Origin of the sequence: Pedobacter psychrophilus (assembly GCF_001652725.1) — a bacterium.
Lineage (GTDB): Bacteria > Bacteroidota > Bacteroidia > Sphingobacteriales > Sphingobacteriaceae > Pseudopedobacter > Pseudopedobacter psychrophilus.
Genome location: NZ_LWHJ01000029.1, coordinates 230686 through 288356 on the forward strand (window position 1 = coordinate 230686; position 57671 = coordinate 288356).

A 57671-nucleotide genomic window follows, 5' to 3' on the forward strand; every position below is an offset into this window, starting at 1 on the left:
TTAAATTATTAATTCGTTTTTTAAAGTTGAAATGAAAGTCTAAAGTTTCTAAGAGTGTGAATTCTTCAATTAAATCCAGGTAAGGTGCCGCAAGACTAAAGTGTTTATAAACTTCCTCTACATCAATCTGTTTGTTTTCTAAAAGATAAGTAATATTACCAATGGAAGACGTTAAAGCACCAGAAATGACTTGTAATAATGTGGATTTTCCTGAACCGTTTATTCCTAATATTGCATAAGATTTACCAGATTCGAATGTATAGTCAACATGCTTAAAAATCCATTCTCGGTTAAACCTTCTTCCTATTTGCTCCAGTAAAATCTTCATTAAGAATTATCCATTACCAAAACTCTTCATCACTCCACGATTAGAGTTTCTGATAAAATTGATAATTTCATCACGCTCTTCTGTAGGTTTAAATTCTGCTTCTATAATATCCAATGCTTTGGTTACATTGTTATGCTTTACAAATAAAATGCGGTAAATTTCTTGAATTTCATTTATCTTTTCTGAAGTAAATCCTCTTCTTCTTAAGCCAACAGAATTGATACCAGCATAAGAAAGGGGTTCCCTTGCAACCTTTACATAAGGAGGGATATCTTTTCTGACCAGAGAACCGCCAGTTACAAAAGAATATGAACCTACTTTACAAAATTGGTGTATAGCTACGTTGCCGGCTAAAACAACATTATCCCCAATAGTGATATGACCAGCGAGTGTTGTATTATTAGAAAATATACAATTATCCCCCACCTCACAATCATGAGCTACGTGACAATAAGCCATTAAAAGACAATTTTTCCCAACTTTTGTCTCCCATTTGTCTGCAGTACCTCTATTTATAGTTACATATTCTCTAATTGTTGTATTGTCACCAATAACAGCAGTAGTTTCTTCTCCCGCATATTTTAAATCTTGTGGAATGGCAGAAATAACTGCTCCAGGAAAAATACGGCAGTTTTTGCCAATCCTAGCGCCGTCCATTATTGTAACACTAGAGCCTATCCAAGTACCTTCTCCTATCACAACATCTTTATGAATTACAGCAAATGGATCTATAATTACGCTATTGGCGATTTTTGCTTGTGGGTGAATATAAGCTAGGGGTTGTATCATTCTGGTGTTTCGGTTTCTTTATATCTAGTTATTTGCGCCATCATTTCTGCTTCCATTACTACCTTATCTCCAACCATGCCAACGCCTTTCATTTGTGCAATTCCTCTTCTAATAGGTTCCATTAAATCACATCTAAAGATAATGGTATCTCCTGGTAAAACTTGTGCTCTAAAACGCACTTTATCAATTTTTAAAAAGTAAGTTAGGTAATTACTTGGGTCGGGTACGGTACTTAAAACCAAAACACCGCCCACTTGGGCCATTGCCTCAATTTGTATTACCCCAGGCATTACTGGTGCACCCGGAAAATGACCTTTAAAATATTCCTCGTTCATGGTAACGTTTTTAACTCCTACCACATAAGTTTTTGTTAACTCAAGAATCTTATCAATAAATAAAAATGGCTGCCTATGTGGCAAAATATTCATGATGCCAGCAATATCATAAAGAGGTTTTACTGTTGGGTCATAAAGATGTTGAACCTTTTTCTTTTTATCTTTTTTGATTGCTGCTTTAATTTTTCTAGCAAAAGCTACATTAGCAGCATGGCCTGGTCTTGCCGACATTACATGACCTTTTATAGGTGTGCCAATTAAAGCTAAATCCCCTATCATATCCAATAATTTATGTCGGGCAGGCTCATTTTGGAAACGTAATTCTATATTATTTAAAATTCCTTCTCTGGCTACTTTAATCTCTTCCCTGTTAAATGCTTTAGCAAGATCTTTTAATTCCTGGTCGTCAATTTCATGATCTACAATTACAATTGCATTATTAATATCGCCTCCTTTAATAAGGTTGTGCTTTAGCAGCATTTCTAATTCATGCAAAAAAACAAAAGTTCTACATGAGGCAATCTCATCCTTAAAATCACTAATTGAAGTAATTGTAGCATGCTGACTTCCTAAAACTGGCGAATTATAATCTACCATACAGGTAAATCTATAATCATCCAATGGCATAATCACCATTTCTACTTTCCGTTCTTCTTCAGAATAATGAATGTTATGCTGAACAACATAATATTCTCTTTCAGCCTCTTGATCTTTATATCCGGTACTTTCTATTGCCTTAACAAATTCAATTGCGCTACCATCTAAAATTGGGACTTCAATGCCGTCTAACTCAATCATTACATTATCAACCTCGCATCCTACTAAAGCCGCCAATACATGTTCTGTTGTGCTTACACTAGCTCCATTTGCAGATAAAGTTGTACTTCTTGATGTATCTGAAACATTATCAACATCAGCATCAATTACTGGTTGGTTAGGTAAGTCTATTCTTTTAAATTTATATCCGTGATTTTCTGGTGCGGGCTTAAAAGTTAAATTAACCTTGGCTCCTGTATGTAAACCAACTCCAGATACGCTTACCTCAGATTTTATTGTTCTTTGCCTAGGGTTCATTTATGAAATTATTTAGAAAGATTTTCTTGCAATTTGTTTACTAACTTTTGCAATTCGTCAATTTTACGCTCCATATCAGGTAATCTTTGAATGATTACTTGAGAACGCATATAGTTTTGATAAGTTTGTGCTGGTGCGCCACCAAACTTTTTGTTTTCTTCTTCTATTGATTTATTTATTCCAGATTTAGCTTGAATTTGTGTGCCTTTTGCTAGAGTAACATGACCAACTATACCAACTTGGCCACCAATAATGTTGCTTTCACCAATTTTAGCACTTCCAGAAATACCTGTTTGAGATGCGATTACTGTGTTTTTGCCAATTTCTGCATTATGAGCTATTTGAATCAAGTTATCTAATTTAACCCCTTCTTTAATTAGGGTAGATCCCATTGTTGCCCTATCAATACAGGTATTAGCGCCAATTTCTACATTATCCTCTATAATTACGTTTCCAATCTGGCTTACTTTTACATAGGAACCATCTGGCTGCGGAGCAAAACCAAATCCATCACTACCAATTACAGTATTAGCATGTATATTAACTTTATTTCCAATAACACAGTCATGGTAGATCTTAGCCCCACTTTGTATTACCGAATCAGTACCAATTTTAACATCATCGCCAATAAAACATTGAGGATAAATTTTAGTGTTATCTCCAATAATTGCACCAGCAGAAATATAAGCAAAAGCACCTATATAAACGTCTTTACCTATTTTGGCTTTAGGGTGAATAAATGAATATTGTTCAATTCCTTTTTTGTCCTGTTTTAGGCTATTATATTTTTCTAAAAGGATAGAAAAACTGCTATAAGCATCCTTAACTTTAATTAATGTTGCTTTAACGGGCTTATCAATAACTAAATCTTCGTTTACAATTACCACAGAAGCATTGGTAGTGTAAAGGAAAGCCTCGTACTTTAGGTTGGCTAAAAAAGACAATGCCCCTTCTTGTGCTTCCTCTATTTTTGCTAACTGATTAACTTTAACATCTGGGTTACCTTTTAAAGTGCCATTGAGCAAGAAGTTAATCTCTTTTGCGGTAAATTGCATGTGTCAAAATTAATTGATATTATTAAATGAACAAATTGTTATTAAATTATTAATAATCTTTTGTTAAGTTCTTACATAACAAAAGATATTCTTGGTTACTATTTTGGATAATGCCTCTAAATTTGCATTATCAGAAACTACGGCTATGTCTTTTAAATCACCGTTTTTCATCAAAATATTGATGCTCCCGTTTCCTGTTTTATAAGCCATATTATTTATAGTTCCTGTAAATACAAAATAATTCACTTCATCTTCTGATATGTTTAATTTTTCAATAACAGTTTTCTTTTTTTGGTTTAATCGTTCTTTATCTGGTAAATCACTGCTTATTTCTACTTTAAAAAGCTTTCTGGTAATTAAATTAACACACAAAGTTTTTAGAATAAAATCATCATGTTTTTGCCAAACTTTAATTGATGTCATCACATCGTTATCATCTAACAACGAAAAATTTTCTAAGTTATCGTTATTGCTTGAAAAGTTTTGAGCATTAATATTGTTATAAAGAAAATGTTTTAAAGCCGGAGTTGCAAATAATTGCTCCCCACGTTGCGCAACTTCTCTTGCTCTTTCTAAAATTTTAACTAATAATTGCTCTGCTGCAACAACGGTTTTATGTAAATAAACCTGCCAATACATCAATCTACGAGCAATTAGAAACTTTTCTATTGAGTAAATGCCTTTCTCCTCGACAACTAAATTATTATCTTTGATATTTAGAAGTTTTATAATCCTATCAGAACTAACCATTCCTTCGGTTACCCCACTAAAAAAACTATCCCTATTTAAATAATCCAATCTATCTAAATCAAGTTGCCCCGATATAAGTTGGCAGAAGAAGCTTTTGTGATATTTACAGTTAAATATTTCTAAAGCCAGATTTAAAGCTCCATTAAACTCTTTATTTAAATTATCCATCAGCATATTGCTGATATTTTCATGAGAAACACCATTAACAATGGTATGTTCTAAAGCATGGGAAAAAGGTCCGTGACCAATGTCATGTAATAATATTGCTATACAAGCTGCCTCTTCTTCTTGCTTGGTTATTTCGTGACCGCGGCTTTGCAAATGTTCTATGGCCAATTGCATTAAATGCATGGCGCCCAGAGCATGATGAAAACGAGTATGCAAAGCCCCAGGATAAACCAAATGAGTCATTCCTAATTGTTTGATATACCTTAATCTTTGAAAATAAGGATGCTCAATCAAATCAAACAACAAAGGTGTTTTTATACTAATAAATCCATAAACAGGATCATTTATAATTTTGTTCTTATTCAATACAATTAAATTATAAGGCACAAAAATTGCTAATTTAGAGGCTCGAGTTAATTTCTAGCAAAGATTAAGAAATTAATAAGAAAATCATTCAATTAGAAAATTTTATATGCAACTAGCAAATATATTATGGGCCGATGATGAGATTGACCTTTTGAAACCACACATCCTTTTCCTTAACGAGAAAGGTTACCAAATTGATACAGCAACAAATGGAAGAGATGCTCTTGATATATTTAAGACTAAAGATTTTGACATTGTTTTTTTAGATGAAAATATGCCCGGCCTTACCGGATTGGAAACATTAAGTCAGATTAAAACCATTAATCCGGATGTACCAGTGGTAATGATAACCAAAAGTGAGGAAGAATATTTAATGGAGGATGCAATTGGTTTTAAAATCGATGATTATTTAATTAAACCCGTAAATCCTAAACAGATATTATTGACTATAAAGAAGTTAACCGATAATAAAAGATTGGTAAGTGAGAAAACTTCTATGGCTTATCAGCAAGATTTTAGGAATTTGGGGATGATTTTGAACGATAATCTAAACTACCAAGAATGGGTTGATGTTTATAAAAAATTGATTTTTTGGGAATTAGAATTGGAGAAATTAGAAGATGCAGGAATGCATGAAATTTTAACAATGCAAAAATCAGAAGCTAATTCTCAGTTTTGTAAATTTATAGAAAAATCTTATTTAGACTGGATTAAAGATCAGGATAAAGCGCCAATGCTTTCTCATCAATTATTTAAGAAAAAGATTTTTCCATCCCTTAGCGAGCAAACGCCTACCTTTTTCATCTTAATTGATAATTTAAGGTATGATCAATGGAAAATTATTAATCCAATAATATCAGAGTATTTTAGGCTAGAAGAGGAGGATACTTACTTTAGTATTTTACCTACTGCAACACAATATGCCAGAAATGCTATTTTTTCTGGATTGATGCCTTCTGATATGGAAAAACGTTTCCCAGAAATGTGGCAAAATGATGAGGATGAAGGAGGCAAAAATTTATTTGAGGAGAAATTTTTAGAAGACCAAATCAAACGTTCCGTTAAAAAAGATACTAAATTTTCTTATCATAAAATCCTTAATCAGGATCAAGGAAAAAGTCTAAATGAATCGCTATCAAATTTGATGGGAAACGAATTGAATGCGATTGTATATAATTTTGTTGATATGCTTTCTCATGCCCGTACGGATATGCAAATGATACGTGAATTGGCAAATGATGATGCCGCATACCGTTCTTTAACGCTTTCTTGGTTTGAGCATTCTCCCCTTTTAGATTTGATTAAAAAACTATCTCAAAAGAAAGTTAGGTTAATTATTACCACAGATCATGGAACCATTAGAGTTAAACACCCAAGTAAAGTTATCGGAGATAAAAATACCAATTCTAATCTTAGATATAAACAAGGTAAAAACCTGAATTATGTTAATAAAGATGTTTTTTTAGTTAAAAATCCTGCTGATGCCATGTTACCAAAATTACATGTAAGTTCTAGTTATATTTTTGCCAAAGAAGATTCCTATTTTGTTTACCAAAACAATTATAACCAGTTTGTGAATTATTTTAACGAGACTTTTCAACATGGCGGAATTTCTTTAGAAGAAATGATCATTCCTATTGTTACCTATAAAAACAAATAATATTTTTATAGAATGAAATTTGAAGTTGCCGGACTTGCCGAATTAGAATCAACTGCAAAAAAAATATTACAAGAAGCTAAAGAAGAAAAGATATTTCTTTTTTACGGAGGTATGGGTGCAGGAAAAACCACATTGATAAATAAATTATGCGAGCTTTTGGGAACAAAAGATCATACAAGTAGTCCGACTTTTTCTATAGTTAATGAATATGAGTTAGAGGACGGAAGCATATATCATTTTGATTTTTATCGTTTAAAAAATCAAATGAAGCTTTTGATATGGGTTATGAAGATTATTTTTATTCTGGGAATTATTGTTTTGTAGAATGGCCAGAAAAAATTGCTGATTTACTGCCAGAGCATTATGTTAAAGTTGAGATTGAAGTTTTGAGTGAGACTGAAAGGGAGATTGAAGTTAATATTTTTTAAAATATTTTAACCGTAGAGCTAACAGAGATTTTTCACAAAGATCGCAGAGAGTAATCAGACTTACGAAGTTTTCAAAAACTTCGTAAGTCTTAAAATCAAATATTTGCGTTAAAGATTGAAGCGAAATCCCCGCCATTAGTCGGGCAAGCTTTTTTTCTTTTTTGAAAAAAGATATAGCGGAATCCGCCAGCTGGAGGATAAAATACCTAAATTAAAATTGATAACAACGAATGGATACAAAATTAATGGGCGGCTTTACGGAGGTTGCAAAACAGGCGATGATGCAAACGCAAGAAACTTTGGCTCCTACAAAATCCAAAAAGAATAGCTTGTATATCGGTATTCCTAAGGAGACTTCTTTTCAGGAAAATAGAATTGCTTTAACTCCGCTTTCTGTTGCTCTATTGGTTAATAATGGGCATGAAGTTGTGATTGAATCTGGTGCTGGTATGGGTTCTAATTTTGCTGATATTAAATACAGTGAACAAGGTGCTAAAATTGTTTACGATGTTAAAGAGGTTTATCAGGCTGATATCATTCTAAAAATTGCTCCGCCCACAATGGATGAAGTAGACATGATGAAGCACCATCAAATCTTGTTCTCTACTTTACAAATGTCTACCATGAAGCCGGAATATGTACAGGCTTTAATCTCAAAAAAAATCACTGCACTAGCATTGGAATATTTAAGAGATGAATTTAATATATTAACTGTTGTAAGGGCAATGAGCGAAATTGTTGGCTCTACTTCTGTTTTAATTGCTGCCGAATATGTGAGTAATGTTTTTGGCGGAAAAGGATTGATGTTAGGCGGTGTTACAGGTGTGCCACCTACAGAAATTGTAATTTTAGGTGCAGGAACAGTTGGCGAATATGCCGCAAGAACTGCTATTGCATTAGGTGCAGAAGTTAAAGTTTTTGATACTTCTTTATTTAGATTAAGACGTTTACAGGATAATATTGGATGCAAGGTTTTCACCTCTGTAATGCAACCGATAGTTTTAGAAAAAGCACTGATAACTTGTGATGTTGTAATTGGGGCGGTTAGGGCAAATCACGGAAGAAGCCCTTGTTTGGTTACTGAAGAAACGGTTTCTAAAATGAAACCAGATTCTGTAATTATCGATGTAAGTATAGATCAAGGTGGTTGTTTTGAAACTTCTGAGGTTACAAATCATAAAAATCCTGTTTTTAGGAAACATGAAATCATTCATTATTGTGTACCGAATATTGCCAGCCGGGTTAGTAGAACGGCAACCTATGCTTTGACAAATATTTTTACTCCTATTTTAATTGATATTGGCGAAATGGGAGGAATTATGGATTTAATTTGGGAGAAAACTGGCATAAGAAATGCAGTGTACCTTTATCAAGGGGCTATGACAAATAAAGATTTAGCCCAAAGATTTAATTTGCCACATAAAGATCTTAATTTATTAGTGGTAAGTAACCGCTAGTTTTATGGATATAAAAAAGACTTCTAAATATTATTTTGAAATTTTAAGCGAAACCTTCGACTCTTTTATGAGCGATAAAGGTTTAAAATTAAGTGCAGCACTAGCCTATTACACTATTTTTTCTTTAGCACCAATGATGATTGTTCTGATATCTATCGGAGGGATTTTTTATGGACAGGATGCATTACAAGGTAAAGTTTTTAGCCAAATTAATGATTTAATTGGAAGTGAAGCTGCTTTACAAATTCAAGATATCTTAAAAAAACTAGCACTTTCTGGTAAAGGTACAGTAGCTGCAGTACTTGGTGTAATTACTTTGATTATTGGTGCATCGGGTATTTTTATAGAGATTCAAGATTCTATAAATATGATTTGGCGAGTTAGGGCTGTACCTAAAAAAGGTTGGCTTAAGCTGATAATTAATAGGGTTTTATCTTTATCTATGATAGCAAGTTTAGGATTTATATTGATAGTTTCTTTGCTAATTAACAGCGTAATTGCCGCATTTAGTAATATACTCATTAAATTTTTACCTGATTTTACTTTGATTTTTATAGATATTATTAATCTTGGGATTACTTTTGTGGTTTTAATGAGCCTCTTTGCCGTTATTTATAAAGTATTGCCAGACGTAGAAATTACCTGGAAACAAGTTAAGGCAGGTGCGTTTTTTACTGCTTTATTATTTATGCTTGGAAAATATTTAATTGGTTTATATGTACAATATGCTGCTGTAGGTGATATCTATGGAGCTGCAGGAACTACTATTGTAATTGCAGTTTGGGTTTATTATTCTGCAGCCATTCTATACTTTGGTGCCGAGTTTACTTGGGCTTATGCAAAAGTTAGAGGCGATTTAATAAAGCCTTCTAAACATGCGGTTGCTTTAAGAATTACCGAAACAGAGCTTGGAGGAGCAGAAAAAATTGATTTGCACCAATAAACTTATACTATATTTTAACTGCTAATTTCTTTTTCTTTAATCGTTTTAACCACATTAAAACTCCTGTAATTGGGAAAGTTAAAGTTAACAGGCAAATTATAAAGTTTATGATTTTGGTTGTTAAACCATAAATCTCTCCAGTATGTATTGGCTTTACATAAGAGCGTATTTTCTGTCCTAAGCTTTTATCGGCGAAAGCCAGATTATTAATAACTGTACCTTTATATTGATCAATGTAAAAGGTAGAAAAATTATTTTCTGTCTGGCTATTTTCTAAAATGTTTAAGCTAAAAACATCATCTTTTTCTTTAGGAACTCTGATGCTGTAAAAATTAAAATCCTGGAAATTATTTATAATTATATTTTCTAATCCTGTAAAATCTATAACAGAACTTCCTTCTAAATAATTAGATTTTGGAGGTTTAGGATTCTCTTTTTTAGAATTTGTTAAAGTAAAAATACCGTTATTAATCCAATTGAAAGACATGGTTAAACCAGTCATCACAATAATGATTAAAAAAACAGAAGTGTAAAACCCAACGACTACATGTAAGTCATGTATTAGGCGTTTGGTGTTTCCATCCCATTTAATTTTAAGTCTTTGCTTTAAAACCTTATTAGATTTTGGCCACCATAAAACTATTCCGGTTATCAAAATAAAAAGAAAAAAGGATGCTGAATAACTCATGATATAATGTCCAACTCCTTCCTTTTTGCTCAGTAAAAAACGATGGATCATCTCTACTTTTTTAAAGAATGATTCTCTTTTATTTTCTATGTTTAAGATTTTACCATTGTAAGGATTTACATAAACGGTATAACTTGGTTTACCTCTTCCTTCTTTCTTTTCTGGTTCACCGTTATTAATCTCGGATAAACTTATTTCTGTACTTCTATCTGATTGTTGGTAAGCTTTAATTCCTGAAACTTCAAAACCTTTTTTAGAAAGCTCTGCATTTTTAACCAAGGTATTTAATGGCAATCTTTCTTTTTGAACTTTTACAAAATACCTTTCCGAATGAAAAATATGATTGATTTCTTCTTCAAAAACCATTATTGAACCTGTTAAACAAGCAATCATAATAAATATACCTGCGGCTAAACTGAGGTAGAGGTGAATGTTTCTAAAGATTTTTTTCATCGTTATATTAACAAAAAAGCAGAAACCATTTTGGAATCTGCTCTTGTTTGTTTTTTATATTAGAATTTATAAGAAATTGTAGTTAAGAATTGTCTTGGTGCAATTGGGTTTACACTATAGTTTTCATGTACCACATAATTTAGCTCATCTGTGATATTCGAAATCTTCGCTAAAATAGAAATCTTTTTAAAGCTATAACCGGCCGAAAAATCAAAAGTTGTAAAGCCATCTAAGGGCAAAATCCTACTTTCAGTTTGTGACTGACCAACTTTATTATTCCAGCCGGCAAATCTATTGCCTGTATAAAAGCTAGAAGCACCAAATTTTAAGCCTTTAACTTTTCCATCTTTAAAGGTGTAAAACAAAGTTCCGTTTGCAGTATGAGGAACATTTCTTACAAATTCTTCTCCTAAAATTGGGCTATTTTTAGCAGTAGAAACATCTGTAAATCTCATAAAATTATAACTGTAGCCTGCTAAGAAGCTTAACTGACCCACGATTCTCCCGCTTAAATCAATTTCAAAACCATCACTAGTTGTTTCACCTAAAAATTCTTGGATTTTATTATCATTATTTATGGTTTTTCCATCTGCTAAAAACTCTGCTTGTTGTGTAGTGTTGCTATTAATGATCTTATAAATAGTAAAATTTGCGGAAAATTTACTCTGAAATAAATCTTTTTTTAAACCTAACTCAAATTGGTTGATTATTGATGGCGCTAGATTGTTGAAAGTAACATCCGTTCCTGTATTTACTTCAAAACTGTTTGCGTAGCTTCCAAAAAACGAAGTTGTTTTATTAGGTTGATAAACTAAACCCAATCTAGGAGAAAAAGCATCGTCAGAACGATTTGATAGTGTATTGATTGAACTAGCTCCAGTTTTAACGTCTTTTATAGATTGATTATCAATCATTTGATAGCTATATCTTAAACCTGCTAATACTTTAAATTTTTCCGTTAAGCTGATTAAATCTTGAGCATAAACTCCAAAACGATAAGTAGGAGATTGTGTAATTGTTAATAAATTAACAGTAGGCTCGTCAGTACGAGCGGTAAATTTATTAGCATCTAATGTGTTAATCTTATCATAAGTTGGTAATGAGGCATAACCGTTGTTGGTTGTTTTGTAGCTATCCGCATCCGTACCTAATAAAATTTGATGCTCTATCTTACCAACTTTGAGTTTTCCTGTTAAATTAAGTTGACCGTTAAAATAATTCTCGAAAGAGTTTGCCCTTGTCAAGTTTCTGCTCAAATCTCCATTTGCAGCAGCTTGAATTCGTTCTGTCGAGAAATAATTACGATCGTAATTTTGGTAACCTGCAATAAAGTTTAAGTTCCAGTTATTCTGCAACTCTCTATCAACGATAATAGAAGTAGTAGTTTGATTTACTTTATTAAAGGCCCAAGGAGTATTAAAAGAACTTTCTCTATTGATAGTCGTTGGGATTTTACCATCTAATGTTCCAATACCAAAATCTGGCGTATTATCGTATTTCAAATAATCCGCTTGTAATAAAACGTTTGTTTTTTCTCCAATTTTATAGTTTAAAGATGGGCTTACATATATTTTATCAGTTTTAACATTGTTTCTAAAACTAGCCGCGTTTTCATAAGTGCTTACCACCCTAAAAGCTAAATCTTTAGAAATCGGACCATAAACATCTACAATCGGTTTATAAGTATCATAACTTCCGGTTCGTAAAGAAACTTCGCCGCCAAATTCATATTTAGGTTTTTTTGTTACCATGTTTACTACCGCACCCGAACTTACATTACCATAAAGCAAAGCTGCACTACCTTTAAGCACTTCCACACTTTCTAATGTACTAGCTTCTGGCATCACAGAAGAACTTACGGCAGAACCATTTTTAAGTAAACTATTTCTCCCCAAACTATATCCACGAGAATAAAACGATTCCCCTGTTCCACCTCTAGCTGTCCCTAATGCAACACCGTTTACATTTTGTATCACATCGCTTAACTTGTTTACTTGTTGGTTCTCAATTATTTCATTATTTATAATACTTACACTTTGAGGTAAATCAAATCCCTTAATGGAACTTTTACCAACGGAAATTGGATTTTGATTGATTGTTTTATTAGATACAACCTTTACTTCATTCAATTTTTGGGCATCAAATTTAAAATCAAAATTTATAACATTTTGATTAAGGTTGATTTCCTTTTCTTGAAGATTGGCTCCAGTAACCTTCACACTTATAATATAGTTACCTGCAACTAAATTATTAAAATTATAAACTCCATTTTCATTGGTATAAGCCACCTTTTGCTTAGGCTTTAATATGACCATTGCATCTTCTAGTGGTTTTCCGTTTTCCATCACAATCCCAGATATTTTAAATTTTTTTATATCCTGTGCTAATACATTTTGAATAGACGTGGCTAGCAGGAATATTAAAAGAACAATAATTTGGAGATTTGGGTATTTATTTTTCATCGCTATTTTTATTAAGATTAATTCTAATTAACGAAACAAAGAAAAGAAACCTACTTCAATTGTCCAAATTTTATTTAGAATAATTATAAATAATAAAGTAATTAATTGATAGCGAGAATTTTATTTGAGGAGTGATGAGAAGCGCCATAGTGTTTTATGGAAGTTTTAACTTTTGCATCCTTTATTTTTAATTCAAAAATGAAATCGTAATCTTCATCAGTTAATTGATCTAACAGAATTTTTGCTCCTAAATCTTTTGCTAGTGGAATAATGGTGTTAGAGTGGCCAACAATTATTACGTTGCTATTAGCTGGTAAATTATTTAGGTTTTCTATAAATGCTTTGTCATTTACCTTATAATCTTGGATAGCAATATTTCTTTCTTTTGATATGGGCAAAACTGTTTGCTGGGTACGTAGATAAGAGGTAGAAAATAAGTAATCAACTTTTTTCCCTTTTAATAATTTTCTTAAATCCTCTGCCCTTTCTAGTCCAATTTTAGATAAAGGTGGATTACTATTTTTGGTATCATCCATTTGTTTTTCTGCATGACGAACAATCCATATTGTTTTGGTTTGCGCTTTAACAAAGTTCAACAAGCCAAAAAACGCGATGACAATTAGTATGCTTTTTTTCATTTTTAAAATAATTTAAGATTGAAACTATGCAATTTCTTTATTTAATAATGACTTTGATTATTGTAAATCAAGATCTTGTTCATAAAAAATTATTTATTTGTATTATATTATGTGTTTTATATTTAGCTATTGAAAACAAACCCGAAATATTAATTATAACATTTAAGTTTACTAAAATAAAATGATGATAAACGGTTTAAATAGTTGATAAATAACGGAGAATTATTTAAAAAGGAAAAATAACATGAAGATAAGAAATCTAATTTTTACAGGTTTAATAGGTGCTATGGCAGTTACAGCATGTAACAATGAAAAAAATTCAGAATCAACAGCTAATGATAGTGATACCACTACTTATGCAATGGTTATCCATGGCGGTGCTGGTACAATTTTAAAAAGCAAAATGACGCCCGAGAAGGAAATTGCCTATAAAGTTGCTTTAAAAGAGGCTTTAGAAGCTGGTTATAAAGTTTTACAAGAAGGCAAATCTAGTATAGATGCAGTTGAAGCAACCATTCATGTACTAGAAGATTGTCCGCTTTTTAACGCTGGGAAAGGTGCTGTTTTTACACATGATGGTAAAAATGAAATGGATGCTGCTATCATGAATGGAGAAAATTTAATGGCTGGTTCGGTTGCTGGAGTTGGAAATATTAAAAACCCGATTAGTGCAGCAAGGGCAGTAATGGAAAAATCAGAACATGTAATGATGGCGGGAAAAGGTGCTGAGGAGTTTGCAAATCAAGTAGGTTTAGAAATTGTCGACCCTTCTTATTTTTATACACAAGAACGATGGGACGGTTTAAAAGAAGCCATAAAAGAAGATTCTACAAAATCAGTTTTAGACCATAATCAAAAGGTATCCAAATTAGGAACAATAAATCACGATTATAAATTTGGAACAGTGGGCTGCGTAGCATTAGATAAAAAGGGAAACCTTGCTGCTGGAACCTCTACCGGTGGCATGACCAATAAAAAATTTGGAAGAATTGGGGATGCACCAATAATAGGTGCGGGTACTTATGCTAACAACAAAACCGTAGCTGTTTCTTGTACGGGTTGGGGTGAGTTTTACATCAGAAACGTAGTAGCCTATGATATTTCTGCACTAATAGAATATAAAGGTTTATCGGTAAAAGAAGCAACTCAAACCGTAATTGATAAAGTTGGAAAGATGGGTGGCGATGGCGGTTTAATTGCTTTGGATAAAAACGGCAAAATGGCTATGCCTTTTAATACCGCAGGGATGTACCGAGCATCTATCACAAAAGATGGTAAAATTGAAATTTTGATCTACAAATAATGACTTTGAAAAAAGCTTTTTCCTTTTTGGCCTTTTTTTCCATCTCCATTATTTCTTTTGATGGATATTCACAAAAGCAATCGCCAAAAGGCAGTTTGTTTATAATTGGCGGTGGTATACGTTCGCAAAAACTCATCAATAAAATGATTGAAACTGCCAACTTTTTGCCAAACGATTATATTGTGGTTTTACCTATGGCAACCCAAGAGCCTGATACCGCTTTTAAATACATTGATTTACAATTTAAAGCAGCAACAGATAAAAAAGTGATCAATTTAGATTTTGATAGTATTAGTGTAAACGATTCCCAAAAATTAAGTTTACTCTACTCTGCAAAGCTAATTTATATTCCTGGCGGCGATCAAAACCGGTTTATGAATGTTGTTTTAAACACTAAAGTTTATGACGCTATACATTTTGCCTATCAAAATGGAAGTACCATTGCTGGTACAAGTGCCGGAGCTGCCGTGATGAGTAAATACATGATTACGGGTAAACAATTACAGGGAGATACAACCTATAAAGAAACCTTTAATAAACTTTGGAAAAATAATACCGAATTTCAGGAAGGTTTAGGCTTACTGGATTCTGTAATCATTGATCAGCATTTTATAAAAAGAAGCAGATATAACCGTTTAATTTCTGCGCTAGAGGCAAAACCTAATTTTGATTGCATCGGAATTGATGAAAGTACTGCTTTAATAGTACACCAAAACACAGCATCCATTTCCGGCGAAAGTCAGGTGATTAAATTCTCAAATATGGAAACTGACGGTTTAACAGGAGATGAAAAGCTCATCAAATTTAAAGATGTAAAAATGAGCATTTACACCAATGGAGATAAATTTGTGATAAAGTAGAAATGAAAATATAAAAACTAGCGCTAAATTTTTTATGCGCTAGTTTTTTTGAACACATTATTTATCAGCAACTTCATTTAGTTCATCCCAATATTCTACTGCTCTTCTATAATGAGGGATAACTATCGATCCACCAACTAAATTAGCAATCATAAAAATTTCGTTCATTTCCTCGGTATTTACTCCCGCTTCATGGCATTTCCCTAAATGATATTTAATGCAATCATCACAACGCAAAACCATAGAAGCAACCAAACCTAACATTTCCTTTGTCTTCGTATTTAAAGCGCCATCTGCATAAGTAGTATTATCCAAAGCCAAAAAACGCTTCATATTGGTATTTGCCGTTTCAGAAATACGGCTGTTCATTTTTGTACGATAGTTGTTAAACTCTTTAATTAATTTGCTCATAATAATTATCCAAATAAGTTTTTAAAGTTAAAGATTTGTTATTTATCCAAAAAATTAGCCATTCAAAAAATTAATATATTGGCTTTCGCCGATGATTATCAAATTGAAGAAAACAGACTAGCTATTTAAAAATCAATAAATTAACATTAACTCATTTAATTGTGGATAAATAAATTGAGGGAGTTTTAATTTAAAATTATAATTTGAGAGTAATAATACGTTCAAAGGCGTCGGTCTTTTTAATATTGTGATTTAATAAACGTTCTTTTTAAAATCTATACCAAACATGGAAGATGACTTTGAATTTGAGTTTGCTGAAGACCCTAAACTATCAGTAGAGCGTTATGAAGAGATGATCCGTAATCAGGATCAGTACTTTTTTGATGCCTTGGCTTTTGAAAATATCGTTGATTACTACATCGATAAAAACGATCCTATAAAAGGTTTACAGGTAATAGAATATGCAGTTTCTCAACATCCTTTTGCAGCAATTTTTCACATTAAAAAAGCTCAATTGTATGTTTTTACAAACGAGATAGATCTTGCTTTTGAATCTTTAGAAAAAGCAGAATTACTAGAACCTTCAGACGCAGATATTTACATGATTAAAGGCAACATATATGAAAGTATGGAGCGCCATGATGATGCATTAGAAAATCTGAAAAAGGCCTTAGAAATGGCAGAAATTAAAGATGAGGTTTTAATGCAGATTTCCTTTGTTTACCAAAACATGGGCGATTATGAAGAAGCCATTAAATATTTGAAACTTTGCCTGGAGAACAATATGGAAAATCAAGATGCCTTGTATGAAATGGCATTTTGTTATGATGTTTTAGACAAGCAAGAGGAAAGCATTCTATTTTATGAGCAATATATAGATAGCGAACCTTACTCCTTTGCTGCCTGGTATAATTTAGGAAACGCTTTTCATAAATTAAGTTTATTTGAAAAAGCAATTGATGCTTATGATTACGCCATTTTAATTAAAGAAAGTTTTGCTTCTGCGTATTTTAATAAAGGTAATGCCCTAGTTCAATTAGATCGTTTTAATGAAGCTATTGAAGTTTATCGCCAAACTTTTGAGTATGAACCGCCAAATGCAGATACTTATTGTGCCATGGGCGAGTGTTATGAAAAGCTAGAGAAAATGGACGAAGCTCGTTCGTTTTATAAGAAAGCGGTGAAAATGGACACTAAAATGGCGGATGCGTGGTATGGAATTGGTGTAACCTTAGATTTTGAGGATCGCCATTTTGAATCACTTCATTTCTATAAAAAAGCACTAAATATCGATGATGAAAACCCAGACTACTGGTTTGCAATTGCAGATGCTCATTATAAATTGAATAATTTAACAGAATCTGTTATTGCATATGAAAAAGTAATAGAGTTTAATCCTTTAGATGTTGAAGCTTGGTTAGATTACTCTTCCATCGTTTTTGAACAAAATGATTTAAAAAAATGTGTAGAGATCATCGCCGAAGGCATAAAGAATAATCCAGATTCTGCAGATTTATATTACCGTTTTGTGGCCTATCTTTTTGCAGACGGACAGTACAATGAAGCATTAAATCAATTACAAATTGCTTTAAGTACAGATGTGGAAAAGCACTTTTTATTATTTGAGTATTTGCCACAATTACAATCTAATAAAGTGATAGTGGATATCATTAACAGCTATTCTAAATAGATTTAATGTAAAATATATAGGTTAAAACAATCCGGATATAAAATTTCGGATTTTTTTTTTGACTTTTGACCCAGAAATATGAATTATAATTTAAACGACTTACCAGAACGTACAGTTAAACCAAGACAAAATGGTTTAACAATGGTAATGGATAAAGGCCTTAGCCTTAGACAAGTAGAAGATTTTTTAGAAGTTGCAGGTTCTCATACGGATATTGTAAAATTAGGCTGGACAACTTCTTATGTTACTCCTAATCTTAAGGAAAAACTGAAACTTTACAGAGATAACAACATTCCGGTTTATTTTGGCGGGACATTATTTGAAGCTTTTGTAATTAGAAATCAGTTTGAAGATTACAGAAAAGTATTGGATGAATTTGACATGAAATTTGCAGAAGTTTCTGATGGCTCAATAGAAATTCCTCATGATGAAAAATGTGAATATATTCGCCAACTAAGCAGTCAGGTTACCGTAATTTCTGAAGTTGGATCTAAAGACGAAAAGAAAATTTTTGCGCCTTATAAATGGATAAAATTGATGAAAGCCGAAATTGAAGCCGGTTCCTGGAAGGTAATTGCCGAAGCAAGGGAAGGTGGAAATGTAGGGATTTATAGAGATTCTGGTGAAGTGCGTCAGGGTTTGGTAGATGAAATTTTAACCCAAATACCAGAAGAAACCATTATTTGGGAAGCACCACAAAAGGCTCAACAAGTTTGGTTTATAGAATTAATTGGTTCTAATGTAAATTTAGGAAATATTGCACCTGCAGAAGTTATTCCTTTAGAAACCATTCGCTTAGGATTGCGTGGAGATACGTTCAATCATTTTTTAAATATGAAATAAGATAAAAAAGCGTTTAATAAACGCTTTTTTGATTTAGTGACGATGAAAAAATACGGCTTAATTGGGTTTCCCTTAACCCACTCCTTCTCTGAAAAATATTTTACAGAAAAATTTGAGAAAGAAAACATCGAGGAAACTTCTTATAGTTTAATAACGATGGAAAATATCAACGATTTTCCAAAATTGATTAAAGATAATCCTGATTTAAGAGGAATAAATGTTACCATTCCGCATAAAATAAATGTTATTCTTTTTATAGATGAATTAAGCGATGAAGCAAAAGGCGTTGGGGCTGTAAATTGCATTAAAGTTTGTGCTGGGAAATGTGTTACTTCTTTAATGATGGGCGAATTATCAACGCTAAAAGGTAAAAAATTAATTGGTTACAATACCGATGCTTACGGGTTTGAGACCTCAATTAGTCCTTTTATTAAACCTCACCATAAACATGCTTTAATTTTAGGAAACGGTGGTGCTGCAAAAGCCATTCAATATGTATTTAAAAAATTAAACATTCCATTTAAGTTAGTAAGTAGAAATGCTAATAAAGGAATTTTAAGTTATGATCAACTATCAAAAAAAACACTTGCAGAATATCAAATTATAGTGAACACAACGCCTTTAGGCACTTATCCAGCAATAAATGAATGCCCTGATATTCCATATCAATATCTAACTGATAAGCATTTATTATATGACTTAGTTTACAATCCTGAAGAAACGCTTTTCCTAAAAAAAGGAAAAGAACAAGGGGCAACAACAAAAAATGGAGCTGATATGTTGGTTTTGCAGGCAGAAAAATCCTGGGAAATCTGGAATAAATAGTTGCTTTAAAAATAAAATTTCTTTTCTTAACTGCTTATAATCAACTAGAAATATTTACCTTCAAAGCCTAATGAAATATTTGTTTTTTATTCTTTTTTCTGCACTATTTATAGCTGCTTGTGGGCAAAATGAGGATTACTCCCCAAAGCCCAGAGGATATTTCAGATTAGAATTTCCCAAAAAAGAGTATGAAACTTTTGATAAAAATCCCTACTACAGTCTTGAATATCCAAAGTATGCAAAAATGTATTTGGATAGTGCCGATGGGAACCAACCGAATTGGTATAATTTAACCTATCCACAGTTTAATGGTAGGTTGCACATCAGTTACTATCAAATAAAAAACAAACAAGAGCTAAACAGTTTAATAGAAGATTCTAGAAAATTGGCTTTTAAACATACCGTTAAAGCAACCGGGATTGATGAAGGCATTATATCTTCTCCGGAAAACAATGTACACGGAATTTACTATACTATAGATGGCAATACAGCATCTTCCACTCAGTTTTTTTTAACAGATAGTACCAAAAACTTTTTGCGTGGTGCATTATATTTTAATGAAAAGCCACAAGCAGATTCTATTGAACCTGTTGTAAATTTTATCAAAACAGATATTGATAAACTGATTAAAACATTAAAGTGGAAAAATTAAGAAGATTATAAAATGAGAAAATATAAATTAATGTTTTTGTTTTTGTTGATGGGTTTTTACGCCTCAGCACAAAACATTTTAGCTTACATCAATACTGCTAATGATTTTTTTGACAAGCTAGATCAAGGGAAATATACCGAAGCGCAAAATCTTTTTGATGAAAGCGTAAAAGAAAAACTTCCGCCAGAAGCATTAGAGAAAATCTGGAAACAGATTCAAGCTAATTTAGGGAAATTAGAATCTGTTGAAGGTGCGCAAAATAAAGTACAAGGCGAGTATCAAGTGGTTGTTTTAGATTGCAAGTTTACCAATGATAATCAGCCGTTTCAATTTGTTTTTAACAAAGCCAATAAATTAGTAGGCTTTTTTGCTTTACCAAAAGATAATAAAGCTGTTTATAAATTACCCGTTTATAACGATCCCAATAGTTATGTAGAAAAACTGATTTCTATAAAATCTGGAAATCATGAATTACCTGCAATGTTAACTTTGCCAAGAGACAGCATGAACTGCCCGGTTGTGGTCTTGGTTCATGGTTCTGGTCCTTCAGATATGGACGAAACTGTTGGTGCTCATAAACCTTTTAAGGATATTGCAATTGGCTTGGCTGCAAAAGGAATAGCTTCTGTTAGATATGTGAAAAGAACAACGCTTTTTCCGTCAGATTTTAAAGGTGCATTCACTACAAAATTAGAGGTAGAGGATGATGCTTTAAATGTAATTGCTTACGCTAAAAAAGTTCCTCAGGTAGATTCTCAAAAAGTTTATCTTTTTGGACATAGTTTAGGCGGATTGTTAGCCCCAAGAATTGCCTCACAAACAAGTTTAAAAGGTATAATCTTAGCTGCAGCACCAGCCAGAAAGCTTCAAGATATTTCGATAGAACAAAACAACTATTTTTATACATTATCAAAAGACACTACAAAAGCCGGCAAAGTAGCTTTAGTTGATGCAGAAAAACAATTGAATTTTGCCAAAACTTTAAACAGCAAAATGTTAGCTCCAGATTCTTTAATCTTAGGTTTACCAGCTTCTTATTGGGTGGATTTAAATGGATATAATCAAATTGCTACAGCAAAAAAATTAGATTCCAGAATTTTAATAATTCAAGGAGGTAACGATTTTCAGGTAAGCCAACAGGATTATAATTTATGGGTGAGTGGTTTAAAAGGAAAAAAACAGGTAGATTTTAAATTATATCCGCTATTAAATCATTTATTCTCTTTCGCCAGCGAGAAAGGAAGTGTTTCCCAATATCAAGAACAAGGAAATGTAGATCAACCTGTAATTGATGATGTGTCTAGTTGGATACTTCAAAAATAATTTAAAGAAGACATATAATCAACTCAATCTGTGAAATCTTGTAAATCTGTGTAATCATTTATGAAATTAAAAGCTTTTGTAAATAATCCTTATCAAGAAAATACTTATATAGTTTATGATGCACAAACTAAAGAATGTGCAATTGTAGATCCTGGAATGTACACAGCTGCAGAACAAAATGCAGTAGTAAATTTTATTAAAGAAAATAGCTTAAAACCTTTAATGTTGCTAAATACACATTGCCACATTGATCATGTTTTGGGTAACAAATTTATTTTTGATCAATATGGCTTAAAGCCGATGTTTAACAAAGGAGAATTGCAATTACTACAAGCTGTACCTTCTTATGCACCACAACAAGGTCTTAATTACGAACTCTCACCAGAGCCAGAGCATTTTTTACCAGAAAGCGGGCAAATAAAATTAGGAAATGGCGAGCTAGAATTATTATTTACTCCGGGTCATTCTCCTGCACATCTTTGTTTTTATAGCAAAGCCGATGGTTTTATAATTGGCGGCGACGCATTATTTAAAGGCAGTATTGGACGTACAGATTTACCCGGCGGCCATCATCAAGCTTTATTGAACAGTATAAATACACAACTATTTACCTTACCAGAAAATGTAGCAGTTTATCCCGGTCATGGGCCGCATACTACTATTGGTTTCGAGAAAAATTTCAACCCTTTTTTTAATCATTAATTTTTGAAAACCGCTTTTTACATAGCCAAAAGGTATCTTTTTTCCAAGAAAAGTACCAATGCCATTAACATCATTTCGGGCATTTCTATGTTAGGTGTTTTTGTAGGGAGCGCCGCATTAATTGTTATACTTTCTGCATTTAACGGTTTAGAGAATTTAGTCATTTCTTTATCAAACACTTTAAGCCCAGATTTAGTAATTGAACCTGTCCAAGGCAAAACCTTTGATCCAAATAATAAAGTCCTAATTAATTTATCTAAAGACCCAAAAGTTGCTGTTTATAGCGAAGTGCTGCAAGAAAAAGCTTTATTACGTTACGATAAAAATCAATTTATTGGAGAAATTAAAGGGGTAAGTTCCTCATTTTTAAAAAATAAAGAACTAAAGAAAACTTTATTACAAGGAGAATTTATCCTGAATGAAGATGGTAAAGATTATGCAGTAATTGGTTCAACAGTTCAATATACATTAGGCATTAATATCAATGATCCTTTACGATTATTAGAAATTTATTCGCCAAATAAAAGTACATCTTCAGGCTTTACCCCTGCCGATGAATTTGTTTCCAGATATTTGCCACCTGTAGGCGTTTTTGAGTCTAACCAAGAATCAGATAATGAGGTAATCATGCCTTTAAGTGTTGCTAGAGCATTATTAAATGAATCAAAAAACATCAGTTCGGCAGAAATTATCTTAAAAGATGCGAACCAAGGAGACGATTTAAAAAGCGACTTACAAAATAAATTGGGTGCCAAATTTTCTGTTAAAAACCGCATCCAACAAAATGCTTTACTTTATAAAATTTTAAATACCGAGAAGTGGGCGGTTTATCTGATCCTTACGTTTGTGTTAGTAATTGCCACTTTTAATATCGTAGGATCTTTAACCATGTTAGTTATCGATAAACAAAAAGATATTGCCGTCTTAAACAGTTTGGGAGCAGATAAAAGCATGATTCGTCAGATATTTTTATTAGAAGGTTTGATGATTTCATTTATTGGCTGTGCGATAGGGTTAGTTTTTGGGTGGATTTTCTGCTATCTGCAAATTGAGTTTGGTTTCATTAGCATGTCGCAAGGAAATATGGTTGTAAATGCATATCCAATGGCCATTAGATACACAGATTTTATTTTGGTATTTATCACTGTTTCCGTAATTGCATTTATAGCTTCATTCATTAGCTCAAGGCTGAGTGTTAAACGTTTTGAGACTTTAAAACAGGCTATTTAGATCTGGTGATTTTCCTTTCTATTTTTTTGTATTAATGTTTAAAGCGTTATCCATCTTTATAAAAATAGAAAAAATCAGGAAAAAATCATCTTAAACAAACCGATTTTTCTTAGACAATTTTGGCTACATAATTGCCTATCTAAATGATTATCTTTAAAATATGGAAGAAAACAAACCTAGAAAGAAACATACTCTTCTTAAATGGATCGCAGGAATTTTTATAGTAATTCTTATTATTGCCGCAGCTGCAGCCTGGTATATTAATAATCAGTGGAAACCACTACTCACCAATGTAATTAAAAACACTTTTACAGATACTACAGATAGCTTATATCGCATAGATTTTTCTGATATCAGCGTCAACATCCTCAGCGGAAGCGTAACCGTAGATAGTGTTTCTATAAAACCCGATTTAGATGTTTATCAGAAAATGATTAAACAAGGCATAGCTCCGGAAAACTTAATTTCATTAAAAATTTACAAGCTATCTATTAAAAACGCAAACCCAATAAAAGTTTATCGTCAGAAAAAACTAGATATTAAAAACATTACTATTCAAAACCCAGAGTTAGCAGTTTTTTATACCAAATTAAAAAATCAGAAGAAGAAAAAAGAAGACAACAGAACGGCTTATGAGCGTTTAAAAAGCACATTAAATTCTTTAAAAATTGGAAGTATCTTTTTAAATAACGTGAAGTTTAAATATATAGACCAAAACTATGAGGAACCAAAAATCACATTTTTGGATAAAATGAATATCCGAATAAATGATCTTTTAATTGATTCTACCTCACGTTTTGATAGCACAAGATTATTCGGAACTAAAGATGTTATTGCAGAAATTAGTGATTATTCTTTTGCTACCTCAGATTCTATGTATCACATGAAACTTAAACATGCATTGGTATCCACACAAAATAAAAAATTGACTTTAACTGGAGTTGGTTTAATTCCCCGCTATCCAAATAGAACATTTACTGCTAAATATAAAACCCAACAAGAACGTTATCAACTAACTTTTGACTCTGTTTTAATTAATGATTTAGATTTTGACCAATTACTAGACGAACGGACAATTAAGAGTAGTAATTTAACTTTAACTAACGGAGATTTAAATGTTTTTATGGACAGAGGCAAACCAGCTAAAACTATTGATAAAGGCAAAAATTTTCCTCATTTGGCTTTAAGCCGAATTGCCTGGAATATTATTGTTGATACGGTAATCATTAAAAACACAAATGTTGCCTATACCGAGTACAATCCGAAAAGCAAAGCAAATGGGACTGTCTTTTTCTCAAACATGAGGGGGCGAATTTTTAATGTCACTAATGATTCAGCCTCATTAAGTAAACAAAATACAGCAAATGCTTACATACAAACAAATTTAATGGGCAAAGGCAATATGAATGTTCATATTGGGTTTAATTTAACCGATCCTAATGGAGCCTTTAACTATGATGGTAGCATGGGTGCGATGGAGATGTCGGCATTAAACGATTTGTTTAAAAACATGGCATTAGTATCTACAAGTTCGGGACAGATACAAAGTTTTGTTTTTAACATGAAAGGAAACAAAGCAGGTGCTGGAGGAACAATGACGCTTAAATACCAAGATTTAAAAATTTCGTTAATGAAAAAAGACGATGAAGAAAAGTTTAAAAAATTAGGATTAATTTCGTTTTTCGCCAATGCTTTGCTAGTTAATAATGGAAATCCCAATGGGAAAGATCCTTTGATAGTTGCAAACAGTTATTATAAACGTCCAAATGAAAGCTCGTTTTTTAATTTGATGTGGAAGTCTATTTTTGAAGGAATTAAGCAAAGCGTAGGAATTACCAAAGAAAAAGAAGATAGTTTAAAAGCTAAAGCAGATAATTTTAAAAACGCTAAAGTTGATAGGGAAAAGCGTAAGGAAGAAAGAATTAAACGAAGAGAAGAAAGAAAAAAGGATAAATAAATGAAAGTACAAAATAAGTTAAATCAGGTTTTAACACTTGTATTATTAAGTGTCATTACACTTTCTGCTTGTTCAGAAAAAACAAATAATGGATTAGTTGCTGCTCCAAATTTAAAAAAACTAAGCATAGAAGAAAAAAACCTTGATCGGATTGATAGTTTATTAGCGTCTGGTTTGGTAAATAATTGGATGGCAGGCGCAACAGCTTTAGTTGCCGTTAACGGTAAAGTAATTTACGATAAAGGTTTTGGCTTTAGGGATAGAGAATCAAAAGCTTTGATGCGCCCAATAGAAGAGTTTAGGATAGCATCCATGACAAAACCTATAGTTACTGCAGCCGCAATGAAATTGGTTGAAGAAGGGAAGCTTAAATTAAGTGATCCTGTTTCTAAGTACATCCCAGAGTTTGCGAATATGAAAGTGTTGGCTTCTTTTAACGCTAAAGACACAACTTACACTACTGTAGATGCAAATTCACCAATCACCATAAAAAATTTAATGACGCATACTTCGGGCATTGGTTATAGTTTTATTGATCCTCGTTTAGGATTAATTTATAAGCAAAAAGGTATTCCAGATTTAGCTGTAGCCGATAATATCACCATTAAAGATAAAATGCCAAAACTAGGTACTTCACCTCTGGGAGTGCAGCCAAACTCGATGTTTTATTATGGATTAAGTATTGATGTATTAGGACAGGTAATCCAAACAATATCTGGTAAAAATTTAGATGAATATGTAAATGAAACCATTTTGAAACCTTTAGGAATGACAGATACTTATTTCTTTATTCCCGCAGAAAAAGCAAACAGACTTTCTGTTTTATATAGCGAAGAAAAAAACGGAAGGTTAGAAAGGTTACCAAATATTAGCAATGGCTACAATGTTAATTATCCTATAACTGGTGCGAGAACTTATTTTTCTGGAGGTTCCGGATTAAGTTCTACTGTAGAAGATTATGCTAAATTTTTGCAGATGATTTTAAATGGCGGTTCTTTTGGAGGAAAACAAATTTTATCTGCAGAAATGGTTAAAGAAATGACGACCAATCAAATTGGAAATTTAAATGTTAATGGTAAAAATAAATTTGGGCTAGGATTTGAAATTGCAACAGAAGCCGGACTTAAAAATGGAGCTAAAGTTGGGAAGTTGAGTTGGGGAGGCATTTTTAACACTACATTTTGGATAGATCCACAAAGAAAATCAATCGCTATTTTAATGACACAAGTTTATCCTTCTATACATCAAAAACAACTGTATTCTCAGTTTGAACAATTAGTTAATGATTCTTTAGATAGATAGAAGCTGAAAGCAGAATGTCAAATGCTACTGATAAACATATAATTGCGGAATTTTTTTAAATAATTAAATGGGTATAGTTAGTAATAGAAGAAAAGATCAAGAGTTAAAGGTTGTTTTTAATGATGATAGTTTAATTTTAGAATTAGATGGAAAGGAAACCGCTATCCCATTATTGTGGTATCAATCTTTATTACAGGCATCTGCAGAAGAAAAAGCAAATTGGATTTTGAGTGATGATGGCAATAAACTAATTTGGAAAAATTTGAATATCGAAATTTTGATTTGAAAAAATATCAAAATTAAAGCTCAGCATAAATGACTTTCCAAGAATTTTTCCTTAAAAAAAAGATAGATTTAGAAGCTTTACAAACTGATAAACCGGATTTGTTTTTGGAGTTTCAAGAGCATTATTCTTTAATGGGAAACAAAAGTTTTGACCACACCAAAAAATATTGGTTTAATAATCTTCGTCGAGATTTTCCTTTATCAGAAGAAAAAGAAAATAATTTAAAAGAAGCTTTTAAGCCGAAGGAAATACTGCAAGAAACACCAATTAAATCTGAAGAAATACTAAATGAAACAAAGCCAGCTACTGGTTTCAAACCTCGTTTTAAAGCTTCTGTGGTTATAAAGTCTGAAGAAAAGAAAGAGGAAGCATTTCCTACAGAAACCCCATCACCAACGTTTTTAAAACCGCCGCCATTTAAACCCAGATTTAAAGCTGGTGCGACAAAATCTGTTGAGAATTCTGAAATTATTATAGAAAAAGAAACTCTACCTGTAGAAATAGCTCAAGAAAACTTAACAAAACCAGTTGGTTTTAAACCAAGGTTTAAGGCTGGTACTACAAATTCTACAAAAACTGATGAAAGTGTTGATGATAAAAATATTGTATCATCATTAGACATGGAAAGTATTACTCCTAAACCTTTAGGGTTTAAACCTAGATTTAAGAAGTGATGCTTATTTAAGCAAAAAAGCATTAATCTTTATCAGATTGATGCTTTTTAAGTTTTTGTAGCCCGTAGGGGAATATATATCTAGACACAATCCACAATGTATCAATAATTTACAAGTTGACAGTTTTGCTGCACACCGAATTTCGCACCGCTTGTATTCAACTATTTTTACTATTTGCAAATACTTCACTAAAAATACTAAATCTAGTTGTTTTATAAAAGTAATTTTAATTTTTCTGTTCATTTTTTTTATTAAAAAGACAAAGAGAGACTAACATACAATCATATCCGATTAGGCAATAAATGAAAAAGAGTTTTACCTGTATGCTAAAGATCGTAACAATGCCAAATGAAATCAACTATAGTTTGTTATTCTTAGCTAAAACATAATTTACTTGACCTTTTGGAAACCTCATTCTAAATCGTACAATTATTAAAAATAATGGAAAGGTAGATTCAAGTTGATAAACAATAAAGTAATCGCAATAAAGCTGCTCGTGTCTGCTATTTTACTTAAAGCCTGTTCGTTTTCTCCTATTTGCTTAGTGGTATGTTTTTATTTTATAGATGTGTATTGTAGTTCTTTATTCTCTTCTTTTTTCGTGTTTTCTTGAGCTGGAAAGGTAACTGCTCATAAGAATTTTCTGCTTGAAGCAGTACCGGTAAAAAAATATTTTTGAAATTATTTGATGGTTGAGAATTATTGGTGTTTGAGTTTTCATTTCTTTGTGACGAGTCGTAATTAGTTTTCTTAACGCTTTGCTCTGTGTCTATTTGAAACCCTTCTTGTATGGCTTTTGCGCTATAAATTTTTCCTAGTTTGATACCGTTAAACAGGCATTTATTTTCATGATCTATGTAGGTTAAACCATAAATTATATCTTCAAGATTTGTTCGGCATATCAGCTGAACTTGCTGTTTTTCGAGTTTTTATTTAACTCATTTATTGATTTTATGTCGGTATTTAGAACTTGGTCAAGCTTATTTTTTAGTAAGTTTTTATATGGTTTTTTTTATTCTTCAATCTCTAAAAAGCGTTTTTCTAAGAATTTTAACCCCTGGTTTGGATAAAATAAAGTGGCTTTGATTGGCGCTGCTATCTTATTTCCATCGGTATCTAACAAACGATAATAGAGTTCATGTTTCTAATAAATTCTTGAGCTTTTCTTTCCTCTTTCAGTAGCGAAATTATAGTTTTTCAGCACTCCGTTTCACTCTGTAATTATCTCATTCATCAACTCGTCCATATAAGCATTCCGATAAGTTACAATCATAGGTTTTCCTAATAAAATCTTTTTAGCGTAATCACTAATTTTTCTCTGTGTGGTTTTTAGATATGCTTTATGGATTTGTATTTTCTCACGCTCAGAAAGCCTTAAATGCTACCATTGGTTTCTGATTTCTTTTTTCTCATTTTCCATCTTCTTCCTTTCTTATTTTTTTATCGCTTCCAGCGCCCACGACTTCGGAGTTAGGGCGCTTTAAAAAATCGGTTGTGATACAAACGTACATCTTGCCGTTTGTAGGAACGGGGCAAACACCCATGATTTCGAAATTCTGTTATAATTTGATTTTGGTGTTCAAATTCCTCGAAGCTTTGGTTAACATCAGCCATTCGTTTAGGTCTTTTTATGGTTCAAAAAGATTGCTTTTATCTTCGTATTTATTGGAAAGTTTCAAAGCATGGGCTATTAGTTTTCTACCTGTTTGGTCACTGTATTAGAAAAGATTTATTTTACTGTGTGTTTATAGAATACTCTTGCGCTTTGAAATAAACTTGCACTATTGAGAACAAGAAAATTGGTTTTTCATTTTTTGGTTTAGGAAAACTAAAGTAACTAAGGTAGTCCATAAAGCCCTCAAAAACTTCAATGTAATTATAACCATTATGAAAAGTGCTGACAGCTTTTGGAGCACTACTGTATTTATAGAATGAACCAGGTACATTTGAGCGCTTTCATCACAAAAAATTGCAAGTAGAAAAGCAGATAATAAAAAGCTTGTTAAAACTCCCAAAATATTTTTAGGAGATAATATATTAAAGTCCAAATCGGTGAATTAAAACAGCTAATTTTCTTTCCCAATATTTAATTAATAATATTTCCACATAAATAGCCAATTGAGTTTTGTTCCAAACCTCAATATTTTTTATTAAAGATGTTAGTTACATTGATACTAATATTTTAAAATCTTAAAATTTAATAGCCTCTAATAATGTTTATCATTTTCTTTGGAGTATTAATCACATTTTGCTTATATGTATAGTTAGGCAAATAAATGCAATACTAATTAAATGTGCCTAGAGACGCTTTTTTGGGTTATGGAAATGCAGGTTTTTACTCTATAGAAATTTAAATGGATGACTTACCGTTTAATAATCGAGCATCATTTGATACTCTAGCTATAAATCTAATATGATTTACAGATAAACTAATCTTATTAGTGTTATTTGTTTTATTTTACTCTACAACACCTTTAAATTTAATCTATTTTATTTGCCTTTGTATGGAATAGTTTCACACTTAACTTATCTTAAACTTAAGGTTCTTAATCGGTAAAAGAACATTTCCAATCTCCACTTATTGGTAAGTGACTATAGGTAAAGAAATAAGAATATACAAAAATTAGTATAATTCTTATTTTGAGTATCAAGCGTTCAGTTTCAAAATATCACACTCCTGAATAAATCAAGAAAGCTAAGCCTACAATAAAAAATAAAAACATGGCAATGATTAGATTATTAACGCTTTTAGAAGAATTTTTAAACTCTTTCCAAACAAAAACTCCCCATAAAGCAGCAATCAGCGTTGCTCCTTGGCCTAAACCATAAGAAATAGCTGGGCCGGCTTTTCCAGCAGCAATTAGATTTAGTGAGTTGCCTAATCCCCAAATTAATCCGCCTAAAACACCTGTTAAATGTGTGCTGAAACTTCCGTTAAAATATGCCTTGTAACTGGTAGGTGTTCCTTCAAACGGCTTCCTTATCAAAATGGTATTAAAAATAAAATTGCTTAAAAATATCCCTACTGAAAAAATAAAAACGGCGGTGTAAGGTGTCATTTTACCTGCTGCCGGAGAAACAAAATTATCTAAATCCATAGATGCAGCGATAAATCGATAGAAAAAAGACATCAATACCCCAGCAACCAAGGATAATAAAATTCCTTTTGCCGATACCTTTTTCTCTGCTATGTTTTTATTTTTATAGGCTATGGCATTAAAAATTATGGCAACGGCCACAAAGGCTACTCCTAAAAAGAGCAAAACCGGGTCGCCTTTTGCAGCAGCAGAATAATTTACGATAACGCCTAAAACCAGTGCTAAACCTATTGCCACCGGAAAAGCTACCGACATACCAGCGATGGCAATAGCTGCAGAAAACAAAATATTTGCTGCATTAAATATTACGCCACCCAATAAAGCACTTCCAATATTTGACGAATCTGCTTGCTTTAAATCAGCTATAAAACTTCTTCCCTCTGTACCAAAACTCCCTAAAGTAAGAGCAGAAATGATTGAAAAAAGTAAAATACCAATCACATAATCCCAGTAAAATAACTCGAAACGCCATGTTTTACTGGCTAGCTTTTGTGTATTTGCCCATGAACCCCAGCAAAGCATGGTAATGACACAAAATAAAATGGCTGTGGAATAAGATTGTATGATAAACATGGATTATGAGTTTACAGTTTGATTTAAACTTAATTCGTTTCTATAAGGTATGGAAGATTGTGCTCCTAATTTAGTTACTGCAATTGCTGCTGCTTTGCATGCAAATTCTGTGGAGGCAATTAAATCTTTCCCTTCTGCTAGTGCAACACACAAAGCCCCATTAAATACATCGCCTGCTGCGGTAGTATCTATTGCTTTCACTTTTATTGCTGGTATGTGATGAAATTCTCCGGTTGTAAAAACTAAAGCGCCATCTTGCCCTAAGGTGATAATTACATTTTCGACCCCTTTTTTATGGATGATATTTGCGGCTATTTTGGCACTATCTAAATCTTTAACTTTTGTCCCACTAAGCATTTCTGCTTCTGTTTGATTAGGTGTGATTAGATATAATTTCTCAAATAAATTAATTGGTAATGCACATGCTGGAGCAGGATTAAGAATAACTTTAGCACCTAATTCTGTTGCCCTTTCTGATACGTAAACTACCGTTTCTAAGGGTATTTCTAGTTGCATAATCACATACTCGGCTTTAGCAATTGCGCCGTCTGCCTTTTTTAAGTCATCAGGAGATAGTGTTGCATTAGCGCCAGAAGCTACAACTATACAGTTTTCTGCTTCACTATCTATGGTAATTAAAGCTACACCCGAAGGATGATTAGGATCAGAGAAAAGATAGGTTTCAATACCTTCGTCTTGAAATAGTTGCATGGATTGCTTTCCGAAAATATCATTTCCTGTTTTACAAATAAAAGAAACATTACCACCCAATCTTGCTATAGAAACTGCTTGGTTTGCCCCTTTTCCACCCGGATTCATAAAAAATTCTCCTCCTAAAATGGTTTCACCAGCGGTAGGTAAATGAGCTGCTTTAATTACCATATCGGTATTAGAACTCCCTACAACCAAAATATTAGATTGATTCATAAAATGATATTAAAAAGGTTTATTTGAGACTGAATGAGAAGATTTAGTTCAATTAGTCTATTTCATTTATAAACAATTAAACCTTAGTTGGAGAGTATGGGTATTTAAAATAAACCAAAAAGTTTAAGTAATTAAATTCAAATACATACTTAGATTCGTTTAATATAAATTAATCCCTAAAGAAAATTTTCTTAACTATTCCATAAGATTAGATTCGAATAATTGAGTTGGTTAACTAACCGTATATATTTCTATATAAAAAGCCATATTGATATATAGGATCAAATGATGTTGATGTAGTGACCAGTTGCTTTGGTTAATAATAAATATGTCTGAGGATGACTTAACAAAAAGTTTTACAAAACGGCTATTATATGCCGTTTTTCTGTCCACGGAATTGTTTTGGTTTTAAATTTTGGTCTGCAAGTTCTACAATTTCGGCAATTCTTTTTTGTCTAGTTTCTTGTCTTTTTGCAAGTGTAAGCCATTGTAAAATGTTTCTTTTGTCTGACCTGCTTAATCCTAAAAAAAAAGATTTTGCAATCGGTCGCTCTTCAAATTCTTCGTCTAAGTCCTTCGGGATAATTAAAGCTTCTGCATCGTCTAAAATTGTCCAAGAGCCGTTTTGTTTAGCAATTTCTATAATGTCAAAGCCCGCTTTTGTCATTAGTCCTTCATTTGTTAAACGCAAAATTTTTTCTTTGTTTACTTTTGACCAAACGCTATTTTTTTTTCGTTTGCTAAAAAACTGCATAAACCTCTCATCGTCTAACGGTTTCGATTTGCTATCAATCCAGCCAAAACAAAGTGCTTCGTCTACCGCTTCGCTATAAATTAATGTCGGAATGTTTGATTTCTTTTTGTAATAGATAAGCCAAACTGATTGTTTTTTAAGGTGATTGTCTTGTAGCCATTCTCTCCATTTTTGTCGGCTTTCAGGATAAAATATTTCTATTACATCTTTGTCCATAAAGTTAATCAACTATGTTTTTTTGTGCTATATTGAATTCCAAATGCTTAAAAAAGCACTTCTACCGCCCCCATTTTCACAAATCCGTGTGCAAGTATTGTAACCCACCGAATAACTGTACGGGTTCCTGCAAAAAGAGTATTCGGAAGAATACATTTATCTATACAAGGACAAACTTCACACTAAACAAAATAAAACTTTTTTCTAATTTAAAAAAATAAAAATGTAAGACTTTCTTGATGAATAATAGTGACACCTCATTAGCTGAACTTAAAAAAAATCAGCCCTCAATTCAATATTTATTTTTTTAGTTAAACGGATTAAATAATTATTGCCTCTTTCAAAAATATCTGTCTACTAGAACCCCCAATAAGAAGTTCATATTTGCCTTTTTCAGAATCCCAATTTTTGATACTTTCATTATAGTATCTAAATGCTTCAGCGTCAATATTAATGCTTACTATTTTTGATTCGCCAGGCTTTAAAAATATTTTATCAAAACCTTTCAATTCTTTTTCTGCTCGTACAATACTCGTCCCTACTTTTTTCACATACAATTGACTTACCTCTGCCCCATAAACTTTACCCGTATTGGTTACTGTAAAGGTTGCTGTAAAATTCTTTTCATCTGTTTTTGATACTTTTAAATCTTTATAAGAAAAAGTAGTGTAAGACAAACCATACCCAAATTCAAATTGTGGAGCAATCTTTTTAGTATCATGCCAGCGGTAACCTACCAAAATATCGTCTTTATAATATTGCTTTAAATTAACACCTGGGTAACTGATTTCGCCAAAGGAGTGAGCGCCGTTATCGCTTAATTGTTTAGGAAAGGTAAAAGGTAATTTACCTGACGGATTCACATCTCCAGATAAAATAGATGCAATTGCATTTCCGGATTCGCTACCTAAATACCAAGATTGTACAACCGCCGAAGCTTGATTTAACCAAGGCATAGTAATAGCGTTTCCGCTAATTAATACCACTACTACTTTTTTATTCACTTTTGCAATTTCTGCAACTAATAAGTTTTGATTATAAGGCAAATCCATTGTCTTTCTATCAGCATCTTCCGAATCTTGAAAACTGTTTTTGTTTAAACCTCCTACAAATATGACAAGGTCAGATTCGGCAGCTAGCTTGATAGCTTCTTTTCTTAAAGAATCAGCATTTAATTTAGAAGGAAATTCATCATTAACATGATAGGCCGTTTCACCAGCGGCATAACCCATTTGGTAATTGATTTGAGCCTGACTGCCAAATCTGTTTTGAATTCCCTTTAAAGGAGATATTTCATATTTAACTTTTAAGCCAGAGCTTCCTCCACCAATGGTTAAACTTCTGGTTGCATTTTCGCCAATAACTGCAATTTTCTTTATTCCATTTAAATTTAGAGGTAAAATACTGTTTTGATTTTTTAGCAATACTATACCCTCTTCTGCAATTTGCTTTGCTGCTTTTGAATGAGCTTCTGAGACAAAACTTCCATAAGGTTTATCGTTATTCATTGATGTTCTGTACATCAATCTTAAAATTCTCCTTACTTTATCATTTAATGTTGCTACAGATGCCTCTCCATTTGCTAGCATTTTTTTATACGGATTAGCCATGTAGTAGTAGTCATATACATTTTTAGCTCCAGATGATAAGCCATCGGTTCCTGTACCCATTTCTATATCCAAACCATGTTCTATGGCTTGCTTGCTACCATGTACTCCACCCCAATCAGATATTACTGCACCATCAAACTTCCATTCGGTTTTTAAAATTTTGTTCAACAGCAAATCGTTTTGGTTGCAATATTGCCCTCTAAACAAATTATAAGCACCCATCACCGACCATACTTTTGCTTTGGTTACTCCAGCATGAAAAGCAGGTAAATAAATTTCTCGCATCGCTCTATCGCTCATATCAACATCAACAAAAAATCTATTTTTTTCTTGATTATTGAAGGCGTAATGCTTTAAACAAGCAGCAACACCATTCTCTTGAACTCCGGTAATGTAAGGTACAACCATTATCGAAGCTAAAAACGGATCTTCACCCATGTATTCAAAATTTCGTCCGTTTAAGGGTGTTCTGTAAATGTTAACTCCTGGTCCTAAAAGCACATTTTTCTCTCTATACCTAGCTTCTTCACCTATAGATCTTCCGTATAGTAAAGACATTTGTGGATTAAATGTTGCCGCTAAACAAGTTAAAGCTGGAAAAGCCAAGCAAGAGTCTATTGTCCAATCCGCATTTTTCCATCCATCCCAATTCCCTTCTGCTCTTATCCCGTGTGGACCATCACTCATTTTAAGGTAAGGAATACCAAGACGAGGAACGCCCGCACTTGTAAAAGTTGATTGAGCGTGACATAAAGCTACTTTTTCATCTACGGTCATTAATGATAAAGCGTGTTCGATTCTTTTTTCTATTGGCTGATTTTCATCTAAATAAATTGCTTTTTGTGCATTTACTGATGTAAAACAGATTACTAAAGCAGGTAGAAGTAGAAATATTTTTAATTTTCGCATAAATTAAATTGGATTTTATGTATTGAAATTGAGTTTTAGTGCTGTTTATTAGGTAATTAATTATTCATGATTTCCCACTTACCGCTGTAATAAGCTTTATCTAGTTTATTCACCAGTTCTGTGTTATTTTTTTGAAGGTAATGCTGCCTTAAATCTTTATAAATGTAGAAGTTAAGCCAAAAGGCGTAATCGTATTTTTGATGAAGGCTCAATGGTGTTTTATAGAAGTTATACCAATGAGTGTTAACACCTGCCTTTTCTGCAATGGCGATAATTTCTTGCGCTCTCGACCAGTTTTTATCTGTTATAGTCTTAAAAATTTCTTTTCCATTTTGGTAAGTGAAGGACTCACTTTCTATAGTGGTTTGTTTATCATCTATTCCTATTTTGCTAAATGAAACACTATCTTCAAAAATTTTATCTCCATCCAAATCGTAAAGAATTTTATCAATAAAACCATTGTTGTCAGTGTCTTCATATTTAATTAGGGCAAATTTATCTGGCTGAATTTGCATTCTTCCTTTGCCTTTCCACCTATCGTACAAACCTCCATATCCCTGAAAAGAATTTGCAATTTGATCAACTCTCCAAGCACCCCATTCAGCACCATACAAATGGACCTTTCCATCAAAAGACCCAATATAAAGTTTACCTTTTCCAGAAAAGTCAGTATCAAATTCTCCTCTATCACCTATTACATCGGCTTGCGGATTGTTATCTAAACCGCCTTTGTTAGCACCCATTTTAAATAAATCTTTAGGCTCATAATACTCCACCCGCTCCCATCTGTTACAATCATCATCTTCATCAAAAACTAAACTGGCATAGTTCCAATCTCCTTTTTTAAAGGTTAAGTCCCAGGCATTATCTTTATTTGGAAAAATCAGCGTATCTAATTCTCTCCAGCGTTTATCGTAGAATAAAAAATCGGCTTGTTTGCCCAAACCTTTTAAACTTTTAAACTTGTTAACCTGTTTAGAATAATCAAAACCATTACCTTTTAAGAGCAAACTCATATCGAAATCGAACTCATTTGCTGGACTGTTATCGTTATCTAAATCCCATGTAATTCCTACATAATCCATCATCCCATTAAAATGAAGATCACGTTCTTTATCAATATTTTTAAAAATTGGATTTGAATTATCGGCAGGACGAAAAGTAGGCGTATTCACAAATCTTATAGCCATTTCCGATAAATTATCACCATCATAATCGTAAAAATGGAAAGGATTTTCCCATCCGTATTTTAGGTTATTAATTCTGAAACTAGAGGCATGGGTTTTTATGAAGGATGTATTACCATGATAGTCTTCAAAAAAGTTTGCATGCCCATTATGTTCCCAGGCAAGCATAGAAATGGTATTCCAATCAATATAATTCATGATTTGATCTTTATCTGTATCTAACACATACATAATTTCAGAATCAAAATCAAAAGCATTTCTTTTATCAATTGCTCCGTTATTTACAATAACCTGCAAATCTGCTTTGCCATCCCCATCCTCATCACACCAATCAATACTAAAATCTAAAGGGCCAGCAAATATTCCATCTTTGTTTCTGTCAATTAAAAGGCAATCACTATCTGCATCGCCTTCTAAATCTGTCCATTTCATATCATCATCATCATCAATCCAAACCACTGGCACATCATTACTAATGGTATAGTAAAGCAAGTCTGGGTCGCCGTCTTTATCTAAATCAACCATCTTAAAGTTTGATTTTTGAATGTTTAAAGGCATTCTCCAAGGAATTAACTGCGTTTTATTGTTCCAATAAGTTTGGTTTTGTGAATAGGCAGAAATTATACTAATTAAAATTAGTATGGCTACAACAAAAAGTTTTTTAAAAATTTGATTCATTAAAATATATTAAACGATTAGGTACTTACCGCTAAAAGTAGTTTTGTAAAACTGCCAAGCTATTTGATACTATAGTTTAATTAAAAACAATTGATAAGGTTAATGAGAGTAGATAATTGTGAAGAAATTATGACTTTTTTATTTGCGACTTTTAAGGATGCCAACCAAAATCAGCGGTAACTTATTGTAACCATCAAATAGTTTAAAATTAATTATTAGCTCAATTCAATTTAAGAGTTAAGATTAAGCTTAAAGACTGATTGATTATATCAAGTTTTTGATATGAAGAGTTGTAAGTAAAATTGCTAGGGTTTAAAATTAATTATGATCTCTTTACCATTTTCTATGATTAATGAATTGGCGTTGTACTTTTTATTTTGCCATGTTAAGGTTTTATTATCTAGCGCTAGCAAAAGAATTTTATCTGTATTATCAATACTTATTTTTAATCCATAGGTATCTGAACTTGTTTCAAGCACATTTAATTTTATAGCTTGTTTAAGTTGATTTGCTGGAGTAGCAGCGAGAACGTAAGCCATTTGTGTATTTCCACTCTTTTGAACATTATACCTTAGCATCGGAATTGCTTGTTTTTCCCAAGATGTACTTTTTTCAAATGCCCAGCCTGCAATAAATGGTTTTTCTTGCCCTTTAAATATTTGCATAGTTTGATTTGGAAGTAACAAAGGTGATATAGTTAAAGAAGGTTGTGAAATGGAAGATATCACTCTATTAAAAGGATCAAATTCGCCCTTTTTTATTTGTATGATAGCTTCTTTTAAATCAAAATTTACATCTAACGTATCATCGCTACATTGAAATATGGTGCTATATTGATGGCTTTGATTATCAAGTGGTGCAAAAGCATCTACCAAAATCCAAACATCGGGTTTTAGGTAAAGAATATGACGAGTAATTATTGAAGGTCGGATACGTTCTTTACCCATAGTTTCGGCAGAATCTGCTCCATAAACACCGGCAGTATAATCTAAAGTATTTGAAGTGTACCAAGCCATTTGCGTTTTTTTATCCATTAAAACTTTTTCGGCTCTTCTATGCTGATCCAAATTATCTACAATAGGGGCACTTTTAGACATTGTTGTGGTAGAAAATTCTCTGAAGGGATTTTGCTTTTCCCCATTTTCATAGCTATGTGGTCCACCATCAATAATATGCCTTACTCCGTAACCATCAACACTAATTGATAATTTATCTTCATGCCCATGAGAAGTACCAAAAGGACCAGCATCCATAAATAAATAATTATCATCTTTTGTCCATCCAGAACGCATAATTGCCTGCCCACCGTCGGGAAATATCCAAGAAGTAGCTTTTATTGGTGTGCCAGATTTTCCATGGGTAGCAAACCACTGATAATCTTTACGCTCAGGAAAAAGCGGAACTGCGGAAGCTAAACGTTTATCCATAAGTGTATACATTCTATGAGAATCATTTAAAAAAGGCATAAGTCCATTAGGTTCAGAAGTGTACATCATATAATCAAACATCTTTTGTACAGAATTGACAATAATTGGCGAAGTTTCCATATTATTTTTTTTAGCAATTTCATAAAAATGTTGAACTCCAGATAAAGTAAGATCATGGTAACCAGGTGATAGCTCTTTATAAGATCCATCGGGCAGTACATCATTTTTTAATACATTCTCTAATCGGGTTACACCCAATTTTCTCCACTCTATAGATTCTTTAAACTCTGGAAAAAAAACACTGCAGGCAAATAAACCTTCCGCTTGAGCGACTCCTCGGTTGGTAAATAATTCGGCACTTTCTTCTAAAAATCGCTGGTGCATATAAAATGCTTTTAACCAGTCAATCATAATATCATCGCTTAATTTTGGATAATCTTTAAGTGTATTAAATGCAATTAGCCAAGTACTGTTAACTCTAAAGCCCGTCTCTAAATTTCTCCATCTATTCCCAGCTTCTAATTGTTGTTTTGTAACATCTAAAGTACTACTTGAAAGCCAGTTTTCTAATTCATCAACTACTCTTTTTGCATATTTATCATTTGCTTTGGGATTGTTGATATAGCCTTGTATTAAATGAGGCCACCATTCAAAACGATTGAAGCCCCATGTCCAGTTAGAATTACCTGCAGCAGCAAAAGACCAATCTATAGCTTCTACAGTATTTGGCTCAAAAGTATGAGACACCCCAAAAACGGTATATTTATTATTGAAAACATCATCTATAGTTTTCTGATCTATGTAGTTATGAACTCTGCTAGGCATTGGCTTAGCAGGTCTTTGACGAAAATAAGTTGCTAATGCTTTACGAGCTTTTATATAATTCCCAGCAGAAACAGCAGACTTAACGGCCTCAAGTTTTGGTAAATTGAGATTTATTTTTGAGAAAAAAACCTGATCTGATGGTAAATTTTTAGGGCTTAAATCATTAACGATATTAACCGTTGTTGATGCAATATTATTGATAGCATAATTTGTGTTTTTTACTAAAGAAAGCTTTATTGTTCTGTCTTTACGCATTTTACGATAATCTTTAATGCGATAGTCGGTTAAGGGTTGTACAATAATACTAGCAGTAGTTTCTCCAGCTTTAAAAACCACCTTATTAGCTAAAGAAACATAATCTTTATCAGGAACTGCATCTCCATCTGAGACAACATAATTTACACTTAAACTGCCTAAACTGCTAGAGCGTTTAACATTTATTATAGCAGGAGTTAATGGGCCTTCGTAAGCATTGTAAGAATTTTGAACAAAAGTTACCGAGGTTTTAACCGATTGCTTTGCTTTGTTGGTTTGTGCAAAAGAGTAATTGACAAAAAGTAAAAGACATAAAAATAATTTAAATTTTAATCTTGCTTCTGATAAAATATTGTTTGCTATACACAAAGTAGTTGTGGTTTTCAATCTAAATTTGAACATAATTTATAATGTTATTTTTCCCTAAGCAAGTTACTTTCTCTCTGGCTGCCTATTAGTCCAAAGTTTAAAATCATCCCAATAGATTTGTAAGGTTTTATCTTTTGATTTCATATAAGCCACTAAATCTTTAGATGTATAAAGTTTCATTGGATTATAACCAGTAATACCGTTAGGGCTTGGATCTTTAGTATTATGAGTAAAGTTTTTTACATCGAAAATTTCTTGTCGTTTTTCACCATCTGGAATAACGGCTACATAAAAACGACCTGTTTTATCATTCCCTTCTTTAAAGTAATACTCTAATGTAAACCACTTACCTATAGGTACTTTAAATTCCTTATTTACTTCTTCCCATATCTCTTTTTGACCTGCATCTTCAGAATTTAGCCTAAAGTATAAATCGCTTTCTTCTTTTATAGGCTTAGTTATGGTTAATCCTATTCTAAAACCATACTTTTCTTTTGAATCCCACCATTCATTATTCCAAAATTCTGATAAAGTAAGCCAAGTAAACTTTTCTGGATAATTTCTTAAAACTCTAAAATCTTCTGTCAGATAAACCCTTACAGACTGATAAAACTCTTTTAAACCTGGGTTAATACCATAAAGATTAGTCTGTACCCTAGCTTTTTGCTGACCCAAATCTGCAGACCAAGAATCATTAAGCCAAAATTTTAAAACATGGTTATTAGTATTGCCAGGTTCTGAAACAACTTTAGCATATCTTTTAGTGGAATCGCCTCCTGTATATTGAACCTGTAGTATTCTGTTATTAAAAGCTTTTAAATTCTCTGTCCAATTGCTATTTTCCAAATTATTATCCTCACCAATAAGCATTTCTACTTTAGCTCCATAATCATTGGTTTCTGGGATAGAAACAACATTTGTTGATCCTTCAAAATTAGATTGAAAAATAGGTTGTTGTTCTGTTATTTGATTTTGTTTTAATAATAAGCATGAAGAATTTAAAAATAATATGAATGCGAAACAAAAGATTGATTTTGATAATTCTCTTCCATTCATAAATTATTCATTTTATAAAAAAAACCAAATAACATAACGATTAGAGAGAATATGGTTTTTAAAAATTAAAAACTCTCATAAGCGCCACAATCCGGTGCAGTTCCTCTGGTTACACCCAAAATATCTTTTATAGAAAACTGACCAGTAACATTAGTTCCAAAATTAGCGGCTGAGCTCATTGGTGTTTTGGCGGGGTCTAATCGAAGATCAATTGAGGTAAGATTGGTGTTTCTAAACTGCGGATTACCAGTTACAAAGTTAGTATTGGTAAAGCCTCCGTTAAGCGACGGTGTTGTTGATCCATTATGCATTACATTTTTGTTAAAAACCACATTTGAGTTTTGTAGGGCAGTATTACCATTATTCGTATAAGTGTTTTCAACGCATTTCCCTCCAGATTTTGCAAACATAATATTATTGTTAAATCTGATATTCTTACTGGCAAATGAAGCAGTCATTTCGGCATAATCTAGTTCCTGCCCATTGTTGTAAGATGTATTATTAAAAATATCGCAGTTTACTGCACCTACTAAATTTATTCCTCCACCTCCGTTATTGTAAACTACATTATTTTCTACCAGCGTTTTTCCATTATAATCAGCACTTACATCGCAAATAATTCCATTTCCATCTGTTAAAGCAGTACCAGTTTTGGTATAAGTTTTAGCTAATGATTTATTATTGTAGCTAATGTTTCTTCTAATAATGATTTTATAATCACTTGTATTTGTATCAAAATTATAGGGTCTTAAGTAGCTAATGCCGCTCATGCCATAAAGAGACAAGGAAGCAGTATTATAAACTTCATTATCCTCAATAGTTATATAATCAGTTTCGTTTGTACCAATTGCACCTCCTGGTAAATCATGTATTTTACAGTTTCTAATCTCTATGTGGTGGCTATTATTCTGAGTTAATATTCCCATGGTTTGATATGCTGTTTCAGCCTCTGTTAATGTGAAACTGTTGCTTGCAACCCACAAAGGACGTACTCTATCATACACAGCATTAGCACCAGACAAATTAAGTGCAGGTCCTCCAAATTGACCGTTTAAATCGCCTATAATTTCTAAGTTTTCGATTTTAATATAGCTTCTACCACTTAAGGAAACAGCCGCAAACATGCTATAACCACGAATAACTGGTTTTGTACCTCCTACTGGAAAACCCCTAAAAGTGATAAATTTACCAGCTTCGCCAGAAACCGTGGTAGAAATAATTGAACCAGAAGTTCCAATCCTTTTGAACTCGCCACCTGTAGACATGATATTTACAAAATCACCTGGTTTTGTTAAACCGGCTACTTCTCTAATATTTCCTTTTGGAGAATTTGGCGAAAGACCCGAGTTTGTACTTAAACCATTTGCTGCAACATACCATTGCGTACCTTCAGTTGTCGATGGAGGTGGATTAGTTTCAATTATTCCTACTTCTTTTTTCTTACATGCAGATATAAGGGTAAAAAGAACACAAGCGATTATTAAAAATGGTTTTGCAATTTTCATAATAAGTATAGTTTTAAATATCAATTAATGCGCAACTGATATTTAAATTATAAACAATTGACAGTTAATCTAAGAGTAGTAACATCGATAAAATAATTTCACTTAAGTTCAAAGTTAGGGTAAATAAAAGTTTAGATTTAAAATGAAATTCAATAAAAGGCATTGAAAATTAAATATGTGTTTGCATTTGAATTACAACTATTGCAATCTTTTATAATACAAACACATATTTATCTTATAAACTATTGCATTTGCAAACCATCTACAAAAGATTGTTTCATTGAGAATTTACTACAGTTTTTAAATAATACATTATGAATTTGATTTTCTTTTCTTCCCTCTAAAGACACATTTTTTAACCCTGATAAATTTTCAAAAGTAAAGCCCGAATAATAGGTAGGAAAGTAAAAACCACGGTAATTATAATTTACAAATGTTAAGGCGATACGATCTATTTTTGGGCAATTACGGACATATAAATCCTGTACATATCCGCCTCTATCGTAATTAGATTTAATCAGTAATCTACCCCCAGCTCCGTTATCGTCTACAAAAACATTTCGTACTCCCCCAGCCATTTCGCTACCAATTGCAAAATCTGCACAATCTGTTTTCATGGTATTATTACGTATCACAACATCCTGACAAGGACCTAAAACCTCTCTTCCATCACGGTCTCTACCTGCTTTTAATACAATACAATCATCCCAAGTATCAATCTTGCAATTTTGTATAAATACATCCTTACAACTTTGAATATCAATACCATCGTTATTTGGGCGGAAACCATAAATATCCAAACCATCAATAGTTACGTTATTACAATTTGTAATTAAATGACACCAGAAAGCATAGTTTTCTATTCTGTAATTGCTTAAAAGCACATTTTCACATTTAATTAAATCTATAGAATTTGGTCTTGCTTCGTTTAAAGGACGGTCTTCTGGAAATAGAGCAACATCGGCGTAAGCATGAATTTTTCCATCTTTCCACTGTAAAAGTTCTTGTCCAATGTCTAAAACACTTGTAGAACCTTCCCCGGTAATAGCTACATTTTTGAGTTTGTAACCGTAAATAATTCCGGCTTTATAGCAAATATTACCTTCGGTACTGGTGTAAACTTTGGTATAATCAGATTTTACTCCTCTAAAATTAAATCTTGCGCCTTCTGCTAAATGTAGATTAACATTGCTTTGAAGAAATATTGTTCCATGTATGCGATAGATTCCTTTTGGCACTAAAACTCTTCCTCCGCCGGCCATGCTACAGGCTTTTATAGCATCATTTATTGCTTGAACACAGTTTTTTACTGAATCGCCCACAGCACCAAAACTTGTGATATTGAAATCTTTTTTAGGAAATTGAGGTGCTTTTACACGACTTAGAATCTCGGGCATCCTATCCCATCCTTTTGCGCCATCTACGGGTGGTGCAGTTTGCTGTGGCCCATTTGGTCTGATGATGATTTGGTCTACGTTTGGTCCTCCGTTTTTATTTTCTACAACCATACGTAAAATATTTTTACCTTTTTTCATTTGCATACCTATGGTAAGGTCTCTCCAAATTACCCATCCGTTAGTTTTGGCAAAAGCATAAGTCTGTAAAAAAGGATATCCAGATGTTCCGTTTGGTTGAGGATTATCTGTTAACTGACTAGTTCCGTTTATAAATAATTTACAAGGATTTAGGCCTTGTCCGCCATTTGCATATCTAAACGTAACCTGATAAACACCATCAGCTGGTACTGTAATGTTATTCCATTCTAAATAATTTCCGTTCTCACCTAATTCTACATAACCTGTACCTAAATAATTGGAATAAGTTTTTGAAACTTTAGCTCCCGAAAATGATGTAGCCTGCTCTGCTTGGTAAGTTTTATTCCAGTTTAAATCTATATCTGTTGAAGAATTTTTATTGCTATTAGGAAATGAATCTTTGTTTAGACGCATTGCATTTGCGCTAAAATTTTGTAGTGAAATTGCTAAAACTGATAATAAAATGTATTTTTTCATTGATTGTAATTTTAAAATTTATTGATTGAAAGGTATTCTTTTAGCTATCTATTGATTGATTTGTAGCTTAAACAATGATTTTTAAAAAACTTATTTACCATAATTTTTAGGATATTTCCCGATGACATCCATCACCTCATAAGGAACATCCTTATTATAAACCTTTAAGTTTCTAAACAGGATTTTAGAATTTCGCATACAGCGTATTGCAATCCGGCCGTAATTTAAAACTGGCCCCATTCCCACAAAACTATCGTCTTCTCCTTCTATAATGATTTTGCCATCAATAGCTCCCACTAGTTTACCGCCAATTTGCCTAAATTGTAATTTATGCCATTTTTCTACTTCAAAATCTGGAGGGAATGTACCATAAGCTAAAGCTCGCCCGTATGGATTTTTAATTAAGCCTCCATTATAAATATCATTACGTATATCGTCAACTTCGCGGTAATATTCCCAATGGTAATTACGCACATCTTCGCCGTAAACCATAGACATTGTCCCTGTTGTGCGCCAAGGATATTCTCCCATAAAATCTTCTCTACTCATTCCCGATGATTGTAACATTAATAAACTAAGTCCACCACGTATCAATGGTTTAAATTCATACTCTACATAAAGCTCTCCTTCAAAAGGCTTCATAGACCAAAAATATACTTGATACTCGCTGTTTTTCCCAAAACCTGGCAGCTTAGGAGTTTCTATAATTAGGCCTTCGGGCGTAATACGAGACTCTTTACCGTAGCCTTGTACATAAAAACTATCAATATCTGTAGGATTTTTTAGACTTAAATCCATCTTTTTTGTCCAATCTTTTCCCGGAGCCCAGTTAAAATTTTTTACTTTTTCACCTGTATGTACATGGCGTAACTCCTCGTCTGTTTCTTTGTTAAATGCGGTTACTTCATTTTTGAATTTTTCTTTAACCTGCTCGGCAGTTAAAATTTCATCATAAAAATCAATGTTTGAAATACACATACGTGGGCTGCCTGCAAATAACTTTTCGGCAACTTTTTGCTTTTCATAAGGGGCTTTTTTGTATTGGTCTTCTCTACCCACCAAAATACCATTAGCATAAATATAATGACTTAAAGTTTTGTTATCCCAAGTGAGTACAAACTGATACCATTGGTTAGCTTTTATTGTAAATTCGTTAGTCCAAGCATAAAGTTTGATGGATGTAGAATCAGAATAGGCGCCTGGATTACTGTATTGAAAACCTTTAAAATATTTAGCTACAACGCCGCCATGCCAATGGTTATACCAGCCAAAAAAGAAAGTTGAGCCGTTGTAATTGTTTGGTGTAGAACTATCAGAAAAAAAAGGAGTTGAGCGATGATTTTTATCACTTTTATCCATACTTCCGTTAGAAATAGCAGGGAACAAATCTTCTAGAGAATATACCCAAACAGTTACAGAACCTTTTTCCGAATTTAGATTATGCATAGGGATTTCAATTGATGAGGTTACGCCGGTAGTTTGAATGCCCACTCTCCCATCTGCCTTTAAAACACGAGCATTTCCATTTACTTTTTCATCAGTTAAATTTGGTAGTTTATCTAAATAACTTTTAATTGGCTTTTGTGCCCAAGCGTTTAGACTAAGCGTAAGAAATATTAAAATAAATATTTTGGTGTATAATTTCATAATACGTGTTTGGTAATTATAAACTTTAGAGCGATTTATTTTTATTAGAAACCCACACTCTATTTATTGGTGTTTTTGGTTTTCCATATTCAAAATAGCACTGCCGATTATAAACAACTAATCAATAAACAATTCAAACACGCCTAAAGAGTATTATAATTTTTTAGGTATTGATATTTTTTTACTCTGTTAATATCCTTAATTATAAAATAAAACTATGAAACATCTATTTGAAATACAGTTTTTAAAAACTGAAATAAAATTTAAAAATTAACTACTCTCTTAATAATCTCAAATTGTTTATAATGTACTTAGGATAAGATTTTTAAAAGATTGCTTTTGATGAGTTTTACCTTAATAACCAAAAAACTAAGTACAAAACATTTAAATACAAGATTATGATTACTAAAAAACGATTGACGCCAATTTATGTATTCGGTTTATTGGCATTAACCTTATTTTCTCAATGTAAATCAAAGCCAGAGTTAGGTGATATTGTTTCGCCAGTTGTACCGGTTGTTCCAGTTCCTCCAATTGCTCCATCATCAGGTACACTTATGTTTAAAAATGGATTTGAAGGCACAACCAGGATTGAGGTAAGAACATCGCAACACGATAACATTAGAGGGAGTGATGGAGTAGCGCAAAGCGATTGGTTACTTGATCTAGAAAGAAATAAATTTTTTGGAACGGGTCAAATTGTATATGAACAAGGAGATTACTCTCAGCGAAGAGCCGAAGTTGTGGTAGATCCTGCAAATCCAAATAATAAAGTATTGCGTATGAGAATTCACGAAAAGCATATCACCTTGTTAAATCCAGATGGTTCTATAAAAGAGCAAAAGGCAAGGATCCAATATGATCTTCAAAACCAAAATGCACCACCATCAGAAGGATTTCTGAAAGAGTATTATCAAAAAGTACGTATCTATTTTTCTCCTAATTTTTCTGTTCTTAAACAAGCAGGAACTGATAATGTGGGTTGGATGATTATGCAAGAATTCTGGAACGATCCATCATTTACTTACACAGGGCAAGCAGCTCACAGGCCTGCCAGAACCGATGTAGGTTTGGCAGTAAAAAGTGGAAAGTTGCATTTTGCAGCAGGTGGCCGCGATCCAATTATGGAACTTCCTAAGCCAGGTAATAACAGTTGGCATGAAGTGGGCACTGCGCTTGATATCCCTTTGGGAAAATGGATGACCCAAGAAATTTATGTTAAAGAAGGTGGTTCTGCCGGCACAGCAAACCCTGGAAGGTTTTATTTAGCGATAACCCCTGATGGTGGCCAAAAAATTGTGTTAGTTGATAAAATTGGTATGACAGCAAGCGAGGAGCCAGGCGCTGTTCATGATGGTCAATCGGCTTGGAATCCAATTAAATTTTATTCGGAAGGGAGAGTATTAGACTGGTTTAAAAATGCGCCAGGTGGTGCAAAAACTATGGATATTTATTGGGATGATTTAGAAATTTGGAGAGATAGAAGACCTGAGAGATAATCTAGAAAAATTTTTTTGAGCGTTTTGAAAATGGGAGATGTGTTTGATAAACACATCTCTTTTTTTGTTTATTGGTATCAAGAGACTATCTTAAAATCTCATTTAAGGCAATAATTTAACCTAATATTATTTTAAATATTTAGTTTTATAATTAGACGTTTGTATTTCATTCAAATTGCAATTGTTTATTATTAAAAAAATGGAATGATAGAACAAATACCCTTAGTTGAAAAAGAATACTTAATTGAGAAATTTCAAGGCAAAGGAGGCTGGACATTTGCCAGAATTCCTGAAATACCTCAAAGTAACAATACTCCTTTTGGATGGGTTAGAGTTAAAGGAACAATTGATGGATTTGAAATTAAAAACTACAATTTGCAACCAATGGGAAATGGCAGTCTTTTTTTACCGGTAAAAGCGGAAATTAGAAAGAAGATCAATAAAAAGGAAGGTGATTTAGTCCGTATAATTTTATTTGCCGATCATCTCCCTACAGAAATTCCCGAAGAACTAGCACTTTGTTTAAAAGTTGAACCTAATGTTTACGAAACATTTGTGAGCTATACAAACGGAGAACAAAAAACAATTATAGAATGGATTTATACTGCCAAAACAGATAAAACAAAAGTAGAGCGTATTGCTAAAATGATAGATAAAATAATTATGGGAAAAGACTGAAGGAAAATAATTTTATATGAGGATAATAATTTTTTTTTTGAAACCACTGTATTACCCACATAAAAAAAGCAACCAAATTTTAATCTGGTTGCTTTTTATTACTTGAATCCACTACTTTATAAATCTATATTAATTACAAAGCAGCAATTTCTGCTTTGATATCTGAAAGTACTTGTGCTCTTTGTTCATCTGTTGAGCCTACAATACCGAAAAACGTTAATTGTTTTACGTTTTTAATTCCGCAATAACCCAAAACACCTTCTGCAACAGGGCGGCTAATCAATTGCTTGCTATCAGGCCATCCGTCATAAATAAATTCAGGAGTTCCTGCTGTGTTGATGACAAGTGCTTTTTCATTTTTGAGTAGACCACGAGCTCCGTTTTCATCTGCTGTAAAAGCAAAATTAAAACCGAAAACTCTGTCGAAATAACCTTGCATAATTGCTGGGCGACCAATCCACCAAACGGGATACACTAAAACAATGTTTGTTGCCCATGAAATGTGATCACGCTCTATTTGAATATCTGCAGGTGTCTTGCCTGTTGCAAATGTGCCAAAATCACTACCTGATAAAACTGGATTAAAATTTAACTCATATAAATCACGAACTACAACATTGTGATTTTTACTTTTAAGTTCTGTAACTACAGTTGCTACGATTCCGTTTTTGTTAAAACTTGCAGGATTTGGGTGTGCTACTACTACTAATGTATTCATGTTTACTTGTTAAAATTTAATTTAAATTAGAGTATAAAAATGATGTTGTGTTTAAATGATTTGTTGTTAAACGATTAAAAGCTACTATTTTCTGTGTTTGAAAATTTATCGTTTTGCAATATCATACAAATATCTACCTTTACATTCATTAAGACAAGTACTTACCTTTAAGTAGGATACCTACTAAAAAGTTATAAATGCTGAAAATGAGTTAAATAAAATAGAAAAATGGATAAAATATTTCTTGAACAATCTAAATGCCCAATTAAAAAAACCTTAGACATTATTGGCGGTAAGTGGAAATTGCGTATTATTTTCCAAATAGGAAGTGAAATTAGGCGGTATGGAGAGCTAAGGAAATTGATGCCAGATATAAGTGAAAAAATGTTGATTCAAGAATTAAAAAGCTTGGTAGAATATGGTGTACTTAGCAAAAAATCATATCACCAAATACCACCTAAAGTTGAATATAATTTAACAGAAAAAGGATTTAAACTAATTCCTATAATAGATTTAATGAAAGAATTTGGTGCAGAAAATTAGTTATCATTCTTATGAAAGACGCACTTATTACTCCGGCTTTTTATTCTTCCAAAGTTTAAAATCGTCCCATAAAATTTGAAGCGTTTTATCTTGAGCTCTTACATAAGAAACAAGTTCTTTTGAGGTGTAAAGCTTCATGGGGTTATAACCAGTAAGTCCGTTTGGTGCTTGATCATAACTGCCATGGGTAAAGTCATGAACATCATAAACAACTTGTTTTTTCCCACCATCAGGTGTTATTGCCAAATAAAAACGACCGTTTTCTTTATTACCTTCTTTAAAATAGTAATCCATGGTAAACCATTTTCCAATAGGCACAGCCACATTTGAAGCTTTATAATCTGCTCGCCATAATAGCTTTTGACCAGCATTTTCTGCTTCTAAAATAAAATGTAAATCACTTTCTTCTGTTGTATATTTTCCTACTCCTACTGTTATTCTAAAACCATTTTTTTCTCCTTCAACCCACCATTCGTTGTTCCAAAATTCGGCAATGGTACACCAAGGAATTCTTTTTGGAAAACTTCTTGCTGCATTAAAATCATCGGTTAAGTAAACCCTAACCGATTGGTAAAATTCTTTCATTCCGCCTTTAATACCGTACAGGTTCGTTTGAACTCTGGCTTTATTTTGTCCTTCGCTAGCTAACCACGAATCGTTTAACCAAAACTGTAATACCGAGTTTTTAGGATCTGTAGGATCGGGAATAACTTTTGCAAAACGTTTTGTACTATCACCACCTGTGTATTGTACTTCCATTACCCCTTTACTTGTTAATGCTTTTAAATCTTTATCCCAATCGCTTTTCTTACTGTAAGAATCAACTTTACCTGCAATATGTTCTAAACTTGCGCCGTAATCATTAGTTCCTTTTTCTTCCACAACTTTAGAAGTTCCTTCAAAACCGCTTTGGAAAATGAGTTCGGGTTTCCCCGATATGGAAGTGGATTTTTGAGTTGTACAGCTAAAAGAAAACAATAGTAGAGCGGAAAATAAAATTCCTTTAGTTAAGAATATGTTGTGTTTGATCATTAGTTTAATTATTAAAAATATTTTATCTAAAGTTTTAATGTTGTTAGACAACTTATGTTAAAAAAGCGATAATTTGAAACCTGTTTATTGATTTACTGTGAAATAATAGATCAATGGCTTTCCCATTAATATGAAATTAATTCAGATTAAACCTTACACCTTCTTGGTTTTTAGGCACTACTTCTCCTTTAAATACTTTTCCAGTTTGTACACCATTTTTATTGTAAACTTTTAAATTCCTAAAAACCATTTTTGTGCGTAACATACAACGTATGGCGATGCGTCCAAAATCTAAAACCGGCCCGTTATTGATAAATCCATCATCTTTACAATCAAACATAATTATACCATCTATTGCCCCAATTAACCTGTTTCCTATTTGTAAAAATTGCAGTTTGTGCCAAGTATCTTTGGTTAATGGAATACTTTTAGATCCAAATGCCATTGGATAGTTCCATGGCTCTTTTACAATGGCCGAGTTGTCTAAATCGTTTCGCATATCAGCCATTTCACGATAATATTCCCAATGATAACTACGTACATCCTCACCATAAATCATGGTCATGCGTCCGCTTTTTCTCAAGGGATAATCGGCCATAAAATCTTCACGGTTCATCCCCGAAGCTTGTGTAAGCAATAAACTTAGCCCGCCTGGTCGTAAAGTTTTATACTCATACTCAACATACAAATCTCCTTCAAAAGGTTTACGTGTCCACACATACATTTGAGAGTCTAATACTGCCGAATTCATTTCTTTGTTGATGGTTTCAATTAATAGACCTTCTTTGGTAATTGCAACTTCTACTGGCTTTCCTTGTATATAAAAGCTATCTAAATCTGTAGATTTTGTAAGTGATAGATTCAATTTAGATTTCCAAGTGTTATCGAGTTTCCAAGTAAAAGGTTTCCTATCTTTCCCAGCATAGGTATGTTGAAGCTCTTGTTCTAACGCTATGCTTTTTTGAGTGTCCTCTTTTTTAAATTGGCTGTATAATTCATTTTCAGATAAATTAGTATTGTAGAATTTGATATCGCTATAAGCTAAAGTAGGGTTACCAAGATATAAGGAAGAATTTATGGTATCTCTATGAAATTTGGTAGCTCTGTATTGGTCTTCTTTACCAATTGGAATTCCGTTTACGTACATTCTGTATTCGTCTTTTTCATAATCCCAAGTGAGGGAAAAGTTGTACCAAGTATTTCTTTTGAAACTAAAATGACTAACCTCTACCAATGCTCTATGGGGGAAATTAAAAGCATTTTCATAAAGCTTATCCTTTGCAAAAAGAGCCATAATGTTAGGATGCCAAGCATTTATCCATACCATTTTAAAATTAGCATTAATGATATCTTGTGGGTTTGGATTGTCTGACAATAACGGATAAATAGTCCAATATGGATTACTAATGGCCATGCTTGGTTTCGCATTAGATGTACCCAAATCTTCTAAAGACATTACCCACATAGAAACTGTACCCTTGTTAGCTTTCATGGTATGCGCCTTTAACTGTAACACGCTTTGAATGCTGGTGGTATTTAAACCCTCACGTCCGCCTACTTTTACTACTCTGGCCGGACCTTTTAATTTTACCAATGAGGTGTCCTTTAAAGAAAAATCGTTTAGATAGGTATAAGCAGGCTTTGGTGTTTGAGCTTTTAGATTTGTGCCGCACATCAATAACATGAGGCATATCAGCTGATACTTGATTTTAATTTTTAAGATCATATTGATTTTTTTATAAGATTCCTTCTTTTTTTAAGTTGTATTAATTGAAATATTTAGCTTTGGAGCATGTCTATTTCCTCCGCACTAAGTTATCAACATCTTCTATAACCATAGCCTCCCGTGGATCATGGCAATTAAGTTTTAATTTTATGTTTTGAAGTTTTAAACAGTTTATATATTTAAAATTGAAACCATAACTAGAAAGATTACCCAATGTATGTGATGATGGATAACCCGCTTTCTTTTCTTTAAGCAGCTTGGTCATATCTATATTTCTATCACTAGCATTGCCAGCATGAGAAAGTTCTATATCGATATTTTTGAGTGTAATGTTTTCTACTCGATTTGTAGTATTTAAACCTGTAACAGAAGAAGATAAAGGTCCTGCTCCTGTTGCTTTAAAATTAGAAATCAATATATTATTTATGGTTCCTACAGATGGAACTTTTGCGGTACTTGTATGTTTTCTACTGCGGTTTCCAAGCGTAACAAAAATGGGGGTAACACAATCTGTAGCTGCTATGTTATCAAACCAAACGTTTTCCATTTTACCACCATCTGTTATTATTAAGGTAATAGCAGTTTGAGTGGTTTCTGTTCCGTTAACGTAATGTAAACCCGTAACAGATTGTACCACTTTACAATTGCGAAATAGAATATTTTTAAATCCTCCTGTAGTTTCTGTACCGAGTTTTAAAGCGTTACAATGGCTAGATGCTATACAATTTTCTACCAATATATTTTCACATAGAGAAGGCCCATTACTTTTTAAACAAATTGCATCATCATCACTATCAACTCGGCAATTACGTATATAAACATTTTTACAACCGTCAATATCAATTCCATCATTATTTTGATGCGCATGGTTAAACACATTGATATTTTCTATCATCACGTTCTCACAATTCAAATAATGCTGCATCCATTGAGCTGAGTTAAGTAACATAATACCCGCAACATAAATATTTTTAGAACTAATGATTCTTATTCCAAATGGCCTACGAATGTCATTATCACCCATCCCTAAATACACTGGACTATCCCCTTTAAAATCGATGGTTCCTTTACCAGTTATAGATATTCCATCTACATTTTCGGCATAAAATAAAGATTTATCTACCTGTCTATCGGTGTTGTTTTTGTAGGGAGATTTATAAATTGGATAGTCTTTGGTATTTGTACTTCCTAAAATTTTAGCATTTTTATCTAATTCTATGTGCAGACCAGATTTTAATTCTAGCGTACCCGTAAGGTAAACGCCAGCAGGAAAGTATAATCGCGAAGGTCCATTTTTGATACAGCTATTAATAGCTTTTTGAAGTTGTTGAGTGGTGATCTCTAATCCGTTATTTTTAGCGCCAAAATCTGTGACAACATTAAAAACAGGGAGTTTGCTTTTATCAACAAATAATACTTTTGTTAAATTTTGAGCCATAACTTCTAAGTTTGAAGCTAATTTTTGGTTATCAAAACCTGATGTTTGCCCAAGTAGATTGTTTATTAAAGCGAAAACTAAAAGGGTAACAAGCTTTAATAAAATTTTAACTCTCATTTTTATATTTAGTGTTTATTATTATGTACTATTCTCTTTATAGAAAAACTGTATTCTACTTAATAAACATCTGGTAAGGGCAAATAGAGTATTAGAAAACGTTATTTATTATCTTTCCTAATTAAACTTATTCAAAGCTACCTTCTTGCATCAAACCAATAAGTCCTTTTTGATTAATAAAAGCAAAAAATTGGTACTTATATCGTTAACCTACTAAAGTTTAAATTATAACCCCTCAAATATCGAACTTCAAAAATAAACGCAGCTTAAATGCGTGAATAATTAATTTAATTTTTATAATTTATTATTCTTATTGCTTACTCACTCTCCAAATCTTCTTGCCGGCATCGTCAGCAATTAATAATGAACCATTTTTACTAAAAGCAACGCCTACTGGTCTTCCATAAACTAAACTTCCCTCTATATTGGCAATAAAACCAGTTAAAAAATCTTGTTTTGGCCCAGAAGGTTTTCCATTTTTAAAAGGAACAAATACTACTTTATATCCACTTAACTCAGTTCTATTCCAAGAACCATGTTGCCCAATAAACATCCCATCTTTGTAATTATTTCCTAAACCATTCTTATTGTTAAAAGCTAAACCAAGAGAAGCAGTATGGCTACCTAACGAAACATCAGGGACTAAAGTAGAATTTACTAAATCCATTTTTTCACCTTTCATTCTGGGATCAGGATTTTTACCAAAATAAGCATAAGGCCAGCCATAAAATGCGTTTTCTTTTACACTTGTAGTGTAATCTGGCACCAAATCATCGCCTAAACCATCTCTTTCGTTAACTGCAGTCCATAGTACATTAGTGCTGCTCCAGCCCATCCCTACCGGATTTCTTAAACCACTGGCGTAAATTCTTTGTCCACTTCCATCAGGATTGATTTCTAGAATACAGGCTCTATTAACTTCGTTTGCAATTCCATTTTCGGCAACATTACTTCCAGAACCTACCGAAATATAAATTTTAGTCCCATCCTGATTTGCAATGATATTTCTTGTCCAATGGTTATTATAACCACCCGCAGGTAAATCTAAAATCTTTTTGCCTTCGCCTTTAATCTCTTCCTGCCCGTTTGTATAATCGTAAGTCCAAAGTCCGTTTGTATTTGCTACATAAAACTTTCCGTTAAGTATTAGCATGCCTAATGGTCGGTTTAAGCCTTTCAAAAAGGTCTTTTTTAATTCTGGAATCCCATCATTATTTTTATCTCTCAACAAAATTATGGTGTTACTGCTTTTTAATCCAGGCTTCTTCATATTAGCAGTTTTTATAAATCCATCATCAATGGTATTGGCTAATGAAACAAATATATCCCCGTTAGGAGCCGTATAAATCCACCTAGGATTATCCAAACTATCGGCAAATAAAGACACTTTAAGTCCTTCTGGTGCTTTAGGCATTAGACCTACTGGCCAGCCTACAATCTTTGAATTATTTACTACTGATTTAGTTGCAAATGGCTTGGGAAGTATTACAGAATCTTTATAAGCTAAAGGCTTAAATTCTGAATTTTGCGACCCCTTGTTTACGCTACATGCAACCGTTGTAGTTATAATTGTTATTAATATAAATCTTGTATAAATTATTCTCATAGTTTTATTCACCTTTTTGTATTTTAATTCTTCTTAAAGCCTCTTCTAATAATTTAAAAGTAGCTTCTCTTTCTATATCATAAATTCTTGTGAAAGTGCCTTTATTCTTACTAAAATCATACTTATAATCATCTTTTACAGAAGGTAATTTTGCTGTTTCCCATTTTACTACATTTACATCTATAAGGGCAGCAATGTCGCCTAAATCAAACATTCCTTTATCGGGTAATTGTGCGTATGCCGATTTTTTTCTAATATCATGTAAATATTGACCAAAGCTCCCGTTGCTTGCAATTCTTATTTCAGACTCATGCATTGGCATATTTAAATTAGAACCGGTATCAAACAAAATGAATGGCGCTGTAGCATCAAATAAAACCTGTACCGCTTTAAGATCGTTAGTAGCGTTAAAATTCCAGCAACGTTCTGGCCAAGCTGTTCTGCCATGCCATAAAACAATTATGTTTTTATTAATGCTAGAATCTTTTAATATGGCGGCAGCTGCATTTGTTGCAGCACCCAAAGAAATTACCCATAGCGGGTTTTCTGGTGAAGCTTTTTTAGCTTCTTCGATGATAAAATCTACCCCTTCTGATAGAGGTGGCGCATCTAAATAAGAGATAGGGTCGGAACCCATTTTTATAATAAATTTATCCTTAAAGCCGGCTTTATCTAAAACCTCCAAAATATTATTGTAAGATTTTTGAATTCCTTTTACTCCGCCTCTTGTGCCATAATGTGCGGCTACAAAGCCTTCAATTTGAAAACGTTCTGGATATCCCAGCAATAATGCCATCGCCCATTGGTCGTCCACTTCATTAGCGGCATCGGTATCAATAATGACTTTTAATTTTCCGTTAGGTACAGGCCAAGTAGGCATTTTCTTTTGCGAGAAAACAAATTGAGAAATTGATAACAAAAAGAAACTCAATATTAAAAATAAACTAAGCTTTCTCATTTGCTTTCCTTTAACTTTTGAATAGATTGGTAATAACTCTCCTTCATTTTTCTGTTATCAAATTTTGTATAAACTGATATTGAGCGAGGTGTATTCTCTAAAGGTGTTTTAACCTTTTTTATTGTTGCAAACGATGGATTTAAGTATGCTTCTACCAAGGCAACATCCCATAATGTTCTTACTTTATCATCTGGATTAGTATCTAACCAGCGTTGCTTTAGGTATTTTAAAACTGGGTTATCACTATCAAAAACAGCGTATAATGAGTCTCTTTCAAACTTAAAAGGTTCTGCAGTAGTTATAGGCATTACAATTAGTTGTATTGATTTTTGGTTTAGCAAATAATCAAAAGCGTTTAAATCGTTACGGATATTGAACTCATTTTTATCCCAATATTTATTTTTTGCATCATACCTTGCGCCTAATAAATAGCATTCTATATGTTTTGTAATTGAGCTATCCATTGCAACAGCAGATGCAATATTTGTTAATGCTCCTAAAGAAATTATATGTAATTTTTCATTTGGTGAAAGTGATTTTACAGCCGAAATAATTTGCTTAGCTGCATCAGAACTGCGATAATTTGTTCCACCCCACGCTCTTCCAATTTGCCTATCGGCACCTATTGGATGTGTGATGTTTAATTTATCGCTTAA

Annotated in this window: 46 protein-coding genes and 1 pseudogene (2 of these 47 only partly in view); 20 read left to right on the forward strand and 27 right to left on the reverse strand. The window is 32.6% G+C overall.

Going from position 1 to position 57671, the window contains the following annotated elements; translation table 11 throughout:
• The 5 genes from A5893_RS13255 to A5893_RS13275 form a co-directional block, all read right to left on the reverse strand.
• A protein-coding gene (locus tag A5893_RS13255; protein WP_068823059.1) for an ABC transporter ATP-binding protein crosses the window boundary here: on the reverse strand, positions 1 to 328 show its 5' portion. 293 nt of this gene lie to the left of the window's left edge; 328 of the gene's 621 nt are visible here — the first part of the coding sequence; it begins with the start codon at positions 326 to 328; its stop codon lies off the left edge, out of view.
• Between the two features lie 6 nt (positions 329 to 334).
• Positions 335 to 1117 carry an acyl-ACP--UDP-N-acetylglucosamine O-acyltransferase gene (gene lpxA / locus A5893_RS13260; RefSeq protein ID WP_068823060.1) on the reverse strand — a complete coding sequence of 261 codons (783 nt, stop codon included), beginning with the start codon at positions 1115 to 1117 and terminating at the stop codon, positions 335 to 337.
• Positions 1114 to 2526, reverse strand: coding sequence for a bifunctional UDP-3-O-[3-hydroxymyristoyl] N-acetylglucosamine deacetylase/3-hydroxyacyl-ACP dehydratase (locus tag A5893_RS13265; protein WP_068823061.1), 1413 nt, complete (start codon positions 2524 to 2526; stop codon positions 1114 to 1116). Before A5893_RS13265 ends, lpxA begins: the two co-directional genes overlap by 4 nt.
• An 8-nt stretch (positions 2527 to 2534) precedes the next feature.
• A complete protein-coding gene (lpxD, locus tag A5893_RS13270; RefSeq protein ID WP_068823062.1) occupies positions 2535 to 3581 on the reverse strand; it encodes a UDP-3-O-(3-hydroxymyristoyl)glucosamine N-acyltransferase in 1047 nt (348 codons plus the stop codon).
• Positions 3582 to 3644: 63 nt separating this feature from the next.
• The gene (locus A5893_RS13275) at positions 3645 to 4865 is read right to left on the reverse strand and encodes an HD domain-containing protein (RefSeq protein WP_068823063.1); all 1221 of its coding nucleotides are present in this window, start codon (positions 4863 to 4865) and stop codon (positions 3645 to 3647) included.
• Positions 4866 to 4971: 106 nt separating this feature from the next.
• Here A5893_RS13275 and porX point away from each other — a divergent pair, with 106 nt between their 5' ends.
• The 4 genes and pseudogenes from porX (at position 4972) to A5893_RS13295 (ending at position 9353) form a co-directional block, all read left to right on the forward strand.
• A complete protein-coding gene (gene porX / locus A5893_RS13280; protein ID WP_068823064.1) occupies positions 4972 to 6525 on the forward strand; it encodes a T9SS response regulator signal transducer PorX in 1554 nt (517 codons plus the stop codon).
• Positions 6526 to 6537: 12 nt separating this feature from the next.
• Positions 6538 to 6953, forward strand: a pseudogene (gene tsaE, locus A5893_RS13285) (tRNA (adenosine(37)-N6)-threonylcarbamoyltransferase complex ATPase subunit type 1 TsaE).
• 230 nt (positions 6954 to 7183) lie between these two features.
• Entirely contained in the window at positions 7184 to 8410 is a 1227-nt protein-coding gene (locus A5893_RS13290; protein WP_232456862.1) for an alanine dehydrogenase, read from the forward strand.
• A gap of 4 nt (positions 8411 to 8414) precedes the next feature.
• Positions 8415 to 9353, forward strand: a complete 939-nt coding sequence (locus A5893_RS13295; protein WP_068823065.1) for a YihY/virulence factor BrkB family protein — start codon at positions 8415 to 8417, stop codon at positions 9351 to 9353.
• Positions 9354 to 9360: 7 nt separating this feature from the next.
• Here the strand turns inward: A5893_RS13295 and A5893_RS13300 are convergent, their stop codons facing one another.
• The 3 genes from A5893_RS13300 to A5893_RS13310 form a co-directional block, all read right to left on the reverse strand.
• On the reverse strand, positions 9361 to 10494 hold the full coding sequence (locus tag A5893_RS13300) for a PepSY-associated TM helix domain-containing protein (protein WP_068823066.1): 1134 nt from the start codon (positions 10492 to 10494) through the stop codon (positions 9361 to 9363).
• Positions 10495 to 10553: 59 nt separating this feature from the next.
• The gene (locus A5893_RS13305) at positions 10554 to 12956 is read right to left on the reverse strand and encodes a TonB-dependent receptor (protein ID WP_068823067.1); all 2403 of its coding nucleotides are present in this window, start codon (positions 12954 to 12956) and stop codon (positions 10554 to 10556) included.
• Positions 12957 to 13057: 101 nt separating this feature from the next.
• Positions 13058 to 13594, reverse strand: a complete 537-nt coding sequence (locus A5893_RS13310; RefSeq protein ID WP_068823068.1) for a phosphoglycerate mutase family protein — start codon at positions 13592 to 13594, stop codon at positions 13058 to 13060.
• 244 nt (positions 13595 to 13838) lie between these two features.
• On the opposite strand from A5893_RS13310, the gene A5893_RS13315 reads away from it, so the two are divergent.
• Both A5893_RS13315 and A5893_RS13320 read left to right on the forward strand, forming a co-directional pair.
• Positions 13839 to 14897 (forward strand): isoaspartyl peptidase/L-asparaginase family protein, encoded by a 1059-nt coding sequence (locus A5893_RS13315; RefSeq protein WP_068823069.1) that lies wholly within the window; start codon positions 13839 to 13841, stop codon positions 14895 to 14897.
• Positions 14897 to 15757 (forward strand): cyanophycinase, encoded by an 861-nt coding sequence (locus tag A5893_RS13320; protein WP_068823070.1) that lies wholly within the window; start codon positions 14897 to 14899, stop codon positions 15755 to 15757. Before A5893_RS13315 ends, A5893_RS13320 begins: the two co-directional genes overlap by 1 nt.
• 57 nt (positions 15758 to 15814) lie before the next feature.
• Here the strand turns inward: A5893_RS13320 and A5893_RS13325 are convergent, their stop codons facing one another.
• Positions 15815 to 16168 carry a carboxymuconolactone decarboxylase family protein gene (locus A5893_RS13325; protein WP_068823071.1) on the reverse strand — a complete coding sequence of 118 codons (354 nt, stop codon included), beginning with the start codon at positions 16166 to 16168 and terminating at the stop codon, positions 15815 to 15817.
• A 286-nt stretch (positions 16169 to 16454) separates the two neighbouring features.
• Between A5893_RS13325 and A5893_RS13330 the strand changes: the two genes are divergently transcribed.
• The 11 genes from A5893_RS13330 (at position 16455) to A5893_RS13380 (ending at position 27652) form a co-directional block, all read left to right on the forward strand.
• Complete coding sequence (locus A5893_RS13330) at positions 16455 to 17858, forward strand: tetratricopeptide repeat protein (protein ID WP_068823072.1); 1404 nt, start codon at positions 16455 to 16457, stop codon at positions 17856 to 17858.
• Between the two features lie 78 nt (positions 17859 to 17936).
• Complete coding sequence (locus tag A5893_RS13335) at positions 17937 to 18701, forward strand: phosphosulfolactate synthase (RefSeq protein WP_068823073.1); 765 nt, start codon at positions 17937 to 17939, stop codon at positions 18699 to 18701.
• Between the two features lie 42 nt (positions 18702 to 18743).
• Positions 18744 to 19526 carry a shikimate dehydrogenase family protein gene (locus tag A5893_RS13340; RefSeq protein WP_068823074.1) on the forward strand — a complete coding sequence of 261 codons (783 nt, stop codon included), beginning with the start codon at positions 18744 to 18746 and terminating at the stop codon, positions 19524 to 19526.
• A gap of 70 nt (positions 19527 to 19596) precedes the next feature.
• Positions 19597 to 20178 (forward strand): gliding motility lipoprotein GldD, encoded by a 582-nt coding sequence (gene gldD / locus A5893_RS13345; RefSeq protein ID WP_068823075.1) that lies wholly within the window; start codon positions 19597 to 19599, stop codon positions 20176 to 20178.
• Positions 20179 to 20190: 12 nt separating this feature from the next.
• Positions 20191 to 21501 carry an alpha/beta hydrolase gene (locus A5893_RS13350; RefSeq protein WP_068823076.1) on the forward strand — a complete coding sequence of 437 codons (1311 nt, stop codon included), beginning with the start codon at positions 20191 to 20193 and terminating at the stop codon, positions 21499 to 21501.
• 60 nt (positions 21502 to 21561) lie between these two features.
• The gene (locus A5893_RS13355) at positions 21562 to 22203 is read left to right on the forward strand and encodes an MBL fold metallo-hydrolase (protein WP_068823077.1); all 642 of its coding nucleotides are present in this window, start codon (positions 21562 to 21564) and stop codon (positions 22201 to 22203) included.
• Between the two features lie 3 nt (positions 22204 to 22206).
• Positions 22207 to 23433, forward strand: coding sequence for an FtsX-like permease family protein (locus A5893_RS13360; RefSeq protein WP_068823078.1), 1227 nt, complete (start codon positions 22207 to 22209; stop codon positions 23431 to 23433).
• A 160-nt stretch (positions 23434 to 23593) separates the two neighbouring features.
• A complete protein-coding gene (locus A5893_RS13365; protein ID WP_068823079.1) occupies positions 23594 to 25390 on the forward strand; it encodes a hypothetical protein in 1797 nt (598 codons plus the stop codon).
• Positions 25391 to 26692 carry a serine hydrolase domain-containing protein gene (locus tag A5893_RS13370; protein WP_068823080.1) on the forward strand — a complete coding sequence of 434 codons (1302 nt, stop codon included), beginning with the start codon at positions 25391 to 25393 and terminating at the stop codon, positions 26690 to 26692.
• A gap of 67 nt (positions 26693 to 26759) precedes the next feature.
• Positions 26760 to 26978 carry a DUF2442 domain-containing protein gene (locus A5893_RS13375; protein ID WP_068823081.1) on the forward strand — a complete coding sequence of 73 codons (219 nt, stop codon included), beginning with the start codon at positions 26760 to 26762 and terminating at the stop codon, positions 26976 to 26978.
• A 29-nt stretch (positions 26979 to 27007) separates the two neighbouring features.
• Complete coding sequence (locus tag A5893_RS13380) at positions 27008 to 27652, forward strand: hypothetical protein (protein WP_068823082.1); 645 nt, start codon at positions 27008 to 27010, stop codon at positions 27650 to 27652.
• A gap of 1409 nt (positions 27653 to 29061) precedes the next feature.
• Here A5893_RS13380 and A5893_RS18205 read toward each other — a convergent pair.
• The 11 genes from A5893_RS18205 to A5893_RS13435 all read right to left on the reverse strand — a co-directional run bounded on the left by A5893_RS18205 (position 29062) and on the right by A5893_RS13435 (position 46700).
• On the reverse strand, positions 29062 to 29196 hold the full coding sequence (locus A5893_RS18205; protein WP_262497037.1) for a hypothetical protein: 135 nt from the start codon (positions 29194 to 29196) through the stop codon (positions 29062 to 29064).
• A gap of 1125 nt (positions 29197 to 30321) precedes the next feature.
• Positions 30322 to 31323, reverse strand: a complete 1002-nt coding sequence (locus A5893_RS13390) for a GRP family sugar transporter (protein ID WP_068823084.1) — start codon at positions 31321 to 31323, stop codon at positions 30322 to 30324.
• 3 nt (positions 31324 to 31326) lie between these two features.
• A complete protein-coding gene (rbsK, locus tag A5893_RS13395; protein WP_068823085.1) occupies positions 31327 to 32250 on the reverse strand; it encodes a ribokinase in 924 nt (307 codons plus the stop codon).
• A gap of 370 nt (positions 32251 to 32620) precedes the next feature.
• Positions 32621 to 33220, reverse strand: coding sequence for a YdeI/OmpD-associated family protein (locus A5893_RS13400; RefSeq protein WP_068823086.1), 600 nt, complete (start codon positions 33218 to 33220; stop codon positions 32621 to 32623).
• A gap of 320 nt (positions 33221 to 33540) precedes the next feature.
• Positions 33541 to 35739: a beta-glucosidase gene (locus A5893_RS13405; protein ID WP_068823087.1), complete on the reverse strand. Its 2199-nt coding sequence runs from the start codon at positions 35737 to 35739 to the stop codon at positions 33541 to 33543.
• A gap of 56 nt (positions 35740 to 35795) precedes the next feature.
• Positions 35796 to 37604, reverse strand: a complete 1809-nt coding sequence (locus A5893_RS13410; RefSeq protein WP_068823088.1) for a hypothetical protein — start codon at positions 37602 to 37604, stop codon at positions 35796 to 35798.
• A 305-nt stretch (positions 37605 to 37909) separates the two neighbouring features.
• Entirely contained in the window at positions 37910 to 40513 is a 2604-nt protein-coding gene (locus A5893_RS13415; RefSeq protein ID WP_068823089.1) for a heparinase II/III family protein, read from the reverse strand.
• Between the two features lie 30 nt (positions 40514 to 40543).
• Positions 40544 to 41536, reverse strand: a complete 993-nt coding sequence (locus A5893_RS13420; protein WP_068823090.1) for a hypothetical protein — start codon at positions 41534 to 41536, stop codon at positions 40544 to 40546.
• Positions 41537 to 41601: 65 nt separating this feature from the next.
• Entirely contained in the window at positions 41602 to 43041 is a 1440-nt protein-coding gene (locus A5893_RS13425; protein WP_068823091.1) for a right-handed parallel beta-helix repeat-containing protein, read from the reverse strand.
• A gap of 242 nt (positions 43042 to 43283) precedes the next feature.
• Positions 43284 to 45053 (reverse strand): glycosyl hydrolase family 28 protein, encoded by a 1770-nt coding sequence (locus A5893_RS13430; RefSeq protein ID WP_068823092.1) that lies wholly within the window; start codon positions 45051 to 45053, stop codon positions 43284 to 43286.
• Positions 45054 to 45143: 90 nt separating this feature from the next.
• On the reverse strand, positions 45144 to 46700 hold the full coding sequence (locus tag A5893_RS13435) for a DUF1961 family protein (protein ID WP_068823093.1): 1557 nt from the start codon (positions 46698 to 46700) through the stop codon (positions 45144 to 45146).
• A 398-nt stretch (positions 46701 to 47098) separates the two neighbouring features.
• Here A5893_RS13435 and A5893_RS13440 point away from each other — a divergent pair, with 398 nt between their 5' ends.
• Together A5893_RS13440 and A5893_RS13445 are read left to right on the forward strand one after the other, a co-directional pair.
• Positions 47099 to 48199, forward strand: a complete 1101-nt coding sequence (locus tag A5893_RS13440) for a hypothetical protein (RefSeq protein ID WP_068823094.1) — start codon at positions 47099 to 47101, stop codon at positions 48197 to 48199.
• Positions 48200 to 48403: 204 nt separating this feature from the next.
• A complete protein-coding gene (locus A5893_RS13445) occupies positions 48404 to 48877 on the forward strand; it encodes a YdeI/OmpD-associated family protein (RefSeq protein ID WP_068823095.1) in 474 nt (157 codons plus the stop codon).
• Positions 48878 to 49010: 133 nt separating this feature from the next.
• Here the strand turns inward: A5893_RS13445 and A5893_RS13450 are convergent, their stop codons facing one another.
• Positions 49011 to 49595, reverse strand: coding sequence for an NAD(P)H-dependent oxidoreductase (locus A5893_RS13450; protein WP_068823096.1), 585 nt, complete (start codon positions 49593 to 49595; stop codon positions 49011 to 49013).
• Positions 49596 to 49823: 228 nt separating this feature from the next.
• Between A5893_RS13450 and A5893_RS13455 the strand changes: the two genes are divergently transcribed.
• Complete coding sequence (locus A5893_RS13455) at positions 49824 to 50138, forward strand: winged helix-turn-helix transcriptional regulator (RefSeq protein ID WP_068823097.1); 315 nt, start codon at positions 49824 to 49826, stop codon at positions 50136 to 50138.
• A gap of 27 nt (positions 50139 to 50165) precedes the next feature.
• Here the strand turns inward: A5893_RS13455 and A5893_RS13460 are convergent, their stop codons facing one another.
• The 6 genes from A5893_RS13460 to A5893_RS13485 all read right to left on the reverse strand — a co-directional run.
• Positions 50166 to 51170 carry a hypothetical protein gene (locus tag A5893_RS13460; RefSeq protein WP_157687559.1) on the reverse strand — a complete coding sequence of 335 codons (1005 nt, stop codon included), beginning with the start codon at positions 51168 to 51170 and terminating at the stop codon, positions 50166 to 50168.
• 136 nt (positions 51171 to 51306) lie between these two features.
• Entirely contained in the window at positions 51307 to 52896 is a 1590-nt protein-coding gene (locus A5893_RS13465; protein WP_082911439.1) for a DUF1961 family protein, read from the reverse strand.
• A 70-nt stretch (positions 52897 to 52966) separates the two neighbouring features.
• The gene (locus A5893_RS13470; protein ID WP_068823100.1) at positions 52967 to 54451 is read right to left on the reverse strand and encodes a glycoside hydrolase family 28 protein; all 1485 of its coding nucleotides are present in this window, start codon (positions 54449 to 54451) and stop codon (positions 52967 to 52969) included.
• 310 nt (positions 54452 to 54761) lie between these two features.
• Complete coding sequence (locus tag A5893_RS13475) at positions 54762 to 56057, reverse strand: PQQ-dependent sugar dehydrogenase (RefSeq protein ID WP_068823149.1); 1296 nt, start codon at positions 56055 to 56057, stop codon at positions 54762 to 54764.
• Between the two features lie 4 nt (positions 56058 to 56061).
• Positions 56062 to 57015 (reverse strand): nucleoside hydrolase, encoded by a 954-nt coding sequence (locus tag A5893_RS13480; protein ID WP_068823101.1) that lies wholly within the window; start codon positions 57013 to 57015, stop codon positions 56062 to 56064.
• Positions 57012 to 57671: the 3' portion of a nucleoside hydrolase gene (locus A5893_RS13485; RefSeq protein ID WP_068823102.1), read on the reverse strand. 288 nt of this gene lie beyond the right edge of the window; 660 of the gene's 948 nt are visible here — the last part of the coding sequence; the start codon falls outside the window, past its right edge — the gene reads right to left on this strand; it ends in the stop codon at positions 57012 to 57014. The genes A5893_RS13480 and A5893_RS13485 overlap by 4 nt, the downstream gene beginning before the upstream one ends.

What these genes read in the sequence shown, in the direction of transcription:
- lpxA (WP_068823060.1), bottom strand. Translation starts at nt 1,117, where the DNA reads ATGATACAACCCCTAGCTTATATTCACCCACAAGCAAAAATCGCCAAT.
- A5893_RS13265 (WP_068823061.1), bottom strand. Translation starts at nt 2,526, where the DNA reads ATGAACCCTAGGCAAAGAACAATAAAATCTGAGGTAAGCGTATCTGGA.
- lpxD (WP_068823062.1), bottom strand. Translation starts at nt 3,581, where the DNA reads ATGCAATTTACCGCAAAAGAGATTAACTTCTTGCTCAATGGCACTTTA.
- porX (WP_068823064.1), top strand. Translation starts at nt 4,972, where the DNA reads ATGCAACTAGCAAATATATTATGGGCCGATGATGAGATTGACCTTTTG.
- A5893_RS13290 (WP_232456862.1), top strand. Translation starts at nt 7,184, where the DNA reads ATGGATACAAAATTAATGGGCGGCTTTACGGAGGTTGCAAAACAGGCG.
- A5893_RS13295 (WP_068823065.1), top strand. Translation starts at nt 8,415, where the DNA reads ATGGATATAAAAAAGACTTCTAAATATTATTTTGAAATTTTAAGCGAA.
- A5893_RS13300 (WP_068823066.1), bottom strand. Translation starts at nt 10,494, where the DNA reads ATGAAAAAAATCTTTAGAAACATTCACCTCTACCTCAGTTTAGCCGCA.
- A5893_RS13305 (WP_068823067.1), bottom strand. Translation starts at nt 12,956, where the DNA reads ATGAAAAATAAATACCCAAATCTCCAAATTATTGTTCTTTTAATATTC.
- A5893_RS13310 (WP_068823068.1), bottom strand. Translation starts at nt 13,594, where the DNA reads ATGAAAAAAAGCATACTAATTGTCATCGCGTTTTTTGGCTTGTTGAAC.
- A5893_RS13315 (WP_068823069.1), top strand. Translation starts at nt 13,839, where the DNA reads ATGAAGATAAGAAATCTAATTTTTACAGGTTTAATAGGTGCTATGGCA.
- A5893_RS13320 (WP_068823070.1), top strand. Translation starts at nt 14,897, where the DNA reads ATGACTTTGAAAAAAGCTTTTTCCTTTTTGGCCTTTTTTTCCATCTCC.
- A5893_RS13325 (WP_068823071.1), bottom strand. Translation starts at nt 16,168, where the DNA reads ATGAGCAAATTAATTAAAGAGTTTAACAACTATCGTACAAAAATGAAC.
- A5893_RS13330 (WP_068823072.1), top strand. Translation starts at nt 16,455, where the DNA reads ATGGAAGATGACTTTGAATTTGAGTTTGCTGAAGACCCTAAACTATCA.
- A5893_RS13335 (WP_068823073.1), top strand. Translation starts at nt 17,937, where the DNA reads ATGAATTATAATTTAAACGACTTACCAGAACGTACAGTTAAACCAAGA.
- A5893_RS13340 (WP_068823074.1), top strand. Translation starts at nt 18,744, where the DNA reads ATGAAAAAATACGGCTTAATTGGGTTTCCCTTAACCCACTCCTTCTCT.
- gldD (WP_068823075.1), top strand. Translation starts at nt 19,597, where the DNA reads ATGAAATATTTGTTTTTTATTCTTTTTTCTGCACTATTTATAGCTGCT.
- A5893_RS13350 (WP_068823076.1), top strand. Translation starts at nt 20,191, where the DNA reads ATGAGAAAATATAAATTAATGTTTTTGTTTTTGTTGATGGGTTTTTAC.
- A5893_RS13355 (WP_068823077.1), top strand. Translation starts at nt 21,562, where the DNA reads ATGAAATTAAAAGCTTTTGTAAATAATCCTTATCAAGAAAATACTTAT.
- A5893_RS13365 (WP_068823079.1), top strand. Translation starts at nt 23,594, where the DNA reads ATGGAAGAAAACAAACCTAGAAAGAAACATACTCTTCTTAAATGGATC.
- A5893_RS13370 (WP_068823080.1), top strand. Translation starts at nt 25,391, where the DNA reads ATGAAAGTACAAAATAAGTTAAATCAGGTTTTAACACTTGTATTATTA.
- A5893_RS13375 (WP_068823081.1), top strand. Translation starts at nt 26,760, where the DNA reads ATGGGTATAGTTAGTAATAGAAGAAAAGATCAAGAGTTAAAGGTTGTT.
- A5893_RS13380 (WP_068823082.1), top strand. Translation starts at nt 27,008, where the DNA reads ATGACTTTCCAAGAATTTTTCCTTAAAAAAAAGATAGATTTAGAAGCT.
- A5893_RS18205 (WP_262497037.1), bottom strand. Translation starts at nt 29,196, where the DNA reads ATGGGTGTTTGCCCCGTTCCTACAAACGGCAAGATGTACGTTTGTATC.
- A5893_RS13390 (WP_068823084.1), bottom strand. Translation starts at nt 31,323, where the DNA reads ATGTTTATCATACAATCTTATTCCACAGCCATTTTATTTTGTGTCATT.
- rbsK (WP_068823085.1), bottom strand. Translation starts at nt 32,250, where the DNA reads ATGAATCAATCTAATATTTTGGTTGTAGGGAGTTCTAATACCGATATG.
- A5893_RS13400 (WP_068823086.1), bottom strand. Translation starts at nt 33,220, where the DNA reads ATGGACAAAGATGTAATAGAAATATTTTATCCTGAAAGCCGACAAAAA.
- A5893_RS13405 (WP_068823087.1), bottom strand. Translation starts at nt 35,739, where the DNA reads ATGCGAAAATTAAAAATATTTCTACTTCTACCTGCTTTAGTAATCTGT.
- A5893_RS13410 (WP_068823088.1), bottom strand. Translation starts at nt 37,604, where the DNA reads ATGAATCAAATTTTTAAAAAACTTTTTGTTGTAGCCATACTAATTTTA.
- A5893_RS13415 (WP_068823089.1), bottom strand. Translation starts at nt 40,513, where the DNA reads ATGTTCAAATTTAGATTGAAAACCACAACTACTTTGTGTATAGCAAAC.
- A5893_RS13420 (WP_068823090.1), bottom strand. Translation starts at nt 41,536, where the DNA reads ATGAATGGAAGAGAATTATCAAAATCAATCTTTTGTTTCGCATTCATA.
- A5893_RS13425 (WP_068823091.1), bottom strand. Translation starts at nt 43,041, where the DNA reads ATGAAAATTGCAAAACCATTTTTAATAATCGCTTGTGTTCTTTTTACC.
- A5893_RS13430 (WP_068823092.1), bottom strand. Translation starts at nt 45,053, where the DNA reads ATGAAAAAATACATTTTATTATCAGTTTTAGCAATTTCACTACAAAAT.
- A5893_RS13435 (WP_068823093.1), bottom strand. Translation starts at nt 46,700, where the DNA reads ATGAAATTATACACCAAAATATTTATTTTAATATTTCTTACGCTTAGT.
- A5893_RS13440 (WP_068823094.1), top strand. Translation starts at nt 47,099, where the DNA reads ATGATTACTAAAAAACGATTGACGCCAATTTATGTATTCGGTTTATTG.
- A5893_RS13445 (WP_068823095.1), top strand. Translation starts at nt 48,404, where the DNA reads ATGATAGAACAAATACCCTTAGTTGAAAAAGAATACTTAATTGAGAAA.
- A5893_RS13450 (WP_068823096.1), bottom strand. Translation starts at nt 49,595, where the DNA reads ATGAATACATTAGTAGTAGTAGCACACCCAAATCCTGCAAGTTTTAAC.
- A5893_RS13455 (WP_068823097.1), top strand. Translation starts at nt 49,824, where the DNA reads ATGGATAAAATATTTCTTGAACAATCTAAATGCCCAATTAAAAAAACC.
- A5893_RS13460 (WP_157687559.1), bottom strand. Translation starts at nt 51,170, where the DNA reads ATGATCAAACACAACATATTCTTAACTAAAGGAATTTTATTTTCCGCT.
- A5893_RS13465 (WP_082911439.1), bottom strand. Translation starts at nt 52,896, where the DNA reads ATGATCTTAAAAATTAAAATCAAGTATCAGCTGATATGCCTCATGTTA.
- A5893_RS13470 (WP_068823100.1), bottom strand. Translation starts at nt 54,451, where the DNA reads ATGAGAGTTAAAATTTTATTAAAGCTTGTTACCCTTTTAGTTTTCGCT.
- A5893_RS13475 (WP_068823149.1), bottom strand. Translation starts at nt 56,057, where the DNA reads ATGAGAATAATTTATACAAGATTTATATTAATAACAATTATAACTACA.
- A5893_RS13480 (WP_068823101.1), bottom strand. Translation starts at nt 57,015, where the DNA reads ATGAGAAAGCTTAGTTTATTTTTAATATTGAGTTTCTTTTTGTTATCA.